We start from the raw sequence: 56341 nt of genomic DNA on the forward strand, positions 1-56341 counted from the left end.
TGGGGTCGGCTCGCCGCCCAACGCGTTGGCGATAAAGTAGAGGCGATGGTCGGAGTCGTCGGCGGTGCGAACCGGGAATCGGGAAGAACGCCTAGACCCCTCTCTGCGCTGGGAAACTGAACCGTCCGCCAAGACTCGCGCGCTGGAAAGACTTATTGATTCCGATTGCCTTTTCGCGCGCGGGCAGGACGTGGCGATCGTGCTCGATGGCTGAGAATTCGTACGTCCGCCGCGAAAATTTCCCGCCCTGAATCGGCAAGTAGACCATGCGGGCGGGACCTAAATGACCCCGCCCGCAGGGTCTTTAAGGTTCCCCCAACCCGAAGCACTCAGCGCTAGTTCAGTGCCCCGCACGGGCCATGGCCTCGGTGGTAAAGAATTCCCGGTCAACCGCGCCCATGTTGATATACCAGCATTCGCGCTCCGGCGAGTTCGGACTCGGAAGATAACAGGTAGTCACCAGACCCGACTGCACATCGATGCTCGATGCCGCCACTACGAACTGACGTTTAAATGGATAGACTGCGACCTTGGCGTCGGGAACCGGCCGGTCGCGGTAGGTCAGCAGGTAAATCTGCGTCTTCCAGAGCTCGCCCTTGCGGTCGTAGCTGTCGACGTACGGATTGAACCAGCCCTCCCCGTCAATGTAGACGACGGTTTTGGATTGCAGCACACCGGTGATGCGCTCGGGACGCGGGGTTACTTCCACGATATATTCGTGCCGCATTTCCCAATTGTCGGGACACGCAGTCGCGCCCCCGTCGCTGGGGCAAGGCTGAGCCGGGGATTTGGCGGCGTTCACGCATCCGAGCATGTCGCGCTCGCCGACGAACTTGAAATTGTACTCTTGGAGCTTCGCCCCGAAGCCGCCGGCATGGTCCGCATCCCAGGTGTTGAGCCCGGGCGACGACGACATGATGACCTCGTTGACGCGCCGCACGCGGCGAACCTCCGGAAGGTATGCCCACGCGTCATCGGCCCGCATTGGATCCCAGTAACGGAAGCGCAGACCACCGGCCCCGCGTTCGTTCGCCGGCTGGATAATCGGATAAGCGGCCGAGCGCAGCCATATGCCCGAGACCTTGAAATCGGGATCGGTGGGGAGCGGCTCGACCTCGGTGCGCCCAATTTCCGAGTAACCCGCGACGTGGCCGATCAAGGAATTGAGAAGCTGAACCTGGGGGTGTCCGGGATTGAAGTTCACGACCTGGCATTCGAAGAAGCGCAGGTCGTAATCGTCCGTCGCGATAGGACGAAACGCAGAGTTCCACATGATTTTGGTGGCAACGTCCGCATCGTTGGGGTCGAGGAGCGGGAACGGCTGCCCGGCGACGTAACCCTCGATGGTTCGATGGTCGGCGGAAAGGCGAACCTGACCGGAATATTTCTCCGTGGCGTCTCTGTAGGGTGGTGGCCATTCGATTCGCCCCGGTGCCACGATATGCATCTCCATGCCGCGCGTTACTGCATAGTAGGTGCCCGGACTCACCAGCGATTGGATACTGGCGGCATTGGCCTGCGTGATAGTGTCACCCGGACTTACGCAGAGGGCGGGACGCGTGGATAGCCCGAGCGCAAGCAACGAGAACGTCATCACGGCCGCAAGGCGGCTCCCTACCTTAGGCATGTTTGGCACCTATCGAATGTTAGAGAGGGCATTTTGTCTGCGGGATGCATACACAAAGCTACCCGCAAAGGCAACTCGTGCTTGCGCGCAACCGTGGCGGGACGAGACTCGCCTTAGCACGGAGGCTTTTGCCACAGTCGAGGACCGCGCGAAAAAACCTCCGCCCGGAGAGGTCACAGGTCGCCTGCGGGCGGAGCGGTTCGCCGGACACTAAGACGATGGCGTCAGCGCGGCTACCAGGACCGAGCCAGTGCAAGGTCTTCGCGATTGCTCGCGACTGCGCTGGTGGTGGGGTTCCCGTGCCGGGTGCTTTCGTATCTGTGGTTTCCGGTGCAGGATGGTGTCGCAGAATTCACGCGTGTGTGCACCCATGATCGAGCAGGATTCGGATGGAGCGAACCGGCGCGCTTGCCCTTAAGCATGTCGCAGCGGGTAAAAGAACTTCACCCCCTGCTCTCGAGGGCAGGAGTCCCGGCCCCTTCGTGATGGTGGGACATTCGTATGGCGGAGCGCTGGTTCACCTCTTCGCGCATGACTATTCCGACCAAGTTGTCGGCCTGGTCCTGGTCGACTCCACCGAAGAAATCCTCGCGAGCAACACGCCCTTTCAGGATGCGATCAAAACTCAACTCGCCTCCCTCAATCCAAAAAAATCAGAGTCGCAATTCGGCATCACTCGTTTTCGCTCGAGGAACGACCCCGTACTTGCAACTGCGTTTTCGCCCCCTGCCTATGTTGCCGAGACTTCTGACGTGTCTCTATCGATGCTTGGGATCCGCGCGGAAATGAGAGGGCTAGGCGGTCCTGGGGCTTTGGGCGACCTGCCGCTCGCAGTTCATTAGTCACGGAGAGCCGATTGACGAAACCCCCGCCAGGATGCCCCTCGGGCAATTCGAACGGCAGTGGCAGACGGCCTAGGAACGGTTGGCCAAATTGTCCTCGAAGAGTTAACTGGTCATCGCCAAGCGCAGCAGTCGCAACGTCCAACTCTCGTGACCGGGACTCATCGTCGAGGAAATAAATCTCCTGGATCGCGGCGCTTCGCGAACATGTGCCGCTGAGCCAAAGCCGCGGGACTCCCGAGTAAAAATTCGACCGCCGTGAGCGAGGTCGATGAGGTCCGCTTTTTGGTGAGCTTCAGCGCGCTCAGAAATTGTGCCGGTAGGTCACGAAATTGTCGGTTACGCGAGCACCGAGGCTCTCTGCGGTGCGGCGCGATGCCCAGTTGTCGTCGAGCACCAGCGTGTAGCCCGCGTAGCGCATACCTTGTTGCGCCATGGTAAGAAACGATCGTGCGGCCATGGTCAGAGCAATCCCGTGGCCTCGTGCGCTTTCCGTCACCCCGATATTGATGAGGGCGCCGCGGGTACCGCCACCACGGTCGGGGTCGAGCGTGACCCCATGGTTGATACGCGCGAGCATGGTGCTCCAGTCGGGCACCGAGAAAACCGCTCCGATCACCTCACCTTGGACTTCGGCAATGATCGATAAGTCCGCGACCGCGGTGTCGCCCAGCGAAACCAGCATCGGACGTACCTCCGCACGGGTCACCGGGTTCCATCCCCAATGGCGCACGAATGCGGCGTTGGTTACTTCGGTCCAGGCGTCGATGGCGGCGAGAAAGCCGTATTGCCGCCAGCTTTTGATGCTCACCCCGCGAGCCAGCGTTGCGTCGACAATGTTCCGGTAGCGCGACTGCATCGCGCTATCGAGCGGAGCGGTGTAATCGACTTGGCCCTTCTCGACCTCGAAGCCAGCTTCCTTGAGATAGCAGTGGTAGTAGGCAGGATTGCCCCGCAGCAGGAATGAGGGTAGGCGCTCGTAGTTGTCGATTGCGTAGGGGTAGTCGAGAAAGGCGGCAAATCCGCTGCGCACCGCCACCATCCCGCGCGTACGCAGCCATTCCATCGCCGCGCGAAGCATGGCTACGGTCGCCTGGTTCTCTTCTTCCAGCGCCTCGAAATGAATCAGGTGTCCGAGCCGTTCGTTCCAGTGATCGTTGTAGCGGCGGTTTACCACCGCGCTCACTCGCGCCACCATCTGCTCCCCGCGCCACGCGCAGAACCCGGCAATGTCTAGATAGGGTGCGACCGGAGTGCGCCGCGTGAGGAAATCGATTTCGTTCTGAACATCCGGCGGCCACCAGGCAGGGCGTCCCGCGTAGACCTGGTATGGCAACCGCGCAAATTCTTCGAGTGCGTGCCGGCTGCTGACCTGCTCGACCCGAGGTTCGCCCCCGGACGTGATGATTGATCTGCCGAATGCCATTGGCCGTTGCCAGTCAGCGTGCGGTTGAGAATAGCACCATGGCAACTCAAGGATCATCGCCTTGGCAGGCGGGCGGTCACCCTCTTGCGCCTCAGGTGCGTACCTTGGCCGCCACCTCAGTCAGCGCCTCGCCTTCCGGGGACGAAGCCTCTCCTCATTCGGCTCAGCAGCTTCGGGGCGCTGGCTGAATGCCTTCATCAGGTTGGGTACCGTCGGAAAGGTCTTGCGGATTTCGGAATAGATTTCGGCGAGCCTGCCGCCTGCTCTTCAGAAACGGTAGGAATCCACGCCTCATCGAAGTCCCCCTGAGGGCCTTTCGATCCAAGACATCGCTACCACATCGCGCCGAAGACTTGTGGAGCGCCCTACTTCAATCACGTTTGCAGCCCCTGCCTGCTATTGTACGGCCTGTGTGTGGAGCTGAGATCGCAAGCAAACCCCAGTCGCTTCCTGCGGGCGAGGCTGGCCTTGCTGGGGGTGGGCGACTTGCAGCAGAGGCGATCGCCCTGATCTACATCGGGGTTATCGCATGGATCGCGTCCGCAACCGGAGCATTCTACGTACTGTTCCCCGAGCTCGGTGCCCTCTCGCACGATGTTTTCACCCGACCGCGCGGCACCTGGGCCAGAGCGCCGGTTCTGCTTGCTATCACTCCGCCGCTGGCCGGAGCGATCGGAATCGCGATAACGCGCACGCTGCCATATGGAATGCTTTCCGTGCTGACGGTGGTGTGCACTTCGATGCTCCTGATCGTCGCGCTGAAGTCTCCGATCGCGCCGTCCATCTCGGCAGGACTGCTACCTCTGGTGCTGGGTGTAAAGAGCTGGTGGTACCCTCCGGCGATTCTGTTCGGGACAATTCTCCTCGCCGCGCTGGCAAGTGTGTGGCGTCGCTATTGGGAGCGGGACCACTATACAAGCCGGCTCGCCGACCGCACCGAAGACGCACTCGAACGTTCGCCGCATAACTACCGCGATTTGCTCCCGCTCATCGCTTTCGTCGCGGCGGCGACCGCCGCGGTTGAGCTGACAAACCTTCGTTTCATTTTGTTTCCGCCGCTGGTCGTCATCGGATTCGAAATGTTCGGACATCCTGAAATATGCCCGTGGGCGGCACGCCTCCTGGTTCTACCCGTGGCATGTTTTCTCACCGCAGCTGCGGGATTGATTCTTTTCAAACTCGTGGGCGGCAATCCGCTGACGGCCGTGCTGGCCATGGCGGCAGGAATCGCGGTGCTGCGGGTTTTAGATCTTCACGTTCCGCCGGGCCTTGCAGTGGCCTTACTCCCGATGGTGATGGACCATCCGACCTATGCCTACCCGTTCTCGGTCGGGATCGGCACACTCTCGATGACGCTATGGTTTCGGGGATGGAAGGCGCTGGCAACCAGACACTTCCCGGGCCACCCCGCCTGACAACCTCGCCCTCGCTCCTTGATTCCGGACCAAGCGTTGCATGCCATTGCCCTGGGCAATAGACGCTCGAACCGTGATGCATGCAGCCGAATGAGTTTATTGCGGCCGGCTCAAGATGACGAGCGTGGCTGGTCCCGCTTCCCCCTGGCAGCCCGAGTGATGAGTCCCTCGGCCAGCCAGCGCGCAAGGGTGTCACGGATTGCCTGCGGGGCCTGATCCGGCGAAAGACCCCCGGCGAGAACCTCACAGACCTTGGCGAACTTGGTCGTACGCCCAAGAATCGCGAGCGCGGCAGCTTCGTTGGAACCGATTTCGCGATAGAACACTCGCGAATTTCGACGCGACACCAATATCCGATTGCGCTCGCGCCCGGGCGACTTCCAACCACGTTTCTCCTCGACCGCCCGCACAACCTCAGCAACCCGCCATTGCGCGCGCAAAACCGCACTGGCCGGGATTCTGCGCATCTTAACCGCACCCCAGAGCTCCGGCTGGAGCGCGTTCATCTCCGCTGCTTCGAGCAAGCACGCGTCCGCAGCGCAAAAGACGTCGGTGATCGCGCGCTCCAGCATTGCGAGGTCCGCAACAAACGGCGCCTCCGCGCGTAACGGATGCCCGCGCAGAAAATTGGCCAGAAATTTTCCCGCCCCCCGCACCGATGGCTCGCTGGGCCGATGTTCGATGAGATAGGCGGTGATTAAATTATGGAAGTTGGCTTCACCCAGCACCGCCAAGGTCGCCGGGTAATCCTCCTTGAGTACTTCCAGCAAGCGGTAGAAGTACATGTCGGCGTAAACGTCGACCCGAGCCTCGGCGGACAAGCGCTCGTCACCGTCGACGAGCGGCCCCAGCCTGCCCGCGGGCAGCGCGTGTTCGGCACCAAGTCCTTCGGCTACGCCGCTAGGCGCGGTGATAAGCCGATACAGGAGATTCTGCAGGTCTTTGAGCTGAAAACTCATCGCCAGTCATGTCCGCCGTGACGGTGGCTTCACAGATACGGCGCGCGCGTTCCGCAGTGTCGGCGAGCACACTGAACTCGGGAATGTTGTCGTCCCATTCGATCAGTGTGGATACTGCTCCAAACCGCCGCACCGCGCGCTGATATAGTGCCCACACTTCCTCGCGCACGGGCTGGTCGTGAGTATCGAGCAAGTGAGTACCATGATCGCTATGCCCGGCCAGATGAAACTGCACGACCCGCTCGACGGGAATCGCGTCGAGGTATAGTTCGGCGCTGAAACGATGATTGAAGGCGTTGACGAAAATATTGTTGATGTCGAGCAGAATGCCGCAGTCGGCCTGCTCGGTGACCGCGCGCAGAAACTCCCATTCACTCAGAGTCGAATCACGGAACGTCAGGTAGCTGGAAACGTTTTCCAGCAGTATCGGGCGTTCCAGAAAATCCTGCACTTCCCGGATTCGCTGCGACACGTGGCGAACCACCTCCGCCGTGTAAGGCAACGGAAGCAAATCATGGAGATTGTGTCCCGCGACTCCGGTCCAGCAGAGATGGTCTGAAATCCAGGCGGGCTCGAATCGCCTCGCCAGGGCGCGCAAATCAGCGAGGTACTTTCGGTTGAGGGGATCGGTGGTCCCAATGGAAAGCGAGACGCCGTGCAGGACAAGCGGGGCGCGGTCGCGCACCGCCGCAAGCACCTCCAGCGGACGGCCGCCGGCGACCATGAAATTTTCGGAAATTACCTCAAACCAGTCCATCGCCGGACGCCGCTCCAGGATATGGGCGTAGTGCTGCCGGCGTAGACCAACCCCAAAACCAAGAAACGGAAACGCAGAGCGCTTCATGAATGAAGATGCCGCCCGATGTTAGTGCGGACGAAGGAACTCAGTTCGTCGAAGACTTCTCCGGCTTACCTCCGTCTGCCTGACACTCCTTGCTGCTCGCGGTCATTACGAAACCCTTGCCCTTGCAGGCGTTCTGCCCTTGGCAACTGCTGGACACGGTTTTGCACGCACTCTGGCCCTTGCAGGAGTTTCCTCCCAGGCATTTAATCTGAGGAGCGCCACTGGAATCGCCGGCCGCATTTGCGACCGTCCCCGCAAACAGCAATGCAACCGCGGTCGCGAGAACGGCTCCCGTTAGTCTGATCTTGCTCATCGTCCAGTCTCCTTTTCGAGTGTCATCCAAGTTCCTGATGGGTTCAGGTCTCGCGGCTTAAGCCGAAATTCCGGCTGCGCGAAGAGTACTATACATCCCATACCTTGGGTGTCTAAACTGCGTTCCCCATCAAGTTATTCCCGGTTCCTCCAAATCGACGGGTCGGCTCCGCTGGAACCTACGGCGCCACGCTTAAGTTGGATTGGAAACATTCGGCTTTTTGGGAACTTTCTCAGCGAATGCGAGATTTTATCTGTGACGGATGCTATGGTTTTGAACTCCCATTATGGCGGCCAAGCGTGCGACCGGCGCGGAGAAACGCGAGCTGTTCGAGGCGGAGGCGCTTCCGCATCTCGACACCGTGTATGCGATGGCGGTGCGGTTGGTGCACAACGCCGACGATGCGAACGACTTGTTGCAAGAGACCGTGCTGCGCGCATGGCGTTTCTTCGATCACTTTCAACCGGGGACCAATTGCCGCGCCTGGTTGCTTACCATTTTGTTCAACAACTTCCGCAATGGCTACCGCCGCACATCGCGCGAACAGCCAGCATCGGCAACCAGCGACTTCGATCATCGGCTAGAGGCGGCCAGTCTTTCGGACCAGCGCCAGGAGGGGAATCCCGAAACCGCAGTTTCCGCACGATCGATGGATCGCGAAGTGGAAAGCGCCTTCAACTCGATGCCGGACGAATTTCGCTCGGCCTTGTTGCTCATCGATGTCCAGGAACTCAGCTACCGGGAAGCCTCGCAAGTGCTGGAAGTGCCGGTAGGCACCATCAAGTCGCGGGTATCGCGCGGACGTACGCTAATGCGCCAGGCCCTGCAGTCTTATGCCAAAGATAGGGGAATAATCCGGTCTTGACTCCAATGGATCGCAGGCCTAACTCCGAGACGATGCCGCTCTGTGGGAGCTCAGCGTCCCGGCGCTGACTATTAGAGGGGAATCGGTCAGAAGCTAATCGGGTGGATTGCGGCACTTACATAGAGCAGTTCCTTTCGGCGCACGCCGACGGCGAGTTGAGTGAGGACGAACTCCGGGCCGCCGAGGAGCATGTCGCCGGATGCGCAGCCTGCCGCGAGCGCTTAAAAGAAGAGCGCGCGCTCAAGCAGACCCTGCACGAGCATCTCGGCGCACTCAAAACACCCACCCAGGTTCGCGAACGTATTCGCCTGGCACTGGATCGTGAACAGGCGAGCGAATCCTTCCCTGAGCCGAGCCCGGCGGTCCGAGGTGCTTCGCGATCGAAGTGGTTGCGTCCCCGCATATGGGTGCCCGGCGCCATCGCGGCTCTGCTGGTAATCGGATTGACCACGCTGAGCACGTTCTCGCCACCCAGACATCCGGCCGTGCAGCTGGATCAGGCGTTGGAAGAAGCATTTTCAACTGATTCAGTTCCGCTGTTCGATGGAGGGGTCCGCCACCTCCAGAGTTTTGAGAAAAAGTTCGAGCCCAACGTGCCCTCGGGAAGCCCCGCTGACATTTCGGACGCCTATCTCGGGCACAAGATGCCCGGCTACTTATGGAACTTCGGTCCCTCGGGATTTCAACTGGCGGGCGGCCGGCTCGAGACGTTGCCTAGCGGCGACCTGGCTGCGTACACATTCTACCGCGGCGACAAGGGCGGTATTCTGTGCGTCTACGAGCACTTTCAGGGGACGTTTCCCGGGGGCCCGATACACGAAACCCACGAGCACTCCTACTACGTGTACAAAGGCTACTCGATTTGCATCAGCAAATATCCGCGCGGTGACTTCGTCTGCATCTTGATAACCCATCGCCCCATAGACGAGTTCATGCAAACGATCGCGGACTCGTCGATGTGAAGTCGGGGACCGGCGGATCCCTTTCTGAAGTAACGCAGCCGCCAGCGTTCAATCACCTGCCGCGCCCGCGGCAGCCGTCGAACGCAAACCGCCATCCTCAACGAAGCCGGGAGCGAACCTGAAACTCTGTAGACGCTCGCTGGATCCTTCCCCACCGGGGCGTCTGAACGCGCAAGAAACGCCCTGGAACGGACATCCGGTCCGGGTTTGAGCCTGCGGGAGTCGATAGCGCAAGCGGGTTTTAGCGCTCCACGATCGAGGAGATCCGCTCGGCTTCACGCTCCTTGGCATCAAAAAGGTGGAGTTGGTGAGGCTCGTGGCGGCGCGGGATCTCCACCGGGTAATTGCCCGTGAAGCACGCGTCGCAGAACTCCTCGCGCCCGCTATTGATGAACGAATAGAGCCCTTCCCAGCTCAGATAGCCCAGCGAGTCGGCTCCGATGTACCGACGAATTTCCTCGACCGAATGCGATGCGGCAAGCAGTTCCTCGCGAGTCGGCGTGTCGATCCCATAGAAACACGAATGGGTAGTGGGAGGCGCGGCGATTCGCATGTGTACTTCGCGCGCACCCGCCTCCCGCAGCATCGGTATGACCTTGCGTAGCGTGGTCCCTCTCACTATCGAATCTTCGATCAACACGATGCGCTTGTTGCGCAGCAACTCGGCCACCGGGTTAAATTTGATTTTGACGCCGAAATGCCGAATCGACTGGCGCGGCTCGATGAAAGTGCGGCCCACGTAGTGGCTGCGCACCAAACCCATTTCAAAGGGCAGGCCGGATTCTTCTGCGAACCCAAGTGCCGCCGCGTTTCCTGCGTCCGGGACCGGAACCACGATATCGGCCTCGGCAGGGCACTCCCGCGCTAGCGCGCGGCCTTGTGTCTTTCGCACCTGGTAGACGTTGCGTCCATACAGCAGGCTGTCGGGTCGTGCGAAGTACACGTATTCGAACACGCATCGCTTCGGCGGCGCGGGCGGGAAGGGTTTTATCGATCGAACTCCATTTTCGTCGATCACCAGCATCTCGCCCGGGTCGACCTCGCGAATGTATTCGGCGCGGACCAGGTCGAGCGCGCAGGTCTCCGACGCAACGATCGAGGCACCGTTGAGATTGCCAAGCACCAACGGTCGGAAGCCGTGTGGATCACGGACTGCTATCAGGCAAGACTCGGTAAGCACGACCAGCGAGTATGCGCCGCGCAGCTGCGCGAGCGCTTCGCTCACCTGGGCAACCAGCGTTGGCGCATGCGAGGAAGCGATCAGATGGATGATGACCTCGCTGTCCGAGGAAGATTGGAAGATCGAGCCATTGGCTTCGAGCCGTTCGCGCAGCTCCTGGAAGTTGACCAAGTTGCCGTTGTGCCCTACCGCCAGTCCACCGCGCTTGTACTCGACTACCAGCGGCTGACAATTCTTGATGGAGGTGGAACCGGTTGTTGAGTAGCGATTGTGTCCGATCGCGCTGGTCCCCTCCAGGCGCCCGATGATATCGCTGTTGAAGATATCCGCGACCAGTCCCATCCCGCGATGCGCAATCAACGCCTTGCCGTTGGAGGAGACGATGCCCGCGGATTCCTGTCCGCGATGTTGCAGCGCGTAAAGGCCGAGGTATGCCAGGTTGGCGGCCTCCGGATGGCCGTACACCCCGAATACCCCGCACTCCTCGTGGAAGGCGTCGAGGTTCGATTCCTCGACGCTCAGCACATCGACTTCAGTCATTGACGGCGAGCCTCTTCGGCAGCGCTTCTTCATAGCGACGCTCCAGTTCGCGCACATCTTCGTCCACCACCGGCACCAGCCGAAGCCGCGCTTCGGCCGTTACCCGTCCCAGCGAATGGCACTCAATTCCCCGGCTGGAGAAGATTTGCTCGAGCTGTCCCACGTCTTTAACCGATGACGATATTACTACCGTTGAGGCGCCCTCTCCGAACAATTCTGCTGTCGAGGTAAGGTCCCGCGCCGCGAAGTCCGCTTCCGCACCCACCACGCCGCCCGGATTAAAGCAGCCCTCGGCCAGCGCTACCACCAGCCCGCCCTCCGCTACATCGTGGGCTGATTTTATCAAGCCGCGTTCAGCGGCAGCAACCAGCCCGTCCACCAGCGCGGCCTCGCGTCCCAGGTCGATCGGCGCCAGCGCGTCATCGGCGCTGCCGAACATCGCGGCGTATTCGCTACCAGCCAGCCGAGGCCGATTGGTTCTGAGCAGCAGAATCGAATCGCCGGCCTGCTGGAAGCAAGCCGTGACCCGCCGGCTCACGTCCGCCATCACGCCGAGTACCGCGATGGTGGGGGTGGGAGGAATAGCGCGCCCTTCGGTCTCGTTGTAGAAGCTGACGTTGCCACTCACTACTGGGGCACTAAGCGAGCGGGCCGCATCGCCCAAACCGCGCACACCCTCGGCGAATTGCCACATTATCTCCGGCCGCTCCGGATTTCCGTAGTTGAGGCAGTTGGTTATGCCCACCGGCCGCGCACCCGCGCAAGCCACATTGCGCGCGGCTTCCACGACGGTGGCAACGGCGCCCAGATAGGGGTCGAGAGCGCACGCACGAGGATTGGAGTCCACCGTAAGCGCGATCGCACGCCGGCTGTGCTTGAGCCGCAGCACGGCGGCGTCGCTTAACCCGGGTCCCGAGACGGTATTACCCTGCACGAGCGAGTCGTACTGGCGAAACACCCAGCGCTTCGAGGCTACGTTGGGATTCTCAAGTAACGCTTTAAGTGCCGCAGAGGGCGCTGGAACGCGAGTGGTCACGCGCCCACCAACGCGGGAGGGCACAACCGGTTTCATCGGGCGCTCGTAAGCGGGCGCTTCTTCGGCCAGTACACCGACCGGAAGGTCGGCGACCAGCTGACCACGCCAGCGCGCGCGCCACCGGCGCTCGCCGATAACCTCGCCAATCACCACCGCGTGAAGATCCCAGCGCTCGAAGATCGCCTGCAGTTCTGCTTCGCGCCCGCGCTTGGCAACGATCAGCATACGCTCCTGCGACTCCGACAGGAGAATTTCGTACGGCGTCAGATTTGGCTCGCGCAGCGGAACCCGGTCCAGGTCGAGCTCGACTCCCAGCCCTCCCCGCGCCGCCATCTCGCTCGAAGAGGAGGTCAGACCCGCCGCGCCCATGTCCTGGATCGCGACGATCGCGCCGCTCTTGGCTGCCTCGAGGCATGCCTCGATCAGCAGCTTCTCGGTAAACGGATCGCCGACCTGGACGGTGGGGCGCTTGGACTCGCTTTGCGCATCGAACTCCGCCGATGCGAGCAGCGATGCGCCGTGAATTCCGTCGCGCCCGGTGGCGGAGCCGACGTAGAGAACCGGGTTGCCCACCCCGCTCGCGCGCGCGCTCAGCAGCTCGCCGCGGCGCGCGAGTCCGAGACAGAACGCATTGACGAGGATGTTTCCGTTGTAGGATGGGTCGAACATCACCTCGCCCGCCACCGTCGGCACCCCAACGCAATTGCCGTAGCCGCCGATTCCGCCGACCACGCCGCCCAGCAGATAGCTGGTGCGCGGATGGTCGAAAGATCCGAACTTGAGGGAGTTCATCGAGGCGATCGGCCGCGCGCCCATCGTGAAAATGTCGCGCAGAATTCCGCCGACGCCGGTGGCCGCGCCCTGGTACGGCTCGACGAAAGACGGATGGTTGTGGCTTTCGATCTTGAAGGCCGCGACCCAGCCGTCGCCGACATCGATGGCGCCGGCGTTTTCGCCGGGACCCTGGACCACCAGTTCGCTCCGGCTCGGCAGCGTGCGCAGGTGCTTGCGCGAGGACTTGTAGGAGCAGTGTTCCGACCACATTACCGAGAACACGCCGAGCTCGGTGTAGGTGGGCATGCGGCCGAGGATTGTTTCGATCTTCTGAAATTCGTCCGGGGTGAGGCCGTGCACGCGAGCTTGCTCGCTATCCACGCGCGGCTCACCGGGCAGTGAAACCGGAATCATCGCGCGCTCTCGATAATCGAGCGGAAAATCTTGAGGCCGTCCTCACCGCCGAGCAGCGCCTCGACCGCGTGTTCCGGATGCGGCATGAGGCCGAACACATTGAATCGTTCGTTGGCCACGCCCGCAATCGCGTGCAGCGAACCGTTGGGGTTTGCCGCGTCGCTCTGCTGTCCGGCGGCGTCCACGTAGCGTAGCAGCACCTGCCCGCGCTCTTCCATCTGGCGAAGTTCGGCTGCCGGCGCCACGTAAAGTCCCTCGCCGTGCTTGATCGGCAACTTGAGCACCTCGCCCTGGCGCAGCGCGCAGGTAAACGGGGTCTGCGCGTTTTCGACGCGCACATGTACAGGCTCGCAGATGAACGACAGGGTGCGATTTCGCGTCAGCGCACCCGGCAGCAGATGAGCCTCGCACAGCACCTGGAAGCCGTTGCAGGTGCCAACGACCAATCCGCCCTCGGCGGCGAATTTGGCGACGCTGTCCATTATCGGGGAAAACCGTGCGATCGCGCCGCAGCGGAGATAATCGCCGTAGCTGAAGCCCCCCGGCAATAGCACGCATTCCACACCTTGAAGGGAGGTGTCTTTATGCCACAGCAGCGATGCTTCCTGGCCCATCACCTCCCGCAGCGCCCAGAGCGCGTCGTTGTCGTCCAGCGAACCGGGGAACCTGACTACCCCCCATTTCATTCGCCTTCGACCTCGAACGTGTAGTCCTCGATGAGCGGATTGGCGAGCAACCGCTCGCACATCTGGTGTGCCTGGTCACGCGCCTCGGCAGTCGATTGGGCGCCGATCTCAAGCACGATGTACTTGCCGATCTTGACGCCGGCAACGCTCTTGAAGCCAAGGCTCTTCAGCGCATGCTCGACTGCGCGGCCCTGCGGGTCGAGGATTCCCCTGCGCGGGGTAACGAAGACTTTCACCTGCAAGCGCGGACCCTCCTCCCCGCGTCCGGCGGGAAACGCCCGGAGGAGCGGTGCGCTATCTCAAACATCGGGACTCATCTGCTCCGCGCGCCGGAACCGCGACACTCAGCTCTCCACCCTGCGCAGCATCTCGTGGTAAGCCTCCTCCACGCCACCCAGATCGCGGCGAAACCGGTCTTTGTCCAGCTTTTGGCGCGTCTGCTTGTCCCAGAAGCGGCAGGTGTCGGGACAGATCTCGTCGCCCAGCAGGATCTCGCCCTTGTGGCGACCGAACTCCAGCTTGAAATCGACCAATAGTACGCCGCGCTCATCGAGGAAGCGCTTGAGGATTTCATTGACCTTAAGTGCCAGTGACTTGATTTGCTCGATCTCGGGCGCAGTCGCCCACCCGAATTCGATCGCGTGTTCGGGGTAAATCAGCGGATCATCTAGCGGGTCGGACTTGTAGTAGTACTCGACCACCGGCTGCTTGAGCGGCGCGCCCTCCTCGCGGCCGAGCCGCTTCGCCATCGAGCCCGCGACGATATTCCGCACCACGGTTTCGACCGGAACGATATCGAGGCGCTTGCACAGCATCTCGCGATCGTCCAGGCGGCGGACAAAATGGGTCCTGACCCCGGCGCGTTCCAGCAGAGTGAAGAACAATTCCGACATCCGGTTGTTCATCACACCCTTGTCTTCGATGGTCCCGCGCTTTTTGGCGTTGAACGCGGTCGCATCGTCCTTGAAGTACTGGATCACGAGGTCCGGGTCCGACGTCGTGTAGAGCTTCTTGGCCTTGCCCTCGTAGAACATTTCACGTTTTTGAGGAGCAGATTGCACTTTTATCTCCGTTTGCTTTCAACTATCTGACTGCCGCTAGGCCGACAACGAAACCGTCCGGACGACTATCCACAACAGGGTTTTTCTATTCACAACGCGCGTCGAACCGGGGTGCGTGAATCTCTCTATCACCCTCCCGATTTGGGCGCGTAACGTTCAACCAATGCCGCCGCGAGGCCTCCGTAGCTGCGCGGCGAGAGCTTCCGGAGCGCTTCGCGAGCGCGGTTTTCAAGCGGCAAAGCCTCGATAAATTCCTGGATCGCGCGACGGTCGACTCTCCGGCCACGGGTCAGCTCCTTCAGAGTCTCATACGGCCGTGGCAGCCCATAGGCGCGCATCAGCGTCTGAATACCCTCCGCAACCACCTCCCAGGCCTCCTCATCCTCAAGATCCGCGGCGATTCGAGGCTCGTTGACCTCGACGCGGCCCAGGCCTCGCTCGAGTGCCGCCAGGGCGACTACCACGTGCCCGAACGCGGTCCCCACCGCGCGCAGCGCGGTGGAGTCGCTCAAGTCCCGCTGCCAGCGGGAAATGGGCAGTTTCGCCGCCAGATGCCCCAGCAGTGCTGATGCGGTCCCGAAATTGCCCTCGGCGTTCTCAAAATCAATCGGATTGACCTTGTGTGGCATCACCGACGAGCCGGTCTCGCCCTTGACCGCCTTCTGGCTGAAGTAGCCGATCGAGATATACGCCCATATGTCGCGGCAGAAACCGAGCAGGATGGTGTCGATGCGTTCAACCACCGCGAACATCTCGGCCATAAAATCGTGGCTTTCGATCTGCGTGGTCAGCGGGTTCCAGACCAGGGCCAGACCCTCCACGAATCTCCGCGAATGGGCGAGCCAATCGACCTCGGGAGCAGCAAAGTGATGAGCATTGAAATTGCCGACCGCGCCGTTGCATTTGCCCAGATATTCCTGGCGCCGGAGCTGGGCAAGCTGGCGATCGAGGCGCGCCGCAAAAATGGCGAGTTCCTTGCCAAGAGTGGTCGGCGAGGCTTCCTGGCCGTGGGTTCGCGCGAGCATGGCAAGCGAGCGGTAGCGATAGGCCAGGCCGGAAATACGCGCAACGATCTTCTCGATCTGCGGAATCAGCTCTCGCTGCGCGAATTCCTTCAGGCTGAGCGCGTAGGCGAGATTGTTGATGTCCTCGCTGGTACAGCCGAAATGTACCAGCTCGATCGGCAGTTTTCCGTCCACCATCGCCACGCGTTCTTTCAGGAAATACTCAACCGCTTTCACGTCGTGGTTGGTCTCGGACTCGAGCTCCTTGACTTTGCGGGCATCGTCGAGTGAGAAGCTCTCGTAGATTGCCCGCAACTTTTTCTGCGTTGCTGCCGGCAGCGGCGCCAGCGCGTCGAATCGAGAATTTTCCGCGAGGGTCAAGTACCATTCGACTTCGACCCTCACGCGATAACGGATCAGGGCGAACTCACTGAAATATTCCGCCAGTACACGCGTGCGTGCGCGGTAACGCCCATCGATGGGGCTTACCGCCATCAAAGCGGCATCGATATCGGCCGACTTGAATGCCACCGGGACTCGAGATCGTTTGAGTACCACGGAATTATCGCCCATCGCCCAACACCTAGATAGAGGGTCGCGTTCTTTCAGTTCGCTCACCGTCCGGTGTGCCCGAAACCACCCGGTCCGCGGCCACTTCCGGCGAGTTCATGCACTTCCTCGATCTCGGCCCGCACCGCGGGCGCGATCACGAGTTGCGCGATGCGATCGCCCGGATGAATTTCAATCGTGCGGTCGCCCAGGTTCACGATCAGCACCTTCACCTCACCACGATAGTCCGCGTCGATAGTTCCCGGTGAGTTGATCATGGTGAGGCCTTCATTGATCGCCCGGCCGCTGCGAGGTCGAACCTGCCCCTCATAGCCGGGAGGAATTTCAATCGTCAGGCCGGTCGGAATCGCACGCCGCTCGTGGGGAGCGACGAAAACGGTGCCGCTGACGTCGGCTGCCAGGTCCATCCCGGCGGCATGCTGAGTTTGATATACGGGAAGCTGCGCGCTTTGGCGAAGACGCCTGAATTTGATGACTACGCTCATGCTTGGGAGAAGTGCTCCAGCAGCTCCGATCAAAGCGGAATGCTAGAAGCAAAGCGAGCGCAGCGGCGCTGGAATTCCACAAATGCCCGCTCCCGGTTGCCCTGCCCTTCATGCGGACCAAGGCGCAGAAGACGCTAGCCGAGTTCGGAAAAAACGCTGGTGCCGAGCTGGCGGCCCTTTAGGTCACCGAGCAGGGCCATCGCCATCTTGCCGGGTTCGAACAGCGCATTCGCCAGTTCGACGATCTGATCTGCGGTGACGCTGTCGATGCCATCGGCCAGTTCTTCGAGCGGGACCTCGCGCGCAAAGTAAATCTCGTTGCGCGCGAGCCGGTTCATCCTGCTCTCGGTCCCTTCCAGACCGAGCAGCATGTTGCCTTTGATCTGGCTCTTGGCGCGCGCCAATTCCTCGGGCCTGAGACCCTCCCGCACGACCTTGCGGATCTCCTTGAGCGTCACTTCGAGAACTTCGTCGAGCCACTCTGGATTGGTCCCCGCGTAGATGAGCGAGTAGCCGCAGTCCGCGTACGATGCCATCGATGAGTAAATACTGTAGACGCGGCCGCGCTTCTCGCGGACTTCCTGGAACAAGCGCGACGACATCCCGCCCCCCAAGGCGGTGTTAAGCACGTAGCTGGTGTAGCGCAGGTCGCTGACCTGGCTTAGGCCGGGACCCCCGATGCAGATATGCATCTGCTCGAGCTGCTTCTCGTGGTTCACCACCATCGGCGTTTCGTCGGGTGGCGCAATTTTCTCGACTCGCCCATCGCCGGGAATTCCGCCGAACAGGCGCTGGCAGTCGTGCACCAGTTGATTGTGATCCACCTGTCCGGCTGCGGCGATGAAGATTCGACCCGCGCGATAGCGCTCGCCCATGAATGACACCAGGAGGTCGCGATCGATCCGGTTTACCGTAGCGACGGAACCGAAAATCGGCAGCGCCAGCGGATGGCCGCGCCAGAAGTTGAGCGTAAATAGGTCGTGGATGAAATCGTCCGGGGTGTCTTCGGCCTGGGAGATTTCCTGCAGGACCACCTGGCGCTCGCGATCGATTTCTTCCGGGGCAAACAGCGACTCCAAAAAAATGTCGGCGAGCAGTTCGGTGGCCATCGGCAGATGCTGCCCCAGCACCTTGGCGTAGTAGCAGGTGTACTCCTTCCCGGTAAACGCGTTCAGCACGCCGCCGACCGCGTCCATCTCTTCGGCGATTTGCGCGGCGGTGCGCTTGCGCGTGCCCTTGAACAACAGGTGCTCGATAAAGTGGCTCACACCATTGTCGGCAGGTTCTTCGTAGCGCGAGCCGTTCTCCACCCAGATTCCGATGGTGCTCGAGAGGACGTGCGGCATGGACTCGGTCAGAACCCGCAGGCCGTTGCTTAGGCTGGAGCTGGAAATCATCGGCTGATCTGCTGGCCGCGGACTACTTGGCCCGCGCCAGGTCCTGCTTCGCCTCGCGCAGCGAGAGCCGGATCTTGCCGCTGCGATCCACGTCCAGAACCTTGACGTCGACCTCGTCGCCTTCACGTACCACGTCCTCGACGCGGCGCACGCGCTCCTCAGAAAGCTGCGAGATGTGGAGCAAGCCGTCGGTGCCCGGCATGATTTCAACGAACGCCCCGAACTCGACCACCTTGCGCACCTTGCCGTGGTAGATCTTGCCGACCTCGGGCTCGGCACAGATCGCCTGGATTGCTGCGATCGCCTTTTCCAGCGAGGGGCCATCCGCCGACGCGATGAGCACGGTGCCGTCGTCCTCGATATCGATCTTGGCGCCGGTTTCCTCGACCAAACCGCGAATCACCTTGCCTCCCGGGCCGATCACCTCGCGAATCTTGTCGGGCTTGATGTGAATGGTCACGATGCGCGGCGCGTAAGCCGAGATGTCCTTGCGCGGGGTCGCGAGCGCTTTCTCCATCACCGACAAGATGAACAGACGGGCGTCGCGCGCCTGGTAGAGCGCCTGGCGCAGGATCTCGCGGGTGATGCCGCCGGCCTTGTTGTCCATCTGGATGGCGGTCACGCCGCTAGCCGTGCCGGCGACTTTAAAGTCCATGTCGCCGAGATGGTCTTCGTCTCCAAGGATGTCGGTGAGGACCGCGACCTTGTCCCCTTCCTTGACCAGTCCCATCGCGATTCCCGCGACCGGCGCCTTGATCGGGACGCCGGCATCCATCAGTGCGAGGGTTCCGCCGCAGACGGTGGCCATCGAGGAGCTGCCATTCGATTCAAGCACCTCGGAGACCACCCGAATCGTGTACGGAAAATCCGCCTCGTCCGGCAGCACCGGCGTGAGCGCGCGCTCCGCCAATGCCCCATGACCGATTTCGCGCCGCGACGGAGCGCGCAGAAATTTGACTTCTCCCGTGGAAAACGGGGGAAAGTTGTAGTGCAGCATGAATTTCTTGAATCGCTCGCCGAGCAGCGCATCGATCTTCTGCTCGTCCGAGCCGGTACCCAGGGTTGCGGTCGCCAGCACCTGGGTCTCGCCGCGACTGAACACCGCCGAGCCATGTGTGCGCGGCAGCACTTGCACCTCTGCGCTCAGCGGGCGGATGTCGGTGGGCTTGCGATCATCGATGCGCCGGCCCTTGTCCAGAATTTCGGAACGGACCCGTTCGCGCACCAGCTTGTCACAGGCCTCCGCCAGCTCGCCGCTGCGCTCGGCGAATCGTTCGCCCAACTGGGCAACGGCCTGGTCAGTCAGCGAGTAGAGCGCCGTGTTGCGCTCCTTCTTGCTCGCGATCGAGAGCGCCCGCTCGATGCCATCGCCGATCTGCTGCTTGACCGCCACCAGCAGCTCCGGGTCCAGAGCCTTCTGGGTGAATTCACGCTTGGGCTTGCCCGCGAGGTTGCGCAGCTCTTCCTGCATCTCGAACAGGGGTTGCATCGCCTCGTGTGCGGTAAACAGCGCCTCGACCACGGTGTCCTCGTCGACCACTTCAGCACCGCCTTCGAGCATCACGATCGAGTCCGGCTTGGCCGCGACCATCAGCGAGATGTCGCTGTTTTCCAGGTTTCCGATCGTCGGGCTTACCGCGATCTTGCCGTCAATTCGACCCATCCGAAGCGCCGCCACCGGACCATTGTGCGGCACGTCGGAGACCTGCAGGGCAGCCGACGCCGCGATGAGCGAAAGCGCCTCGGTATCGTTGTCCCGATCGGCGGACAGAACGTTGACGATGATCTGTGTCTCCCGATCGTATCCCTTGGGGAACAAGGGGCGCAGCGCCCGATCGATCAACCGCGAGGTGAGAATTTCCTTCTCCGACGCGCGCCCCTCGCGCTTGAAAAATCCGCCGGGAATTTTTCCCGCCGCGAAAGTCTTTTCAGCGTAATCGACGGTCAGCGGCAGGAAATCGACTTTGTCGCGGGCTTCATAATCCGAGGTAACGGTGGCGAGTACCACCGTTTCGCCATACTGGGCGAGCACCGAGCCGTGAGCCTGCTTCGCGAGCCGACCGGTTTCGAGCGACAAACGTCGCCCTGCGAGGTCAATTTCGAGTTTTCGAGACATGGTTGTGACACCTGAGGGAGGAACCGGGCCGCGGGACGACTGCGGATTTTTCTGATCCGCCGGGCACCTCGGATGGTGCGCCCGAGGACCGGTCGAGCGACCGGCTCGGGCCCGCGTCTGCCCCTCTCAAAGGGGAGCGACGCGGCCGTAAATGAATTGCGGCCTATCTCCGGATACCGAGCTTTTCGATCAGCCCTTTGTAACGGGCAAAGTCGCGGGAACGCAGATAGTCCAGCAGCCGACGGCGCTGGCCTACCAGCTTGAGCAGGCCGCGACGCGTATGATGATCTTTCGCGTGCGTGCTCAGATGCGAGGTGAGCTGCTCGATGCGCGCCGACAGCAGCGCGACCTGTACCTCAGGCGATCCGCTGTCGTTGGCAGTGCGAGCGTTGGCTTGGACTATTTCCCGTTTGCGGGCGACAGAAAGGGGCATCAGGAGCTCTTACTTTTTCCCTATCTTCCTTTGTTAGCCGCCCAAACTAGCAGAGGGTCATCGACGAGTAAAGGTTTCCGAATGGCTCTCTTAGTTCAGCAAAAATGTCCGCTTCTAACCGCTCAGCGAAAGTGTCCGCCCGGATGCGTGGCGGTGGGTAACCTCGCGCCGCCGATTTGACGATTGCGGGCCGCCTCCCGATAATCGCACAGTGAATGGAGCGAGGTGAGGTGGCGGGGCGGCGCGATGCGATGCCCTCAGTGCGGTTTTGAGGCAGCCCAGGGCGCGATGTTTTGCTCGCGCTGCGGCACCCGGTTGTTCGCGCCGAAGCCGGCGGCGATACGCGAGTACGCGCTCCTCAAAGTCCGCCCTTCGCTATGGTACTGCGCCAACTTCTTCATCGTCGGTTTGCTGGTAACCGCGTTCGGCGGACGTACTTTGTATGTTCAGCACAACCTGTGGCGCATCGCCTTCGCGCTGATGGCGCTGGGAGTCGTAATTTTCGTGAGCGGATTCGTGGCAAACCGTTCGGTGGATTGGAGCGTGACTTCGGACCGGATAATCGAGCGCCGAGGGGTGCTCGCGACTACTCGCCGGGAGATGGAGCTTGCCGACATTCGCTCGGTCGAAGTTTCGCAACGCTTCCTGCAGCGGATGCTCGGGCTCGGAGATGTGACGATCGCGTCCGCGGCGAGCGCGGACTTCATCGTTCATCTGAGCCATGTCGCCAAGCCAGGCCAGATCGCTGAGACCGTGCGCCAGGCGCGTCTGAAGAGGCTCGCCTGACCATGACCCGTCATCCCGACCTACGCCACGAACGCAAACTCTGGCGTACCGGCATCGAGACGGTCGCGGGAGTCGACGAGGCGGGGGTCGGCCCGATGGCGGGTCCGGTGGTTGCCGCCGCGGTGATCTTTCAGCCGGAAACGTTTATAAAGGGCGTGCACGATTCCAAGCAGCTGCTCGTCGAACAGCGCGAGGAACTGCACGTTAAGATCCGCGAACGCGCGCTTACCTTCGGCATCGGGGTCGCGGAGGTCGAGGAGATCGATCGCCTCAACATCTATTGGGCAACCATGCGCGCCATCGAGCGTGCGCTCGGGGCCCTCAAGCGAGCGCCGGAACACGTATTGATCGATGGCCGCAAGGTTCCCGGCCTGGCGATCCCGCAGACCCATATCGTCGGTGGCGATCGCAAGAGTTTCTGCATCGCCGCCGCCTCGATTCTCGCCAAGGTAACCCGCGACCGAATCATGGCTGCTTATGATGACCAGTACCCCGGCTACGGCTTCGCCCAGCACAAGGGCTACTGCACAGCGGATCATTTTCAGCTCCTCGAACAGCTCGGGCCTTCTCCGATCCATCGCCGTTCGTTCTCCCCGGTGGCGCTCGCCGCGCAGCTGAAGCTGGATCTGATCGGCTGAACTGTATACTACTTGACTATAACTGTATGAATGTTGATTAACCCTTTCTTGATTGATCGCAGTTAATCATCTAGCGTGAGTTTGAGGGTTTCTTTTATGGCGCTAGAACGCGATAAGCATTCCGCCCAGCGTGCGCTGCTCACCCTCCAGGAGACGCAGCTGCTAGAGCTCTACCGCCGGATGGTGCTGATCCGGCAGTTCGAGGAGAAAACCGCCGAGATGTACGCGCGCGGCAAGATCACCGGCTTCTGCCATCTGTACGCGGGCGAGGAGGCGGTTGCTGTCGGTGCGATCTACGCGCTTTACGACAAGGACTACGTCCTCTCCACCTACCGCGAGCACGGACACTGCCTGGCCAAGGGCGCCGACCCCAAGGTGGTGATGGCTGAGCTGTTCGGAAAGATTACCGGGATCTCCAAGGGGCGGGGCGGCTCGATGCACCTGTTCGACCCCGATCTGCGCTTCATGGGCGGCTACGCCATCGTCGGTGGCGGACTGCCGATCGCAACCGGGCTGGGACTTTCGGTGCAGTACAACGAAGGCCCCGAGGTGGTGTGCTGCTTCTTCGGCGACGGCGCGCTGCCGCAGGGCGCGTTTCACGAATCGCTCAACATGGCATCGCTGTGGAAGCTGCCGGTTGTGTTCGTCTGCGAGAACAACTTTTATGGCATGGGCACGATGGTGCAGAACGCCATCTGTCAGGAAGAACTCTACCGCTTCGCGGAACCGTACAAGATGCCGGGCGTGCGGGTGGACGGAATGGATGTGCTGGAAGTTTACGGCGCCACCATGGAGGCGGTCGCCCGGGCCCGCGAAGGCGACGGCCCTTCATTGATTGAAGCCGTCACCTATCGGTTCCGCGGGCACTCGATGTCGGATCCCGCCGAGTACCGGTCCAAGCGCGAGGAGCGCATCTGGCAGGAGCGCGACCCCATCAAGAATCTCCGTCGCCGGATGCTCGGCGAACGGCACGTCGCGGAGGCGCGCCTCGGCGACATTGAAGCCGCGGTGGCCCGCGAGATCGAGGAAGCGGTGAAGTTCGCGGACGAAAGTCCCGAGCCTTCGGTCGACGAACTGGGCACAGGCATCTACGCGGGCTCCTGAAGGGACTTTTCCAATGGCGAAAATCAGCTATCGCGAAGCTCTCAACATCGCGCTGCGCGAGGAACTCGACCGCGACGAGCGCGTTTTTATCATGGGCGAGGAAGTCGGCTACTTCGGCGGCGCCTTCAAAGTGACCGACGGGCTGCTGGCGGTGTACGGCGAGAAACGCATCCGGGACACTCCCATTTCGGAACTCTCGATAGTGGGTGCGGGGGTTGGCGCCGCGATGGGCGGGCTCAAGCCGGTAGTCGAATTGATGACCATAAATTTTGGCCTGCTCGCGATGGATCAGATCGTCAACCACGCGGCCAAGATCCATTACATGTTCGGCGGCAAGGCCAAGGTGCCGCTGGTGATTCGTGCGCCGCAAGGCGGGGGCCATCAACTCGGCGCCCAGCACAGCCAGAGCCTGGAGGCGTACTTTCTGCATTGCCCGGGCCTGCGCGTGGCAATTCCCGCAACCCCGGCCGACGCCAAGGGCCTGCTGAAAACCGCGATTCGCGGGGACGATCCGGTGATGTTTCTGGAGCACGAATCGCTCTACGGAATCAAAGGTGAGGTTCCGGACGACAAGGACTTTGTGGTCCCGTTTGGAAAGGCCGTGGTGTTGCGCGAAGGCAAGGACCTCACCATCGTCGCCTACTCCAAGTGCGTGTACGATGCGCTGGCGGCGGCCGAAGCGCTTGAGGAGGGCGGCATCGACGCCGAGGTTATCGACCTGCGAACCTTGAATCCGCTCGATCTCGAAACCCTCGTCACCTCCACCAAGAAGACCGGGAAAGTGATCATCGCCTACGAAGGATGGCGCACCGGCGGCGCCGGTGCCGAGATCGCCTCGCAGATCTACGAAGCCGCCTTCGATCATCTCGACGCCCCGGTGGGACGCGTCGCTTCGCTCGACACTCCGATGCCCTACAACGCCAAGCTCGAGCACGCGGTCCTGCCGAGCTCGGGCGACATAGTTAAAGCCGCCGAGGAAATGATGTAGCGCGCCGCAGCGACCGGCCACGCCGTCGGAAAGAGCCAGCCATGAGCAACGAAATTGTAATGCCCAAGCTCTCCGATACGATGGAAGAAGGCAAGATTCTCCGTTGGCTTAAGCACCCCGGGGACACCATCCACCAGGGCGAGCCAATCGCGGAAGTCGAAACCGACAAGGCCGACATGGTGCTGGAGTCGTTTGCGGAAGGGATCCTCGATCAGATCAAGCTCAAGGAAGGCGAGAGCGCCCCGGTCGGAGCGGTGATCGCGACGATGCGCGGCGCGGGCGACGCCACCCGGCCTTCTGCCGCTGCGGAATCCGTCAATGGACCGAGTGCCGAGACCAAGTCGAAACCAGTGGAAAAGAAAAGCGCACCAATCCCGATTCGACCGAAGACCAGGAAAGACCTTCCTGCCGCACCCACCCCGCCGCCACCGTCGGCCGCGGACGAGGACGTGAGCGAGGAAGTGCATCCCGCGATGAGTTCACGGCGCTCCGCCGCACCCACCGCCATTCCGATGCCTCCGCGCGCTCCCACCGCCACTTTGGTCGATCGCGTCGAACCGTCCCCCGACGGGCACAAGTTCCGCGCCTCGCCGCTCGCACGGCGCGCTGCCGAGGAAGCGGGAATCGACCTTGCCGCCGTACACGGCACCGGCCCGGAGGGTCGGATCACGAAACGCGACATCGACAACTTTCTGCGCGAGCAGCAGCTCTTCCGCTTTCGCCGCATCGTTTCGCCGCGCGAGGGTGCGCCGGGGTCGCACGAAGACCTGTCCAGAATGCGCAAGACCATCGCGAATCGGATGGCTGCATCCAAACGCGAGATTCCGCACTTCTACGTGACGATGGAAATCGACATGGCGGAAGCGGTGAAACTCAAGACCTCGCTCGCCCAGGCCGAACTGATCGAAGAGGACATCACCTACAACGACATTATCGTAAAGGCCCTCGCGCTGGCGCTGGCACGCTATCCGCGAATCAATGCCTCCTTCGAGAACGATGGCATCACGATTCATCCGAATATCAACATCGGCGTCGCGGTCGCGGTCGAAGATGGTCTGGTGGTCCCGGTGATCCACGCATGCGAGCAGCTCTCACTAATCGAGATCGCCGGGGTGGCACATCGCCTGGTGGCAAAAGCCGGGCGCGGCGGTTTCACCGCCGGTGAGTTGTCAGGCGCGACCTTCACGATTTCCAACATGGGCATGCTTGGCATCGAACATTTCGCCGCCGTGATCGTTCCGCCGCAGGCCGCGATCCTGGCGGCGAGCGCAATCAAGGATCGCCCGGTAGTGCGCGACGGCGCGCTCGCGGTTGGTAAGACCATGATGGCGACGATGTCGTGCGACCATCGGATCATCGACGGGGTGGTCGCGGGTCGGTTCCTCCAGGAACTGAAGCGGTTCCTGGAAAATCCGGCGAGCCTGCTGCTGTGAGCCATGCTTCGCTAGAATGATGGTGTGACCCGCGCGTGCACCATCAGCGCAGGCCCGAAAGGATCTCAGCTTGGCAAACTCCCGCTACGACCTGGTGGTAATCGGCTCCGGACCCGGCGGCTACGTTGCCGCGATTCGCGCCAGCCAATTGAAAATGAACGTCGCGGTAGTGGAGCGCGACCGCCCGGGCGGCGTGTGTCTTAACTGGGGCTGCATCCCCTCGAAGGCTTTGCTGAGTTCCGCCGAGGCGATGGAGACCATTCGGGGCGCGAGCCGGGAGCATGGAATTGAAGTCGGCGAAATTCGTTTTGATTTCAAGAAAGTGATCGCACGCTCGCGAGCCGCGGCCGAGAAGCTCTCGCGCGGCGTCCGTTTTCTGTTCAAAAAGAATAAAATCGATTTGTATGAAGCCAATGCAGAGGTCATCGGACCGAACACGGTGGCGCTGCAGGCACTGGACGGCAAGCCGGCTCTCGACGTTAAGCGGCTCGAGGCCGAGCGCATCCTGCTCGCGGCGGGCTCCGGCGAACGATTGTTCCCGGGCATGCAGATCGGCGACGGCGTGATGACCAGCAAGGAAGCGCTGGTGCGTGATTCGCTGCCAGCCAGCATCGCCATCATCGGCGCCGGCGCAATCGGGCTCGAGTTTGGCTACTTTTACCAGGCGTTTGGCACCAAGGTGACGATCATCGAGCTCGAAAATCAGATGCTGCCCGGCTTTGATGCGGAAATCGCCGAGGAGCTGCGCCGCGCGTTCGTCAAGCGCGAAGTTATCGTGCTGCTCGGTCACGGCTACAAGTCGATGGCGCGCGACGGCGATATGTGGAGCGTCACGGTTGATGGCGCGGGCGCGGAGAAGTCCGTCCAGGCTGAGGCCGTGCTGGTGGCGGTGGGACGCGCGCCGCTGAGCGCAAAGCTTGGACTGGAGAAGGTCGGCGTGGAGTTGGAGCGGGGAGGATTCATCAAGATCGATGACTCATTCCGTACCACCTGCCCGAGCATCTATGCGATCGGGGATGTTGGGCGGCCTCCCCTGCTCGCGCACAAGGCTTCAGGTGAGGGAGTCGCCGCGGTTGAGATCATGGCGGGAGTCCGTCAGCCCGGGTTCGATTTGCTCTCGATCGCGGGCTGCATCTACTGCGAGCCCGAAGTCGCCACGGTCGGGCTTAGCGAGGCGGATGCGAAGGCGCGCGGGATCGAGGTAAAGGTCGGCAAGATTCCGTTCCGGGCCATGGGAAAGGCGGTCGCGATCGGTCACCCCGACGGGTTTGTCAAGCTGGTGGTCTCCAAAGAGTACAGCGAAGTGATCGGATGCCAGATAATCGGCAACCACGCGACCGATCTGATTTCGGAGGTGGTGCTCGGCAAAACCCTGGAAGCGACCACCGCCGAATTCGGGCATACCGTACATCCACATCCGACGATGTCGGAAGCCATTATGGAAGCAGCGCTGGCCGCAGAGGGTGAGGCAATAAATTACTAAACCTCCCTGACCCGGTTCAAGACAACCAGCGGAGTAGTTCACTGATCAAGATGGGAGAGCAACTCGCGATAGTCGACTTGGGAAATGTCGAATACCAGCGCGCGCACGCCCTCCAGCAAGCGCTGGTCGGGGCGCGGCTGCACGAGCAGATATCCGACACCCTCCTGGTCCTCGAACACCCGCACGTCTACACGCTCGGCCGCGGCGCTGACGAGAAGTTCATCCTGGCCCCGCGTGCCAAGGTGCCTGTCATCCGGGTCTCGCGCGGGGGGCAAGTCACCTATCACGGACCCGGGCAAGTAGTCGCCTATCCGATCCTGAAACTCGAAGGGCCGGCGCGTGACGTGGGCCGCTATCTGCGCCAATTGGAGCAGGTCATGATCGACGCGCTCGCACAGCATGGCGTTTGCGCGGAGCGCCGCGACCGGCTCACCGGAGTCTGGATCGGAGCCCGCAAGATCGCGTCGATTGGAGTGGGTATTCGCCGCTGGGTCACGTATCACGGGCTCGCACTCAACCTAAGCACGGATTTGTCTTATTTCGATTCGATCGTCCCGTGCGGAATCGAGGGATGTCGAATGACTTCGCTGGCACGACTGGGGCGCGAGGATATCGGCATGGCCGAATTCACCTACAGTCTGTGCGAGAATTTTCGCAAGGTTCTTGGCTACGCCCAGCTGACTTACCCGAACGGTGAGACAATCTGGAGCTGGTCGGACCAGCGACCGAATAGCGCCGAACCTCCCGCAAATGAAGCCTCCGGCTAGCAGATATGGTTGAGCGGAAACATCCCGACTGGATCAAAGTTCGCGCGCCCGTCTCGCCCGAGTATTTCCGTACCCGCGCCATCCTCGGCGAACTGAAACTGCACAGCGTCTGCCAGGAGGCATGCTGTCCGAATATCGGTGAATGTTTCTCGCATCACACCGCCACCTTCATGCTCATGGGCGATGTCTGCACGCGCAATTGCCCCTACTGTGCCGTAGCCCATGGCAAAGTCCGCCCGCTCGATCCGGATGAGCCGCGGCGCATCGCCGAGGCGGTCGCTCGACTTGGTCTCCAACACGTTGTCGTGACCTCGGTGGATCGCGATGATCTGCCGGATGGTGGAGCGGCGCATTTCGCAGCAACCACGCGCGCAATCAAACAGGCGCTGCCCGCAACCCGGGTCGAGGTTCTGGTGCCAGATTTCCAAGGATCGTTCGCCAGCGTCGAAACGGTCGTGGCCTCTCCGGTCGACATTTACAACCATAACGTGGAGACGGTGCCGAGCCTGTATCGCAAAGCACGGCCGGGCGGGCAGTACCGCCGTTCTCTCGAGGTTCTATGGCACGCAAAAGATCGCGCGCGATCGCTTAAACGAAACCTCCTCACCAAGACCGGAGTTATGCTCGGCCTGGGCGAGCGACGCGACGAACTGCTCGAGGTGATGCGCGACTTGCGTGAAATCGAGTGCGACATACTGACCCTAGGCCAATATCTCCGCCCCTCCAAGGAACACCTTCCCGTCGAACGTTACGTCACTCCGCAGGAATTCTCCGATCTGAAGCGGACCGGTATGGAACTCGGTTTCCGCCACGTGGAGTCGGGTCCCCTGGTGCGCAGCTCTTACCACGCCTGGGAACACGTTAACTGAAGCCACTGGAAGGTTTCTTGGTCGAGGTTCTGAGACTCGACCTGGTCTCGTTCAATGTCGAATCAGGTCGAAGCCTGAACTGGGCTTGTGACCGGCCGGAGGCAGAGCGCTAAGCGGCTCATCGTCTAAGCCTCGCGGACCTCTTTCAGGGCAACCCCAACTATCGCCGGGCGATAGCACTGGTGTTCAGGGTACAATCACAGCCTCGATAGCCGCCGGGATAGTCCCGCGCGTAGTTGCTGACGCTAACCAAAATCTGGCCAGCGTTTTCGCCAGACAGAAACGGGCTGCCAGTGACCAACACCGACAGCCCGCTGGATTTCAACAGCCTTGGCGTCCACTGCCTCAGTTCCTGGACCTCAGTTCCTGAACCTGGTGTTGGCGAGTCTGCAGGTAGAAATCCTGTACCGCTCCGTAGAGATCGACTGCATAACGGTCGGCTTCTTCGAACTGATCCATGTGCTGCGAGCGGTAGTTCACCGCTTCGCCCAGACGCCATCCAGCGCTCGCGGAAAATGGCACCCACCAGGACACATTGGTCATATAGGTGAGGTAGGTCAGCGGGTTCATGAACGCGTCGGCGGCTTTTCCTGCCGTGTCGGTCACCGTCGAAGGGCCAAGGAAGGGCAGCATCAGATAAGGCCCCGCAGGAACCCCGTAGTAGCGAAGGGTCAGGCCGAAATCGTTCGGACGCTCCTGAAGCCCAAACCACGTCCCCGCGGGATCAAAAAATCCAGCCAGGCCCAGGGTGCTGTTGATGCCAAAACGCGCAACCTCGGTACCGGCCTGTGGAAAATGCAATTGAAACAGACTGTTGGTGAAGCGAGGGATTACGTTGACGTTATCGAAGAACTTGCTGACGTGCTCGCGCACCGGCTCGGGCGCGATGAAGGAGTACCCCTTTGCAACCGGCCGCAAAACCCAGTCATCAAGCTTCAGGTTGACGCTAAACATCGTCTCGTTGAAGGGCGCCAACGGGTCGCTATACACCGCCTGGCTCTCGCCCGGGGGCAGATTCTCGGCCCCCTGAACGGCGCCTTGGCTGACGGGGTTGTTGCTCAGCGGCGCGATGTCCTGCGCCGAAGCCGTCGCGACAAAGGATAACGCGACGAGCAATGAAACCGCCGCGATGGCGCGAGATACGAATCGGCTGCCGATTCGATTCCCCTGTTTTCTGATAAACGCTTTCGTGCTCATCTCCGCCAATCAAAGCTCCTTAGGACGAGCGGTCCACCCGAATGTTGCTAGGCTACCATTATCGCCGATTGGGGCAAGCAGCCGGTCAGGTTCCCATCGACGCTGCCAACGAGGCCTCTTTGCTCTTAAGATCGCCAATGAGCGTGCTGTAACCCTTGGTCGCCATGATCCGGTTAAACTGATTGCGATAGTTCGCGATGATACTGACCGCATCGACGGTTACATCGTAAATCTGCCAGCGACCCTCCTTGTTAAGTAGCCGGAATTCGAGATCAATCGGACTCTTCCCCGGCATCAGCACGTTGGTCTTGACCATTGAGTATTGCGTGCCGTCGTTCTGCGCACTCAGGTACTTGACGTCGCCGCTGGTGAATTCGTTGATTTTAGCGAGATAGGAATTCTCGATAAAGGTGACGAACACCTTCTGGAATTCCTGCTGCTGGTCGGGGGTAATCTGCTTCCAGTAGTACCCCATTGCCGATTTCGACATGGTCCTGAAATCGAAGGTCGCAGACACGATATCGCGCAATTTCTGCTGGCGCGTCGCGGTGGGAGTCTGCTTATCGCGCAAGACCTCCAGCGCCTGGCCAACGGTCGTCTTTACCACCGTCATGGGGTCATCCGCGGCCGCTGCCAGCCGGCTGGCGCCCGAGACCAGCAGAATTGTGCCTAGTGTGAGCGCGGCAAGGCGCTTGAACCTACTGCCTTTGAGAAGAGCTTTTGAACTTCGCATAGCGTCACTTCTTGGGCGGATTGTTCGGTGGGGATTGCTGACTTTCCTGGTTCCCGCCACTCGCGCCGTTGTGGTTTTGGTCGTCGGGCTTCGTGCCGAGGTTGTTGATCATCTGGCCGATCGCGTTCTCAAGAACGAACGAGGATTCGGTCTGTATGATTCGGCCTCCGTCAGCTAGGATTTTTTCACTTGGCCCGAGCTGGATCGATATGTATTTGCCACCGATGATGCCGGTGCTTCGTATCGAAGCGATCGCCTCGTCGTCGATTTTCACGCCATGGTTTATCTGCATCGTGACGCGCGCCTGATTGCCGACCAAGATTTCGCTGAGAACCTTGCCGATTTGGACCCCCGCGATATCCACCTCGTCGCCGTCCTTCAGACCGCTGATATTGTCGAAGTTTGCATATAGCCGGTAGCTCGGCGTTGGCAGGATCGAAATCTGTCCGAGCCTAAACGAGAGAATTGCCAGCGCCACGATGCCCAGCAGGGCGAAAAGACCAACGATAAATTGTGTCGCGCGACTTGCGTACATGTTCAGGAACTCACCTGATTGTTCTCCAAATCATCACCCGCGGCCCTGCCCGCCAAAAACTGTTTGAAATCCTCGTCGCCTGAAGCCGTGAGCTCGTCAACCGTACCCACCAACTTCATCTTTCCGCGATGCATGAACGCAACGCGATCCGAGATCGAGAAGACTTCCGGCACATCGTGGCTCACCACTATCGCGGTCAGGCCGAAATCCTGCTGCGTTTTGCGCACCAGCCGGTGAATCGACCCGGTGCGAGTGGGATCGAGCCCCGTGGTCGGTTCATCGAGCATCAGGATTTTCGGCTGGGTCACGAGCGCCCGCGCCAGGGCCGCGCGCTTCTGCATGCCGCCGCTGAGCTCGGACGGGAACTTGTCTTCCATTCCCTCTAGACCGACCGCAGCCAGGGTCTGCTGCACTCGGCGATTAATCTCTTCGCGCGCAAGATCGGTCTTCTCGACGAGCGGGAACGATACGTTGTCAAATACGCTCATCGAATCAAACAGCGCTCCGGCCTGAAATAACATCCCAAACTTCTCGCGAACCGCATTCAAGCCTCGGTTGCCCAGCTTCGTGATCTCGATGCCGTCTATGGTTATCGAGCCCGAGTCGGGACGCAGCAACAGGTTCAAGTGCTTCAGGAACACCGTTTTGCCGCATCCGCTCGGACCTACGATGGTCGTAATGGTCCCGGTCGGAACCGTCAGATCCACACCATCGAGCACCTGCTGGCGGTCGAAGCGGCGCTTGAGTCCGCGGACCTCGATTGCATTCCCGGTGGTCGTGCCGTTGCTCTCGAAACTCATCGCAAATTGCCCATGCTACAAGAGAATCGAGCCCATGAAATAGTCCCACGCCAGCACCAGCACGCTGGATAGGACAACCGCCTCGGTGGTGGCGCGACTGACGCCGGTGGCCATCCGCTTTGCGTGATAGCCTTTGTAACAACATACCGACATTACCACTACGCCAAATACCAGCGCCTTATAGAGAGTTAATGCGATGTCGTGGCGAGTCATATTGGCGGCGAGATTGTTGAAGTACGCCCCACCCGACGCGCCGAGGAGGCGGCACCCGACCAGGTACCCGGCCCAGATCCCTATGACGTTAAAGGTGACCGTGAGAATTGGGAAACTCACAACCCCCGCGATCATGCGAGGCGATACCAGGTATTGGAGCGGATTTATCGCCATCACCGTGAGCGCGTCGATCTGCTCGCTCGCCTGCATCGAACCGAGTTCCGCCGCCATCGCTGAGCCTGCGCGCGCGGCGATCATCAAGGCGGCGAGAACCGGCCCCAACTCACGCACCAGCGCGAGCCCCACCAGCGTCCCGAGCGAGTCTTCTGCGCCAAACAGATGGAGGGTGTGATAGCCCTGCAGCCCGAGCACCATTCCGGTGAAGGTTGCGATAAGCACTATCAGCATGAGTGACTCGGCGCCGATAATCCTGACCTGACGCAAGGCCAACCGCGGCTTGTACGGCGGCAGCAGCGTGTAGAGGACGGATCGAAACAGAAACAGGACGAAGTTTCCCAGCGCGACGATACCATCGAGAATAAACGCGCCCAGGCGCTCGACTAATTCGACTATCGACATTGGCCTGCGGAACCGAGTCTCAGTGCTGTGCGATCCCGAGGCGAACCAGCTGGTTCAACGTGTGAGTGGTGGACGATGCACGCACGAATTCGTAGAGGTCCTGCGGCAGATCAAGATCGAGCGCCGGACGCGCCAGCCGCAACACTCGGCAGGCGAGGTTTCGGCTCTGGCAGTTATCGAGATGACGTACCAGGCTCAATCTGCCGAATTGGGTCGGTACGACATCGGCGGGAGAGCGCGCGATCACATTGGTACCGCTAAAATCTCGCGAGGGTACCAGTACGGCGCCACCGCCCGCGGGCATGGCGTCGAAGACCTCGTTGATATCGCCGCCGGTGATCGCCGGAATGTCGGAAAGAACGGTGCACACGGTGGCGGCGCCCTTTGCCACCAGTCGTTCGGTAGCGAGTGCCACCGCCACATTCAGTCCGCGCGGAGTCTGCTCATCGATCGCCAATGCACCGCCCTCGCGCGCGAGGCTCAGCAACCCGCAGTCCGAGGTGACCACCGCCACGCAGTCCGCGTTGCGCGCGGAAAGCGCGGCCGCGAGCACGTCACGAAACATCGCCTCTGCCAGTATCTTTCGCTCGGCCGGCGGCAGCACCGAAGCCAGCCGATTCTTGGCAAACGCGAGCTCCTTCGCGGCGATCAAAATTGCGCGCACGGCGTCACTTTATAACCTACCGAACAGGCGTAGCCAACGGATGCGGTGATACCGGCCACCAGGGCACGCGACACCTTTTGACATTCTGCTTGACACCGTTTGGAGCCAAGCCAAGATAAGGGATGAACCGGGTTGCGTCAGCCGCGGCCCGCAAACCCTTCTACATCCGGGGGACCCCAATGCCCACAATCGGCCGAATCTCATCGCTGCTTGTCCCTGCCGTGGTGCTGGCATTTGCAACGACCTCGGTGAGCGGATGTCACCGGGAATCGGTTGAGGATTACCTCGCCGCCGGCGACTCCGCAATGCAGGCAAACAAGCTGGCCGACGCCGAACATCAGTACTCGGAAGCGGCGAAAGCCGCGCCCAACGATCCGAGAGTCCATGTCGCGCTCGGCAACCTCTACACCTTCGAGCACAAACCACAGCCGGCGCAAGTGGAAGACATGAAGGTTATCGATCTCGACCCGCGCAACCCGGCAGCACACGTCGCGCTCGGTAATCTGTATCTCGATCAGCAGGAGACACGGCAAGCCGAGGAACAATATCGCGCGGCGATCGCGCTCGATCCCTCCCACGCCAACTACTACCTGCAACTCGGTGAGGTGCTGAGCCGCGAAGGCCGGAGCGCCGATGCAGAAGCGCAGTACCGCACCGCAATCGGACTCGATCCCAAGAGCGCACAGGCGCATCTGGCGCTCGCGAACTTTCTAAACAGCCAACCCGGGCGCCAGGCAGAGGGTGATGCCGAACTCTCCACGGCACGAATTCTCGACCCCAAGCTCGCCGCCTCCGCACCGCCCGCCGCTGGCTCAACCGAGGAGGGGGCGCCCGCGGGAGCGGCGGCCTCAGGCTCGACAAAGATTAAGCCGCTCAACAAGGTTTTCCTGCTCACCAAGAACTCGCCGGTCTACGAAAGCCCCGATACCACCAGCAACGTGGTCGGACAGGTCCATAAGAAGAAGTACGTGCATGTGGTCGGATTGGCCGGGAGCTATCTGCAAATCAAATTGCGCAACGGTACCGTGGGCTTTGTGCCCGAGACCGCCGCCGAGTAATAGGCAATTCAGAGGCTGCAATTTCGACCAATCGGGAGAAACCAGGGCCATGGCCAACGAGGGGATTCTGGAACGCGAAGTCGATTTTCCGGGTAAGGCCTGTACGCTCAGCGCGTATACCGCGGAACCGCAGGATGGTCCGCCTGCCCTGCCCGCGGTCATCGTCGTGCAGGAATGGTGGGGACTGAACGATCATATACGCGACGTTGCGCGGCGCTTCGCGCGCGAAGGATACGTCGCCGTGGCGCCGGATCTCTATTCTCGCCAGGGCCACAAGGTCGCCAACGACCCCAATACCGCCGCTCAGCTGATGGGTGGTCTGAAGCAAGCCGACGGAATCGAGGATCTCAAGACCACCGTCGCATGGATCCGTGATCAGAAACGGACGCGATCCTCCAAGATGGGCATCATTGGCTTCTGCATGGGCGGGAGCTATGCGCTTCTGTTACCCTGCGAATCGAAGGAACTCTCGGCCGCGGCTCCCTTCTATGGAGAGATACCGCCCGACAACAAGATCCGCGAGCTGTCCTGTCCGGTTTTTTATGCGTACGACACCAACGATGGATGGATTAATCGTTCGGATGTCGATCGGTTGCAAAAGGCCCTGCGGGAATTTGGCAAGCAGGGCACGGTGAAGCTCTACCCGGGATGCTCTCACGGATTTTTCAACGACACCCGTCCCGACGTCTACAACGCAGAAGCCGCTCGCGATGCATGGCATCAGGTCCTGCAATTGTTCAGTGCGAATTTGAAGGGTTGAGGGAGAATACGGGGTCGCCGTCGATACTAATTCGGAGCTGACTCTGGTAGCGCCGTCCCGGCGGCGCCTTCTTCTGCCCTCATTTCTAGCGCCCAGGTCTCAATATTTGGTCCGCTCAGGTAGATGAGACGCCCCTCGTCGGGCGTGCGCTCGCGAAGCCAGCGCGCGACGATTTGCATCGGTTCCAGTTCGTCGCGTGTAACCGGCCTTGCCTTATAGCGCTCGAAGTGTTGGATAACAAAGTCTCTTACTTCCGTCCCCGCCGCTGGCGAATCTAGTTTCCGGGTCAGGGCGAGTCGTCCCGAGAGAACCACGTGTGCGGCGCGGTCGTCGTCGGAACCAGTGACGATGACCAGGTTGTTCTCGGTGATGACCTGGCTCAGCCGCGAGGCGCGGTGCGACAGGGTCACCAGCGATTCCAGGTCACGGCGCAATCTCGCCGCTTCCTCGTAGCGCAGCGCGGATGCGGCGTCATCGCGAGCGCGTGCCAGGTCGCCCAAAAGCTGCCCTCCGCGTCCTTGCAAAAAAACCATCGCCCGGCGTACGCGGACTCCATAGGCGTCGGCGCTGATGCCCGCGTTGCAGGGCGCGCAACAATGACCCATCTGCCCGTAGAGACAAGGCGAAAAGTCGGGATCGGGCGCAAGTCTTCCGGAGCAGGTCCGCAAACCCAGAATTCTCGACAGCGCATGTATGGAATGGTCGAGGCTGCGTCGTCCGATGAACGGACCCAGATACCTGACCCCGGGACGTGCGCCTATCCGGGGCGCGACCACAACGCGCGGAAATTCGTCGCTCAGGTCCAGCTTGATGAAATAGGCCGGCGCGACCGACTTCAGCATTCGGTTGTATGGTGGCTTGAGTTCGCGAATCAGCTCCGACTCAAGCAATGCTGCCTCCAGCGCCGATCGCGCGACGCGCGTCTCGATGGCGTAAACATGGCTGATAAGCTCTGCCGTCTTGGCGTTAACCGCCGCGGTGAAATACGACCCGACGCGCTCGCGCAGGCGGCGGGCTTTGCCGACGTAGAGCAGGTCGCCACGCGCATTGCGCATCAGATAAACCCCGGGCGCCAGGGGCAGCGCCGCAATGTCTTCGGGCGAAACATGCCGCTCGATGCGACGACCGGAAGGGCCGCGGCCATGCAGATCAAGCAAGCGGTCGAGCCGGCCAATTCCCATGTTTTCCGCTATTTCCAGAAAGACGCTCAAAATTTCAGCCGCCATGCGCGCATCGCCGAGACCGCGATGCCGTCCGGCGGTAGACAATCCGAAATGCTCCGCCAGCAGATCGAGGCGTCTTCGCTTGAGCGATGGAAGAAAGCGTCGTGCCATGCGCAGCGTGCACAGGATCGGATTGCGCAACCCGATTCCAAAGATTCGACGGAATTCGAAGTTCAGAAATGAAAAATCGAACGTGGCGTTGTGCGCGACCAGCACCGAGGGACCAAGAAAGTCGCGAAACGCGGGCAAGACCTTTTCGATCGGTGGCGCCGCGGTCACCATCTCATTACTGATCGAGGTGAGCCCACTGATGAAGCGCGGAATCGGCCCCTGAGGCCGCACCAGCGTCTCAAATGACTCGACCATTCTGCGCCCCACCATCCGATAAGCGCCGATCTCGATGATCGTGCCGGGTCCCGCCCGCCCGCCGGTGGTCTCCAGGTCAACGACGCAGAACGACGCTTCGTTCAGCGGCACCCGCAGCGCCGCGCACCTGCGCAACGACCACAGCGAGGTCGCCGTATCGAAAACAAAATTGGGATCGGAAGCGAGCAGCGTGTTGACGATCCGCGCGGCGAGTTCCGGATCAGAGCCAGCGCCCGACAGCAACAGGCCCAGCAGTTCGCGCGCATCGGCCCCCGCCGGCCGCGACTCCAGAAACGCGTACAGTTTCTCTTTGGTAGTCGCACGCGGATCGCGTGCAGTATTCAATCTCACCGTCTCCACGACCAACCCAGCCTCACCCGGCTAAAACGACTATCAAGTCGCTCCGCGGATGGGAATGCGGGGAATCCGGGAGTCAGTCGGTTGATTTCATGGAAGTTTAGCGCTATCGCGCTGGCGGCCGAGACGCCCCGCGCCGATGCGCGTATCTTACAGGGCCAGTAGCGCCGTAGTGCGCGCCTTCGCGAGGAGTTGCCGCTGCTCTCGCGCTCCGCGTCAGCCCAGTAGCGCGCCGTGGCAGCGGAGGATCTGATTGTCGTCGCGGCCCGCCATGGAACATCGCTTCTACCGTCACGCAAGAACTGGTTCTGGCGGTGATCTTTGCACCCGCGATGGCCAGGTAGGATTAAGAAGCTGACGGAGCTGCAGCAAGACTGCATGGCCCGGTCGTCTCCATAGGGCGAAGGCTGGCTATTGGTCGGCGCGGAGTCGCAGGCCGTTCCACATTCGGTCGGCGGATTCGCTGACTTCGCGCCGAGCACGCTGTTTGTCGGAAGCGTGCGCAATCAGCCGCGCGGCTTCATTCATCGCCCCCATAATCATATGGGCCAGAGGCTCGACCGGTTGTTTTTCGATGATGCCAGCGGCGATGGATACCTCGATCGCGGCCTTCATCCCCGCCAGGTAATAGCTCTCATCGGATTGGCGAAAGCCTTCCGAGCCAAGCACGGCGGGGGCATCGATCAGGATGATTTGCTGGACGGCGGGATCAAGGCACGCTTCAAGAAAAGCCTCATTTGCCGTCATCAACGCCCGCCACGGATCCGACTCTTTCGCTGCGGCCTCAGTACATTTGGCAGCCACTTTCAGCTGTTCCTCATGGAGGACCGCCTTGAACAGATCCTGCTTGTCCTTGAAATGGTGATACAGGGCGCCGCGTGTCACTCGCGCGCGCCTCACAATGTCTTCGGTCGCGGTGTCGGCGTAACCGCGTTCGGCGAAGAACTTCCGCGCAATTTTCACAAGGGCAGTGCGAGTAGCAGCCGAGTTTTCGGCCTGGCGACTCTTGACAGACATACGTTTAGTAAGTTACATACAGACAGTATGTATCAATATTCACGTTCTCTTGTGGAGGTTAGCAATGAACGCGTCTGAGTTCCAGTCCATGCGAAAGTTCGCCGACACCCCGTTTGGCCGCATCGCCTACGTGGAGGGCGGCAGCGGACCTGTCGCGCTGTTCGTTCACGGGTTTCCGCTGTGTGGCTACCAATGGCGCCATGCTCTGGTTGAACTCTCACCGGTGCACACCTGTGTGGCGCCAGACATGATGGGCGTGGGGTATAGCGAGATTCCCGCGTCACAGGACCTTACGTTCGAATCCCAGGCTGACATGCTGGCCGCGTTTCTGGACGCACGCTCGATCAAGCAGGTTGATCTCGTGGCAAACGACACGGGTGCCGGCGTAAGCCAGGTGTTTCTCTCACTTCATCCGCATCGCGTACGCTCGGTCACCCTTACCAACTGCGAAGTCCACGACTTGTGGCCGAACGCGATGCTGGAGCAGTTTTTCACCGCACTCAAGTCCGGCGTGGTGGGGGAGTTGCTAGGGAACATCGTGGGCGATCCTGCGGCCGCCGCGCCGCTTGCCACGGCATATGAATATCCGGAGACCCTGAACAAAGAATCGCTTGAAATGTATTTCACTCCCTTCGCAGAGTCGGAAGCGCGCCGCGAGCAGGTGAAGGGTTTTTCGCAGTTCGAGCGCAATCGCGAACAGTTAGTTGCAGCAGCCAAGGGGCTCCGCGCGTCAAAGGTTCCCGCGCAGGTTCTTTGGGGCGAGGGAGATACCGCCTTTGATGCTCGCGCCTCGATCGAGTGGTTCAGGGGCAATCTCGGCGGACTGCGCAAAGTAACCACAATTCCAAACGCGAAGGTATTCTGGCCAGAGGAGCATCCTCGCCTTTTGACAGTGCTGCTCAAAGAGTTCTGGTCCGGCGTTAACTGAAGGTTTTGCGGAGCTGCCTCGGCGGTCGCTCCTCTGAATCGAAAAATCAAGAAGTTGGATCGGAGAACCAAATGCGCTCCCGCCGAGGCACGATGGCAGTTCTCAACAAGCTCGCATCACTCCAGCAGATCGACTCCTCGCAGCTCGCCTCTCTCGGATTCCGTATGAGCGGAAACTCCTCGCTTGGAGAGCGCGCAGCTGCGCGGAGTCGTAGGCTTTCGCGGCGGCCTACATCTCGAACGACAAGGGCCGGTCAGGCGAAGGCGAAGGTTTGGGTAGTGACCGGTGGCGACGATCAGGTGGTGCTCCTCGATCACGGGAACCAGTTTCAGGCCGAAGGTCGCGGAACGCGATCACGACGTTCTTCAAGGAAACCCTTGCGCGGCGTTTCGGAACCTCAGCCGTTGAATGATTAATTTGCAGTTACGCCGCTCCGCGCAACGATAGGAGAAACACATGAGCCCAAAGCAGGTTGGTCTTTCGATCGTGCTGGTCGGATTTGCGGCCCTCAACGCGTATTGCTTCTACACTTTTGGAACGGAGGGCTTTCTTCACGCGGCGCTTGCCAATGCAGCGACGGCGGCGGTCTTTATTGACCTGGTGATCGCGCTGACGATGGTCGCTGTGTGGATGGTCCACGACGCTGCGCAACGTGGTACGACCGTTCTCCCGTATCTGCTTTTGATGCCTTTCTTGGGCAGCATGGGCCCTCTGATCTATCTGCTCGGACGCTTTCGGGATGGTGCCGAGAACCGGAGCGCCTCCATTCTGGATCCGCGCCAAACGTAGTAGGCTGCGGCCCAGCTTCGGAAAGTCGCACCGGGTGGCGCGATTCGAGGCGAGGGTTTACAATTGCACTCAATATCGTCGAGGCACTGCCATGGAACGAGCTGAAGTTTCGCGCGACGTCGAAGCAATCCAGATTCCCGCTGGCTCGAAGACCAATATCGAGAAGGGAACTGAGGTTTACATAACCCAATCGCTGGGCGGAACCTTCACGGTCCAGGCGCCCGCCTACGGTGGCTTGTTCCGCATCGCCGGAAAAGATGCCGACGCGCTCGGCAAAAAACCCGAAGATGCGGCACCCGCGCGGACTGGTACCGCGGGCGACCTCGAGGCGATGGTGTGGGAACAACTGAAGACCTGCTTCGACCCCGAGATTCCCGTCAACATCGTCGATCTCGGTCTCGTCTACGGCATGGAAATCAAGGATCGGGACGACGGAAGCCACAAGGTCGAGGTCAAGATGACCCTAACCGCGCAAGGTTGCGGGATGGGGGGATCGATCGCGTTCGATGCGCGGCAAAAGCTCATGGGCTTGCCCGGCGTCTCCGAAGCGGATGTCGATCTGGTGTGGGAACCACCCTGGAATCCGCAGATGATCTCCCCCGAGGGCCGCGAGCGTTTGGGTCTCGATTGAAGCGACGGTTTGGCCCGAACCAACCGAGTTTCGGACGACTCCTCAGTGCTCCACCCAGCCGCCTCTCAGTGCGGCCAACGAGGTCCGATTTGACGGAGCGCGCGAGCTGGTGAGTCGTCGGTGTTCGACCGTCGCTGCGAAATGCTCGACACCAAATGAATGAGCGGCCCATGAGCCCGCTCTCCGGCAGGTGAATCAGCTGGACCAACGATCGGGCCGCCGCTGCGCGAGCAGGCAGAGGGTGTGCCTGCGCAGCTTAAGGTGCCCGGCGTTGACACGCTGGTAGACCTCCGATATTGAATTTGGTTCCGGTATTTCCATGTTTGCGATCGTAAAGACGGGTGGAAAGCAGTACCGCGTCGGCGTGGGCGACCAGCTTACGGTCGAGCGGATCCCTGGCGATGTCGGCGCGGAAGTCGCCCTCACCGAAGTATTGGCGCTCGGCGGCGAAACCCCCAAGGTCGGAACTCCGCTGGTAGCGGGCGCTTCCGTGCGCGCGAAGATCGTTCAGCAGCCCCGCGGCAGCAAGATCATCGTGTTCAAGAAGAAGCGGCGTAAAAACTATCGCCGCAAGCATGGGCATCGGCAGGAATTGACGATACTCAAGATCGAAGAGATTTCGGCGGGGGCGTAGATCCGCCGCTCGACTTCGCGGGAACTCTGCCGCTCTTCTCCGGAGGAGACCAGCCGTGGCGCACAAAAAAGGACAAGGTTCGACCCGCAACGGCCGCGACAGCCCCGGGCAGCATCGCGGTATCAAGATTTACGACGGCCAAACCGTCAAGGCCGGCAACATTCTCGTGCGCCAGCTTGGCACTAGAATTCATCCGGGCCGCAACGTCGGTATGGGGCGCGACTACACGATCTACGCGCGTATCGATGGAATCGTTAAGTACCAACCGCGCGGCGAGAAGCGCCAGGTGAGCGTCGAGCCGAAGGCCGCGGCGGAACCTAACTCTTAAAGCTTACGAGAGGGCGCACCGGAGCCCCGCGGGAAGTCCCGCGGGGCTTTTCATTTTGGGCGCGCTGTTATTCACTGGCAGGGCACCGGGCCCAAGCATCGGTTCCGGAGCGGGAGGACGATGGCGATGAAACTCGGGTTAGTAACAGGGTATACCGGCACTGGCGTGCCGATGGATTTGATCCACGCAGCCGAGGACGCGGGCTTCGATTCAGTATGGACGGCCGAAGCTTACGGCTCGGACGCTATCGTCCCACTCGCCTGGATCGCAGCTCAGACCAGGAGGATCAACCTGGGCACCGGAATCATGCAGATGCCGGCGCGCACACCCGCGATGACGGCGATGACCGCCATGACGCTGGATGCGATGTCGGGCGGGCGTTTCATTTTGGGCATCGGCCCTTCCGGTCCGCAGGTGGTCGAAGGATGGCACGGCATGCCCTACGGTAAGCCCCTCCAGCGGACGCGCGAGTATATCGAAATCGTGCGCAAGATCCTGGCGCGGGAAACGCCGCTCGAGCTTAATGGCAAAGAATACCAGATTCCCTACCACGGCCCCGGCGCTAGCGGCCTCGGCAAGCCGCTCAAGAGCATCATGCACGGCCGTAAAGATATGAAAATCTACACAGCGTCGATCAGCCCCAAAGGAATCGCGCTCGCGGCGGAAATCGCCGACGGTGTTATTCCCGTGTGGATGAATCCGGAACGTTGGGACCTTTACGCAGGGCCACTCAAGGAAGGCTTCGCCAGGACTGGCGGTAAAAAGTCTTTGGATAACTTCGAAGTGGCCCCGTTTGTTACTTGCGTGATGGGACCGGATGTCGAAAAGTGCCGGATGGCCGTCAAAGGCAATCTCGCCTTGTACATCGGCGGAATGGGCGCTCGCTCGAAAAACTTCTACAACGACTACGCCCGCCGGCTCGGCTACGAGGACGAGGCAGGAAAGATTCAGGACCTTTACCTTGGCGGCAACAGGACTGAAGCAATCGCGATGGTGCCTGACGGGCTGGTTGATGCAGTCGCGCTGATCGGACCAAAGGAACGGATCGCGGATCGCCTCAAGGCCTGGAAGGACTCACCGGTTAAGACCATGCTCATCGGAACCGGATCAATCGAAGCGGTCCGTACCCTCGCAGAACTCTGCGCCTAGCCAGGGGATTGGTCTGAAATCTCCTCACCCCTGGCCAGCGCCAGGGTGAGGTAGAACGTGGGCACCGTCACGGAACCGTGGGGGATCACTTCGTAAAACCTTCCGAACTTTTGGTTCCCATCGGCAAGGCAAGATCGCTCGGTTTTTCCAGCTGATAGGAAACGCAGGCTTCATCGTCGCAGTCGGACACTTGACTGTTTCCCCGGACCAATACGGGCCATTCGCGGGACCCAAAGCTAAGGCGGCCGCCCCGGCGCCACCGGCGACTGATATAATGCGTCAGCGGTATGCGGTTCATTGACGAAGCGCGAGTGTTCGTTCACGCCGGCAAGGGAGGTGACGGCGCGATTGCTTTTTTGCGCGAAAAATACCGGCCCTTCGGCGGCCCCTCCGGTGGTGACGGTGGTCGTGGCGGAAGTGTGATATTCGAGGTCGATGAAGGCCTCTCGACCCTGCTCGACTTCAAATATCAACCGCGATTGGTCGCCCGCGATGGTGAGCCGGGCCGCGGTAAGCAGCAGTATGGCCGGGCCGCCGATGATCTGATCGTATGCGTCCCGCCCGGTACCGTGGTCCTCGATGACCAAAGCGGCGAAGTGGTCGCCGACCTGGTCATGCCGGGGGGACGCGCAGTTATCGCGCAAGCCGGTGAAGGGGGACGCGGCAACAAGCACTTCGCGACCCCAACCCGGCGATCGCCGCGCATCGCAACGCCGGGCGTGCCCGGAGAACAACGATGGGTCAGGTTGGAGCTTCGTCTTGTTGCGGAAGCCGGACTGGTGGGACTGCCTAATGCGGGTAAGTCCACACTGCTGGCGGCGTTAAGCGCGGCCCGACCGAAGATCGCGCCCTACCCTTTCACCACACTCGCTCCCAACATCGGTCGTGTGTTTGTGTCCGAAGAAGAGAGCTATACCATCGCCGACATTCCCGGACTGATCGAAGGGGCGCATCTCGGACACGGACTAGGGATTCGCTTCCTGCGCCATCTATCGCGAACCCGGCTGCTGCTCTATGTGTTGGATGGCTCTTCGAATCCCGAGAAAGCCTACGCTACGGTTCGCGGCGAAATAGGCGCTTTTGATCCTGCTTTGCTCGAACGCCCCGCCCTGATCGCACTGAATAAGATCGATTTACTCCCAACCGGGGAGCGCCAGGCAGCGGCACGTGCGCTTGAGGTCTCCCTCGGGCGTCGGGTTTTGCCGATCTCCGCGGCAGAAGGGATCGGTCTTAAACCTTTGATCGCGCAAATTGCGCTGAAGCTCTCGGAACTCGATCAGGCAGCGGACGAATGTCCCAGCTGAACTACAAGGCGCCCATCCTCGCTCGCGCCAGGCGCGTCGTCGTCAAGGTGGGCAGCGCGGTGCTCTCGGGCCCGCACGGGCTCCTCAGCGAAGTGATTGACCGGCTCGCCCTCGAGACGGAGTCCGCGATTCGTGGTGGCCGTGAGGTCATCGTCGTCACCTCGGGGGCGATCGCTGCCGGGCGCGCGCGTTTGTCGAGGCTGGGCGACACTAGCATCGCGGCGCGACAAGCCGCGGCCGCAGCGGGTCAGATCGATCTGATGCGCGAATGGGCGCGGGCCTTTGCCAACCACAATCGGAGCATCGGGCAGCTGCTGCTGACGCATCAGGATCTCGCGGAACGCCGCCGGCGCATCAACGCCAACCAGACGATCGGGGCGCTGCTTGCCGCGGCGGTGGTCCCGGTTGTCAATGAAAACGACACCGTGGCGGTCGAAGAGATCAGGCTCGGCGACAACGATGTTCTTTCATCACTGGTCGCAACTCTGGTCCAGGCCCAGTTGCTGATCATCCTGAGCGACGTGCCGGGGGTTCTTACCGGCGATCCGCGCCGGCGACCCGACGCGCGCCTGGTTCCTCTTCTGACCGATCCGGAAGCGGGGATGAGCGGGCTGGTTGCGGAAAGCGCGGGCCCCCTCGGCAGCGGCGGCATGGCAACCAAGCTCAAGGCCGCCCGCGAAGCAGCCCGCGGCGGAATACCCTCGGTCATCGCACCCGGCGGCGAGCCGGGGGTGTTGAGTGCGGTTCTGGATCCGGCATGCGAGATCGGAACCTTGATCATTCCGGCCGGTGAACGCCTGAAAAGCCGTAAACACTGGATCGCCTATGCACTGCGCCCGGCAGGGGCGTTGGCGGTCGATCGCGGAGCGGCCGATGCGCTGCGCGCCAGGGGCCGCAGCCTGCTGCCCTCGGGAATAAAGAAGGTGCAAGGTGATTTTGGCGGAGGAGATTGCGTCAGCCTGCTCGACCCGGATGGGGTCGAGTTCGGACGTGGGCTGGTCAACTACCCCGCGGCCGATGTGATAAAGGTGATGGGCCGCCGTTCCACGGAAATCTCAGGCGTGCTTGGCTACAAGGTTGCCGATGAGATCATCCATCGCGACAACTTTGTGCTGCTCAAGGAAATTGCATGAGTCTTGAATCCGATGTGATAGCCATGCTCGGGAGAGCGCGGGCGGCCGGGCGCAAGCTCGCGCTCGCTCACGCGGAGCAAAAGAATGCCGCGCTGCTCGCGCTGGCGAAAATTCTGCGTGCCTCACGCGGCGCGATTCTCCAGGCCAACGCGCTCGATCTCGACCGCGCGCGTAGCCACGGACGGGCAGGGGCTTTTCTCGAACGACTGACTTTGAACGAAAGCAGGATCGAGGCGATGGCCAGGAGTGTGGAGGAGGTTGCGGCTCTTCGCGACCCGGTCGGTGAAGAGATTGAAGCGCGCCAGCGGCCCAATGGCCTTGCCATCTGCAAGATTCGAGTTCCGCTCGGATTGATCGCGATCGTTTATGAATCGCGTCCCAACGTCACCGTCGATGCGGCCGTGCTGTGTCTCAAGTCCGGCAACGCGGTGGCGCTGCGGGGCGGCTCAGAAGCACGTTCCACCAATTCCTTCCTGGCTAGATCGGTTGCCAAGGCGCTCGCTGAAGCGGGTCTCGATGCCGAGTGCGCGACTTTCGTGGAAGATCCGGACCGCGAGGTGATTCAGATTCTGAAGCGGCACCCTGAGCTAATTGACCTCATCATTCCGCGCGGCGGGAAGGCGCTCAAGGACGCGCTCGAAGGATCGGCGGTGCCGCTGCTCCCGCATTTTGACGGGCTGTGCCACACTTACGTGGATCGCGCCGCCGACCTAAAGATGGCCGAAGAGATTTGCTTCAACGCCAAGTGCAGCCGTCCTTCGGTGTGCAACGCGATGGAGACCATGCTCGTGCACTCGGCCATCGCAGAGCGCTTTCTTCCGCCCATCGCGACCCGACTTAAGAAAGCAGGCGTGGAGATTCGCGGAGATGAGCGGACCCGTCGCGTGCTGCGCGATGCGCGTCCCGCGACCGAAGCGGATTGGGATACGGAATACTTGGACCTGATTCTCTCTGTGAAGGTGGTGGATTCGGTCGATGAAGCCATCGTTTTCGTCGAGCGCCACGGATCGCATCTAGCCGACGCAATAATCACGCAGGACCGCTCCGCGGCAAAACGCTTTGAACGCGAGGTCGATTCGGCTACGGTTTATGTAAATGCATCGACCCGTTTTACCGACGGGTTCGAGTTTGGATTTGGCGCGGAAACCGGAATCTCCACCAATCGGCTTCATGCACGAGGGCCGATGGGTCTCAGCGAGCTGACCACGTACAAGTATGTGGTTCACGGCAACGGGCAGGTGCGCGGCTAAGCGCAACTAATTGGGAGGCCGTCCGCGGCAATGCGTGTAGGTCTGTTTGGGGGGAGCTTCAATCCAATCCACTTCGGCCATCTGCGATCGGCCGAAGAAGACCGCGAGGCTCTCAGTCTCGACCTGGTCTATTTCATTCCCGCCGCGTCGCCTCCGCACAAGGTCGAGGGCGATCTCGCGCCGGCGGAACATCGCCTTGCGATGGTGCGGCTTGCGACCAAGGGCAATCGCCACTTCATGGCATCGGATGTCGAGATTCGCCGCACCGGCCGCTCTTACACCATCGAAACCGTGAAGTACTTCCTCGCAACCCTCCGCCAGCCGGCGACGCTGTACCTGCTGATGGGCGCCGATCAATTTGCGGAACTCGAGACCTGGAAGGACTGCGGCGAGATCGTTTCGCTGTGTAACATCGCCGTGCATACCCGGTTACCGGAAGGTGAAAGCGGTCCGGCCAAGGTCTCGCTTGCCGCGCTGAACGGGTTTGGTTACAGTCAAAAAGAAGATCACTACGTGCACACGAGCGGGCACACGCTTTCGTTTATCGCAAGTTCGGTTATTCCTTACTCGGCTACTGCAATTCGCCGCAAAATTCAGCGCGGACAATCAATCAACTATCTCGTCCCGAGTGATGTCGCGGACTACATCCAACGACACGCGCTTTATTGATTAGAGGCACACCGAACCCAAGCGTGGATTCACGAGAGAAGGCACTCACCGCGGCTGAAGCGGCGCTGGAAAAGAAAGCCTACGACCTGGTCGTGCTCCAATCGGAGCATCTCTCAACCATCGCGGACTACTTCTTGATTGCGACTGGGCGGTCCGACGTGCAGGTGCAGGCGATCGCCCGCGGCATCGAAGAGCGGATGGTCAAGGACGGGATGCGCCCGCTCGCAGTCGAAGGCTTAAATCATGCACACTGGGTCGTGCTCGACTATGACGACGTCGTCGTGCACATCTTTTACGAGCCGGCCCGCGACTTTTACCGTCTCGAACGGACCTGGAGCGATGCGCGCCGCGTCGAGCTGCCCGCCCCGATCCAGGCTCAGGTCGAAGGCCTGCGCCTGCACGCGCTGGCGTGAATCGGGGCGTCGGTCCGTGCCCAGTCCGCGTAATCCGCCAATGTTCTGACCACAACCCTCGCATGGTTCGAATCGGGACATCGGGCTTCAGCTACAAGGAATGGTGCGGCACTTTTTACCCCGAAAAAATCGCGGGGCCGAAGATGCTCGCCTTCTATGCGGCGCGCTTCCCGACTGTCGAAATCAACTACACGTTCCGCGCGATGCCGCGCCGCCAGATGCTCGAAAAGTGGTGCGGCGAAACCCCCGAGAGTTTCCGCTTCTCGCTCAAAGCCTCGCAACGAATCACTCATATTGCCAAGCTCCGGAACGTGGAGCGCGAAATCGATTACTTCATTGAGACGGCTCAGGCGCTGGGTCAGCGCCTGGGACCCACGCTCGTTCAACTGCCACCCGGGTTCAGAAAGGACCTGGTAGTTCTCAAGGACTTCCTGTCTCTGCTGAATGACCGCATGAAGACGGCCTTCGAGTTCCGCAACAAGTCGTGGCTGAGCGACGATACTTTCGCCATGCTGCAAGAGGCGGGCTGCGCGCTGTGTATAGCCGAAACCGACCAGCTCGCAACCCCGGCGGTGCGAACAGCGCCCTACGCTTACATGCGCTTGCGCAAGGAGAACTACGCTGACGCGGACCTGGCGCGATGGGCTGAACAGATCAGGAAGCTGGCGAGTGAATGCACCGAAGTGGATGTATTTCTGAAGCACGCAACCGGCGCCCCGGCCTTGGTCGAAAAGCTGACCGCGATGGTTGGGTCGGTATGATATTTCCCCACGGGCAGCGTACTGCCTCGAAATTGGTGCCATTCCGAGGCGGAGCACGGGCGTGGCCTTGTGTTCAGCGCCCCCACCGATGCCAGGTAGTGAGTGACGTGGCTGCAAAATGATCGACAGCGGCAAAATCCACGACTACCACGCGCACGTCTATTACGATCCGCGAAAACGAGGCACCGCCTCTCGACTGCGCCGCGCGATCGAAAAGGCATTTCGGGTTGAAATGGGGCGCTGGCACGATCAACCCGTCGGCCCGCATCCGCGATCGATGTACCAGGTCAAGTTCGCCCGCGGCGAATTTCCGAAAATTGTCCCGTGGCTGATGCTGAATCGGGGCGGGCTTTCAGTTCTGGTCCATCCGAATACCGGCGATGCGTACCACGATCACGCGATCAACGCCCTCTGGCTCGGGAAGTCGCTACGCCTGCGTCTCGCCTGTCTTCGCCCGCGACGAAAGTGATTTAGGCGGCGTTCTCAGTATCGTCAGCTGTGCGCTCGGCAGTACAGGAAATTACTTTAGGCGATTGCGCTAGTAGAAGGTCGTGAACTACCGCGTCAAGTGTTGGCGCGTTCGCATCCCAACTGAGCGCCGCAATTTGGTTCACCTCCGTGCGAGGTGGGTTTTTGTGTGCGCGCGAATGCGAGCTGCTAGCAAGTCTGGGATCTCGACCTGTGGAAAATGTTTGCACGGCAGGCTCTCGACGTTGAGGTTGGCCCTGCGTGCGACCTCAGCATTCGTAGCCACAATCCAACTATCCCAAAGACCGCCTACGGACCAAGAAATCGGCCGATATCCTAGTTCCTCCGAGGTGTATCTGTGATCGGCGAGTCCCTCCCACAAATAGTGTCGGACCCAAGTCACGTAATTCTTCTCGAGGCGCAGATGATAGTCTTGACCAATCGCATCCCAAGCTCGCGCGTCGCTGTTAGCCTGATTCCGGAATAGGCCCTTACAACTGTTCACTATCGCTGTGTCATCGAGGTCGTTGAGTGCGAACAAGGTTGCCGTGGCATCGGGCGGAACGGAGTCTCTAAGCAGGGCCGCCTCATGCACGATAGCATTGCGCACTATTTCGGGATGTCGCGCTACCAGACTTAGCGCAGCCAAGCCCGCTGAGCTGCAGCCATAGAATGCTGCAGGTGCGAGGTTGAGCGACGACATCAGTGCGGCGATTTGGCCGGCAAGCATAGTCGCCGTTACCTTCCCAAACTCCGATGGTGGACCGGATCGGGAGAAGCCCGGCATATCGAAGGTGAGTATTGTGAATTCATCTGACAGAACATCCGCGACGGTCTGAAAGCTTGCACTGTCGCCCTCGCCGGACGGCATCAAAACCACCGACGGACCGTCACCTCGCAGTTCGCAATACCAATCGATCTCGGACGCATCGTGGTGAAAGATTCTGGCTTTCATGAGATTTGACTTAGTGAGGGAAGGAAACTCTGTCCCACGGCGCTTGCAGGGGTCGATGTTGCTGGTAACTGTTGGCTCGCTGGTCTTTCTGCAGGCGTCTGTGCGTTTCATCGCGGGGGTCCCGCCGCCGGTAACGTTACCATGCTCTTCAGGATTGCCCCCCAACCTGCGCGAGGACGAAATCAACTCTTTCGCAGACCGGCAATCTCGGAATTTCGATCAGCTCATACCCGCACCTTAGGTAGACCTCCAGTGCCAATGGGTACTGCGCCAGCGCATCTTCAAAGCTGTGCCGTCGTTCCTCGTCCTGCTTGAAGATTTCTGGCCACGGGGGCGTGACGAACACCTTCCTCGCGTAGCGGTAGATTCGTGCGGCCGCACGATGATGCTCCAGAGTGCGGACATTCAGCAATCGCGACCATCCGATTGCTTCTGGAATGCCACGATCAAAAAATACCGGATTGGTTCGCTCCACCACCTCTTCGAAGACGTCCATGTCCCGCGCCAGCAGAAGCTCTCTGAATTTGACCTGATCCTGCCACGGGGTCGCATCGCCTCCGATACGAAGCTGTTGCCGGACGATCCGGCGTCCCACCTCGTCGATGCATAGAAATCCACGCCTGCGCAAGGCATCGATGAGGGTGGACTTTCCACCGCCCGAGCATCCGGTGATCACGTAGAAGTTACTTCGTTCCAGAGTCATAAAATTTTCCCAGTCGACGCTCCTCCCAAGCCCGGGAGAAGCCGCTGCCGTTGGTCGCGTGCAAGAGGCGAGACCAGTTTCACGCGCCAGAAAAGGCGCGCGACCACAGACTCGCCAGGCTCACGAGCGAACCGCAGAAGGAAAACGTACGCTCAGACGCGGCGCACCAGGTGGGTAATCCAGACCAGGATGACGGCACCAATCGTCGCTACCACCAGGGAACCGATCATCCCCTCGGGCCCTGCCACTCTCAGTTGCGCGAAGATCCATCCCCCGATGATTCCGCCGATGAGGCCGAGGATCAGGTCCCCAATCAACCCGTAGCCGGCGCCCTGCATCAGCTTCCCCGCAAGCCAGCCGGCAAGAATTCCGATTATGATTGTCCCGATCATGAGGTTTCCCGCGTCTGCGCGCTAGCAACCGGGCGCATGATGCACGCCCGTGCGCTGGAACGCCAGCGTCTGTAATTCCTCGGCCAGGGTCAGCGTGCGTGCGTGGGCCGCACGCGCCATCTGCTGGGACTCCTCGTCGACGGCCAGACGTGCCAGAAAGTGCCGACCCAGCTGATGATGATGTTGCTCGTCGGGCTGGATCACGCCGCGATACAGCAAGGAGGTTGCGATGTCTCCCGCCCGCTCGCAGAGCTCGATGAACTGCACGTTCTTGACCAGCGCGATAGCTTCGCGCGTGAACTGCCCTGCGGCAACGCGCTCCACGTCGTTCTCCAAGGTGCTCAGAAACTTGAACAGGGGGCTGTATCCCTGGGCGAGAGGGTCGAATCCCTCGAGGTCGTCGCCCAGACTGTGGAGTCGCTCGACGATTAGTCGGTAGTGGCGGGCCTCGTCGCCGGCCTGCCGAGCGAGCGCGAGCTTCAGCTCCGCGCCGCGCGCTGAGGGCATCCACAATGCGGCAATCTCACTCGCTTCGAGTTCGTTTTTCAGCGCAACTCGCAGCAGATTGCGCGGACTCAAGTCACCGCGCGCTTCCACCCCGAGCGCCTGAGCGGGAGCCAGTCGTTTCAAGATTGATTCGTTTTCGGACGCGAGTTCCGCGATAAAAGCTACAGCGTCCATGGTTTGCAGACCCTACACTCGCGCGCCTACTTCTTCTGTTCCATCGGTACGCCGCAGCACTTGAGCGCGCCGGTCCCACCCTTGGTGACAATTACCTGCGATCCGCATTTGCCGCAGATATAAACCTTACCCAGCTGATTGGCCATCTCCCAGTCCGTTCCTCTTGTGAAATTGATTGCTCACGCGCCGCGGAACAGCGGCTTGCGCTTCTCCAGAAACGCACGCACTCCCTCGGCGCGATCGGCAGTCGTTTGTAGCAAGGCGTAGAGATCTTCCTCAAGCCTGACGCCCTGCTCCAATGTCATATCATACCCTTTTATCACCGCATCTTTGACCAGTCGCGCGGCCAGCGGCGCGCGGCTCAAGATCGCCTCGACAACCGCACCCCCGGTGCGAGCCAGATCGCGCTCATTTTTCGCAAGATAGGCTACCAGTCCGATTCGATGCGCCTCGGTTCCATCGATAGCCGCGCCGGTGAGGATCATGCGCAGTGCGTGCGCCGGTCCCACCAGCCTGGGAAGCCGCTGGGTTCCGCCGAACCGCGGCAAACCGCCCCGCCCTGCCTGGGTGAGTGCGAATCGCGCGGATGCCAGCGCGACGCGGATGTCGGCGGCCATCGCCAATTCCAGCCCTTCGTCGGTGGCGTCTCCATTGACGATCGCGACGGTGGGCTTCGAGATCGCTGCGAGCGACTCGACCAGTGCAGGGTTCACCTCCGGGGCGAATCCGCTGCAGAAAGCTTTGCCGGTGCCGGTGATCGCGAGCATCCGCGCGGAATCATCATCTTCGACTTCTTCGAAGAGTTCGATGAGCCGCGCCGCCGCTTCCGCGCCGAGTTTCGCGCTCCGCGCCAAACCGACCAGCCGCGCGGTAACACATCCTCCTGCGGCGCTGATCTCGATGGGCCGCCGAGCCTCCGGGTGATGTCCCTGCAAGGCATGCGCGGTTTTTGAGCGAGCGCGCGGCGTGCCGGTCTCTCCTATTCCGCCCTCAGGTCCTTGCGCAGAATTTTACCCAGCTGGTTCTTGGGTAGCGCGTCGAGAAACGCTATCTTCTCGGGCCGCTTGAAGCTGGCCAGTCGCGACCTGCAGAACTCGGTCAATTCCGGTTCGCTGGCACTGGCGCCTTTGCGCAACACCACAAATGCTTTCACGGTCTGGCCCCACTCCTCCGACGGAACTCCCACAACCGCGACCTCATCGACTGCAGGATGGCTCATCAGGACGGTTTCGATTTCTGCCGGAGCGATGTTCTCGCCGCCGCGAATGATCATGTCGTCCTTGCGCCCGGCGAAGAACACATACCCATCTTCGTCCAGCCATCCCAGGTCTCCGGTCGCACGCCAACCGTCAGGCAGCGCGGCGTCATCGGCCCGGCCCGCGTATCCCTTCATGATCCGCGGTGTGCGAATGATTATTTCACCGACCTGTCCGGCGGGAAGCACCTTGCCCTCCTCGTCGCGGACCCTCACTTCGACGTCGGGTAAGGGTTTGCCGATCGAGTTGAGGCGCTTGAGCTTGAGCTCGACCTCCGCGGGGGAACCCTCGAGACGATGGTCATCCGGACCCAGCACCGTAAGTGACGACGTGGTCTCGGTCTGCCCGTATGCGTTTACGAATCCCACCGTCTTCGGAAATGCATCGATCGCGCGCCGGATAACCTGGATCGGCATCGCAGCGCCGCCGTAAGCCAGGTTTGTCAGGGTAGATAAATCGGTCTTCGAGAAGGACGGCTCATCGAGCAGCTGTTTCATCATGGTGGGGACCACGAAAGCGTGCGTCACCTTCTCGGCCGCAACCAGCTCGAGCCAGGTTTTGGCATCGAATTGCTGCATCACGATCATTTTGCGACCCGTCCAAATATTGGTCATGTACGCGGTGGTTCCGGCGATGTGGTAAAACGGCACGCACACCAGTGCGATCCCCCGGTCGCTCCCATCGGCCATCTCCACGTTCGCGGTGACATAGGCAGTGAAGTCGCGGAACGAAAGCATGACGCCCTTGGGCAGCGAGGTGGTGCCGCTGGTGTACATCAAGATGGAGGTATCTTCGTCTTCCACCTCGGCCTCGGTCTCGTCGGGCTCCGCTTTCGCTGTCAAATCGCCCAGCCGCGGGATTCCGCCCCTGCCCTCGCCGATCGCGAGCAAGGAGTGCACCTTCAAGCGAGGGCGCATCCGCTCGATCAAATCGAAATAGCGATCGCCGACCAGCAGCACACGTGTTTCGGCGGCGTTGATCATGTACTCGAGCTCATTTTCCTTGGCGCGGTAGTTGAGCGGAAGGAATGTCAGTCCCGCCTTCGCCGCCGCATAGTAGCTGGCGACGTAACAATCGGAGTTGGTATCAAGCGTGGCGACCACATCGTGGCTCTTCAGTCCGGCCTGCTTGAAAACGGCTGCCAGACGCGCGACCTGATCGGCGAGCTGCGCATAGTTCAGCCGTTGCCTCCCAAAAACCAGAATCTCCTGATCCGGCACAATGCTGGACGGGATGGTTACGAAATTGACAGTGTTCAAGGAGCCTGTTTACCTCCTGGGTGCCCCGGGCCTTCTTGGGTGCCGGAGCCCGCGCGTCCCGCGGTCGTGACGATGCTCATGCCCGCTCAGCATCAAGAGGCGATAGGCGAGACGCCGTTCCAAGGAAAGCCCTTCTCCGAGTGGCAACTCGAGCCCGCCCCACACCGCAAGCTTGATCAGCGCGGTATTTTCGCGGGGCAGTTGGGCGAACCAATGAGCCAGTTCCAGCGCGCGGCTCTCGAGCTTCGCCACCGAGACGACTTCGGCGACCAAACCTATAAGCAATGCGTCTTGCGCGTCAATCCAGCGGCCCGAAACCGCCAGGTCCAGCGCGCGGCCGAGCCCAAGGCGGCGTGAGGCCGTCTGGGTGCCGGCGACACCGGGGATCATTCCGACCCCGGTCTCGGGCAGGCAAATCCGGGTATCTTCCGCGGCGATCGCGATGTCACACAGCAGCGCCATCTCAAGTCCGCCGCCCACGGTGAACCCGTGAACCGCCGCTATGGTTGCGACCGGTAGCGCTTTCAGTCGACCCCACACGTCGCGGCGGAAGCGAACCCAGCGCGCGACCACCGGCGACGGCGCCGTGCCGAACTCGTGCAAATCACCCCCGGTCGAGAATGCCGGGCCGGCGCCGGTCAGTACCATCGCGCGGACTTCGACGTCATCATGTACCGCGCTCAAAGCACCGAACAGAGCATCGCGCATGGCGACGTTGTAGGCGTTCAGCTGGTCGGGCCGATTCAGCGTCACCCACGCGACGGCGCCGCGTTTTTCGTAGAGGACCGCGTCAGGCCGGTCCACGCTCTCGCTCATAGTTCCAGAATGTTCGCCAGCTGCAGGCGATGCTCGCTCGGATCGCCGAACAGTATCGAGCTTGCGCGCGCACGTTTGAAATACAGATGCGCGGGATGCTCCCAGGTAAAGCCCATGCCTCCGTGAATCTGGATATTCTCGGCCGCGGCGTGAAAGTACGATTCTGAACAATACGACTTGGCCAGGTGCGCAGCTTCAAACCCATCTTCGCCGTCGGCTATAGCGAACGCGGCGTGATAGGCGGCGGAACGTGCGAACTCCGTTTCCACCAACATATCGGCGCATTTGTGCTTGATCGCCTGAAACGAGCCGATCGGCCGGCCGAACTGCAGACGGGTCTTCGCGTACTCGGTCGACATTTCAAGGCAGCGCTGCGCGCCGCCTACTTGCTCGGCTGCCAGCATCGTCACGCCAAGCGCCATCACCTGTTTGAGCGCTCCGGTGGCCTCGCCCGCCGAAATGCGCGTTGCGGGGGTGCTCGAGAAATTCAGTCGCGCCATCTTGCGGGTCAAATCGAGCGTCGGCAGCGCGTGCCGCTCCAACCCCGACGCGTTCGCTTCGACCTGAAACAATGCCAAGCCGTCGTCGGCCTTGGCCGCGACGATCAACGCATCCGCGAGGTGCCCGTCTAGAACGTAGTCCTTCACTCCGCTCAGCTTCCACTCGGACCCCACGCGGGTGGCACGCATCGCGACGGAGGCGAGATCCCATTTCCCGGCCGCTTCGGTCACCGCGACGGTCGCGATCGACTTGCCCGATGCGATGGCGGGCAGGAGTTTCCTTTGCGCCGCTTCATCGGCACCGTGTAGTAGAGCGCCCGTTGCCAGGACCGCACTTGCCAGATAGGGTCCGCAGAACAACACCCGTCCCATCTCCTCCATCGCGATCGCCAGCTCGACCGGGCCCAGGCCCGCACCGCCATGGCGCTCCGGCACCATCAGGCCAAGCAGCGACAATTCCGATGCCATGCGTTCCCAGGTCCTGCGATCGTAGCCCGGCTCGGTCTCCATCAGGGTGCGGACCGTTGCCTCAGACGATTCGTTCTCCATGAATCGGCGCACCGTCTGCCGAAGTTCCTCGTGCTCGTGCGTGAAAGCGAAATCCATTGTGGTCCTCTTGAGGTCCGTGACGACGATCGACGTTGAGGCTCAGGCGCTGCGCGGAATCTGTTTCCACGGAACGTCCTTGTCGGAGCGCGGTTCGCCGGGCAAACCCAGCACGCGCTCGCCAAGGATGTTGCGCATGACTTCGGAGGTCCCGCCTTCAATCGAGTTGGCGCGCGCCCGCAGGAACTGGTACTTGG

Annotated in this window: 59 protein-coding genes (1 of these 59 cut by a window edge); 27 read left to right on the plus strand and 32 right to left on the minus strand. The window is 61.1% G+C overall.

Annotated features, from left to right (window positions below):
• Window positions 1-340: 340 nt before the first annotated feature.
• The gene (locus tag VGI36_02210) at window positions 341-1627 is read right to left on the minus strand and encodes a DUF1329 domain-containing protein (protein HEY2483927.1); all 1287 of its coding nucleotides are present in this window, start codon (window positions 1625-1627) and stop codon (window positions 341-343) included.
• Between the two features lie 389 nt (window positions 1628-2016).
• Here VGI36_02210 and VGI36_02215 point away from each other — a divergent pair, with 389 nt between their 5' ends.
• Complete coding sequence (locus VGI36_02215; protein ID HEY2483928.1) at window positions 2017-2469, plus strand: alpha/beta fold hydrolase; 453 nt, start codon at window positions 2017-2019, stop codon at window positions 2467-2469.
• 304 nt (window positions 2470-2773) lie between these two features.
• Here VGI36_02215 and VGI36_02220 read toward each other — a convergent pair whose 3' ends face one another.
• A complete protein-coding gene (locus tag VGI36_02220) occupies window positions 2774-3895 on the minus strand; it encodes a GNAT family N-acetyltransferase (GenBank protein ID HEY2483929.1) in 1122 nt (373 codons plus the stop codon).
• A gap of 410 nt (window positions 3896-4305) precedes the next feature.
• Between VGI36_02220 and VGI36_02225 the strand changes: the two genes are divergently transcribed.
• A complete protein-coding gene (locus tag VGI36_02225; protein HEY2483930.1) occupies window positions 4306-5310 on the plus strand; it encodes an HPP family protein in 1005 nt (334 codons plus the stop codon).
• Window positions 5311-5420: 110 nt separating this feature from the next.
• Here VGI36_02225 and VGI36_02230 read toward each other — a convergent pair whose 3' ends face one another.
• Both VGI36_02230 and VGI36_02235 read right to left on the minus strand, forming a co-directional pair.
• Complete coding sequence (locus tag VGI36_02230; GenBank protein HEY2483931.1) at window positions 5421-6269, minus strand: DNA-binding domain-containing protein; 849 nt, start codon at window positions 6267-6269, stop codon at window positions 5421-5423.
• Window positions 6211-7113 carry a DUF692 domain-containing protein gene (locus VGI36_02235; GenBank protein ID HEY2483932.1) on the minus strand — a complete coding sequence of 301 codons (903 nt, stop codon included), beginning with the start codon at window positions 7111-7113 and terminating at the stop codon, window positions 6211-6213. Before VGI36_02235 ends, VGI36_02230 begins: the two co-directional genes overlap by 59 nt.
• 599 nt (window positions 7114-7712) lie before the next feature.
• On the opposite strand from VGI36_02235, the gene VGI36_02240 reads away from it, so the two are divergent.
• Together VGI36_02240 and VGI36_02245 are read left to right on the plus strand one after the other, a co-directional pair.
• Window positions 7713-8291 carry a sigma-70 family RNA polymerase sigma factor gene (locus tag VGI36_02240; GenBank protein ID HEY2483933.1) on the plus strand — a complete coding sequence of 193 codons (579 nt, stop codon included), beginning with the start codon at window positions 7713-7715 and terminating at the stop codon, window positions 8289-8291.
• A gap of 101 nt (window positions 8292-8392) precedes the next feature.
• Window positions 8393-9253, plus strand: coding sequence for a zf-HC2 domain-containing protein (locus tag VGI36_02245; GenBank protein HEY2483934.1), 861 nt, complete (start codon window positions 8393-8395; stop codon window positions 9251-9253).
• Between the two features lie 241 nt (window positions 9254-9494).
• Here the strand turns inward: VGI36_02245 and purF are convergent, their stop codons facing one another.
• From purF to rpsO, 10 genes are all read right to left on the minus strand, one after another.
• On the minus strand, window positions 9495-10973 hold the full coding sequence (gene purF, locus VGI36_02250) for an amidophosphoribosyltransferase (GenBank protein ID HEY2483935.1): 1479 nt from the start codon (window positions 10971-10973) through the stop codon (window positions 9495-9497).
• Window positions 10966-13197, minus strand: coding sequence for a phosphoribosylformylglycinamidine synthase subunit PurL (gene purL, locus VGI36_02255; protein HEY2483936.1), 2232 nt, complete (start codon window positions 13195-13197; stop codon window positions 10966-10968). The genes purF and purL overlap by 8 nt, the downstream gene beginning before the upstream one ends.
• Window positions 13194-13883: a phosphoribosylformylglycinamidine synthase subunit PurQ gene (gene purQ, locus VGI36_02260; GenBank protein ID HEY2483937.1), complete on the minus strand. Its 690-nt coding sequence runs from the start codon at window positions 13881-13883 to the stop codon at window positions 13194-13196. Before purQ ends, purL begins: the two co-directional genes overlap by 4 nt.
• Window positions 13880-14119 carry a phosphoribosylformylglycinamidine synthase subunit PurS gene (gene purS, locus VGI36_02265; GenBank protein ID HEY2483938.1) on the minus strand — a complete coding sequence of 80 codons (240 nt, stop codon included), beginning with the start codon at window positions 14117-14119 and terminating at the stop codon, window positions 13880-13882. The genes purQ and purS overlap by 4 nt, the downstream gene beginning before the upstream one ends.
• Before the next feature lie 108 nt (window positions 14120-14227).
• Entirely contained in the window at window positions 14228-14944 is a 717-nt protein-coding gene (gene purC, locus VGI36_02270) for a phosphoribosylaminoimidazolesuccinocarboxamide synthase (GenBank protein ID HEY2483939.1), read from the minus strand.
• 128 nt (window positions 14945-15072) lie between these two features.
• On the minus strand, window positions 15073-16521 hold the full coding sequence (gene purB, locus VGI36_02275; GenBank protein HEY2483940.1) for an adenylosuccinate lyase: 1449 nt from the start codon (window positions 16519-16521) through the stop codon (window positions 15073-15075).
• Between the two features lie 41 nt (window positions 16522-16562).
• Window positions 16563-17003 (minus strand): dUTP diphosphatase, encoded by a 441-nt coding sequence (gene dut, locus VGI36_02280; GenBank protein ID HEY2483941.1) that lies wholly within the window; start codon window positions 17001-17003, stop codon window positions 16563-16565.
• Window positions 17004-17137: 134 nt separating this feature from the next.
• Window positions 17138-18400 carry a pitrilysin family protein gene (locus tag VGI36_02285; protein HEY2483942.1) on the minus strand — a complete coding sequence of 421 codons (1263 nt, stop codon included), beginning with the start codon at window positions 18398-18400 and terminating at the stop codon, window positions 17138-17140.
• Window positions 18401-18422: 22 nt separating this feature from the next.
• Window positions 18423-20516, minus strand: a complete 2094-nt coding sequence (locus VGI36_02290; protein ID HEY2483943.1) for a polyribonucleotide nucleotidyltransferase — start codon at window positions 20514-20516, stop codon at window positions 18423-18425.
• A gap of 163 nt (window positions 20517-20679) precedes the next feature.
• Window positions 20680-20949, minus strand: a complete 270-nt coding sequence (gene rpsO, locus VGI36_02295) for a 30S ribosomal protein S15 (protein HEY2483944.1) — start codon at window positions 20947-20949, stop codon at window positions 20680-20682.
• Between the two features lie 246 nt (window positions 20950-21195).
• Between rpsO and VGI36_02300 the strand changes: the two genes are divergently transcribed.
• The 8 genes from VGI36_02300 (at window position 21196) to lipA (ending at window position 29017) form a co-directional block, all read left to right on the plus strand.
• A complete protein-coding gene (locus VGI36_02300; GenBank protein ID HEY2483945.1) occupies window positions 21196-21735 on the plus strand; it encodes a PH domain-containing protein in 540 nt (179 codons plus the stop codon).
• A gap of 2 nt (window positions 21736-21737) precedes the next feature.
• Complete coding sequence (locus VGI36_02305) at window positions 21738-22373, plus strand: ribonuclease HII (protein HEY2483946.1); 636 nt, start codon at window positions 21738-21740, stop codon at window positions 22371-22373.
• A 96-nt stretch (window positions 22374-22469) separates the two neighbouring features.
• Window positions 22470-23477 (plus strand): pyruvate dehydrogenase (acetyl-transferring) E1 component subunit alpha, encoded by a 1008-nt coding sequence (pdhA, locus tag VGI36_02310; GenBank protein ID HEY2483947.1) that lies wholly within the window; start codon window positions 22470-22472, stop codon window positions 23475-23477.
• 13 nt (window positions 23478-23490) lie between these two features.
• Complete coding sequence (locus VGI36_02315) at window positions 23491-24465, plus strand: alpha-ketoacid dehydrogenase subunit beta (protein HEY2483948.1); 975 nt, start codon at window positions 23491-23493, stop codon at window positions 24463-24465.
• A 41-nt stretch (window positions 24466-24506) separates the two neighbouring features.
• A complete protein-coding gene (locus VGI36_02320) occupies window positions 24507-25898 on the plus strand; it encodes a dihydrolipoamide acetyltransferase family protein (GenBank protein HEY2483949.1) in 1392 nt (463 codons plus the stop codon).
• 70 nt (window positions 25899-25968) lie between these two features.
• Window positions 25969-27381, plus strand: coding sequence for a dihydrolipoyl dehydrogenase (gene lpdA / locus VGI36_02325; protein ID HEY2483950.1), 1413 nt, complete (start codon window positions 25969-25971; stop codon window positions 27379-27381).
• A gap of 50 nt (window positions 27382-27431) precedes the next feature.
• Entirely contained in the window at window positions 27432-28148 is a 717-nt protein-coding gene (gene lipB, locus VGI36_02330) for a lipoyl(octanoyl) transferase LipB (protein ID HEY2483951.1), read from the plus strand.
• A 5-nt stretch (window positions 28149-28153) separates the two neighbouring features.
• The gene (gene lipA, locus VGI36_02335; protein HEY2483952.1) at window positions 28154-29017 is read left to right on the plus strand and encodes a lipoyl synthase; all 864 of its coding nucleotides are present in this window, start codon (window positions 28154-28156) and stop codon (window positions 29015-29017) included.
• Window positions 29018-29362: 345 nt separating this feature from the next.
• Here lipA and VGI36_02340 read toward each other — a convergent pair whose 3' ends face one another.
• From VGI36_02340 to cofC, 6 genes are all read right to left on the minus strand, one after another.
• Complete coding sequence (locus VGI36_02340) at window positions 29363-30214, minus strand: VacJ family lipoprotein (GenBank protein HEY2483953.1); 852 nt, start codon at window positions 30212-30214, stop codon at window positions 29363-29365.
• Between the two features lie 85 nt (window positions 30215-30299).
• Window positions 30300-30947 (minus strand): ABC transporter substrate-binding protein, encoded by a 648-nt coding sequence (locus VGI36_02345; GenBank protein HEY2483954.1) that lies wholly within the window; start codon window positions 30945-30947, stop codon window positions 30300-30302.
• 4 nt (window positions 30948-30951) lie between these two features.
• On the minus strand, window positions 30952-31482 hold the full coding sequence (locus VGI36_02350; GenBank protein ID HEY2483955.1) for an outer membrane lipid asymmetry maintenance protein MlaD: 531 nt from the start codon (window positions 31480-31482) through the stop codon (window positions 30952-30954).
• 2 nt (window positions 31483-31484) lie between these two features.
• On the minus strand, window positions 31485-32282 hold the full coding sequence (locus VGI36_02355; protein ID HEY2483956.1) for an ABC transporter ATP-binding protein: 798 nt from the start codon (window positions 32280-32282) through the stop codon (window positions 31485-31487).
• 15 nt (window positions 32283-32297) lie between these two features.
• Complete coding sequence (locus VGI36_02360) at window positions 32298-33074, minus strand: MlaE family lipid ABC transporter permease subunit (protein HEY2483957.1); 777 nt, start codon at window positions 33072-33074, stop codon at window positions 32298-32300.
• Between the two features lie 19 nt (window positions 33075-33093).
• Entirely contained in the window at window positions 33094-33738 is a 645-nt protein-coding gene (gene cofC, locus VGI36_02365; protein HEY2483958.1) for a 2-phospho-L-lactate guanylyltransferase, read from the minus strand.
• A gap of 122 nt (window positions 33739-33860) precedes the next feature.
• Between cofC and VGI36_02370 the strand changes: the two genes are divergently transcribed.
• Both VGI36_02370 and VGI36_02375 read left to right on the plus strand, forming a co-directional pair.
• Window positions 33861-34796: a tetratricopeptide repeat protein gene (locus tag VGI36_02370; protein ID HEY2483959.1), complete on the plus strand. Its 936-nt coding sequence runs from the start codon at window positions 33861-33863 to the stop codon at window positions 34794-34796.
• Between the two features lie 49 nt (window positions 34797-34845).
• A complete protein-coding gene (locus VGI36_02375) occupies window positions 34846-35556 on the plus strand; it encodes a dienelactone hydrolase family protein (protein HEY2483960.1) in 711 nt (236 codons plus the stop codon).
• A gap of 26 nt (window positions 35557-35582) precedes the next feature.
• Here the strand turns inward: VGI36_02375 and VGI36_02380 are convergent, their stop codons facing one another.
• Window positions 35583-37490, minus strand: coding sequence for an exonuclease domain-containing protein (locus VGI36_02380; protein ID HEY2483961.1), 1908 nt, complete (start codon window positions 37488-37490; stop codon window positions 35583-35585).
• 423 nt (window positions 37491-37913) lie between these two features.
• Window positions 37914-38465: a helix-turn-helix domain-containing protein gene (locus VGI36_02385; protein HEY2483962.1), complete on the minus strand. Its 552-nt coding sequence runs from the start codon at window positions 38463-38465 to the stop codon at window positions 37914-37916.
• Window positions 38466-38583: 118 nt separating this feature from the next.
• Here VGI36_02385 and VGI36_02390 point away from each other — a divergent pair, with 118 nt between their 5' ends.
• The 13 genes from VGI36_02390 (at window position 38584) to VGI36_02450 (ending at window position 48977) form a co-directional block, all read left to right on the plus strand.
• Window positions 38584-39447 carry an alpha/beta fold hydrolase gene (locus VGI36_02390; GenBank protein HEY2483963.1) on the plus strand — a complete coding sequence of 288 codons (864 nt, stop codon included), beginning with the start codon at window positions 38584-38586 and terminating at the stop codon, window positions 39445-39447.
• 456 nt (window positions 39448-39903) lie between these two features.
• Window positions 39904-40236, plus strand: coding sequence for a DUF2834 domain-containing protein (locus VGI36_02395; GenBank protein HEY2483964.1), 333 nt, complete (start codon window positions 39904-39906; stop codon window positions 40234-40236).
• 91 nt (window positions 40237-40327) lie between these two features.
• Entirely contained in the window at window positions 40328-40867 is a 540-nt protein-coding gene (sufT, locus tag VGI36_02400) for a putative Fe-S cluster assembly protein SufT (GenBank protein HEY2483965.1), read from the plus strand.
• A gap of 319 nt (window positions 40868-41186) precedes the next feature.
• Window positions 41187-41501: a 50S ribosomal protein L21 gene (rplU, locus tag VGI36_02405; GenBank protein HEY2483966.1), complete on the plus strand. Its 315-nt coding sequence runs from the start codon at window positions 41187-41189 to the stop codon at window positions 41499-41501.
• 55 nt (window positions 41502-41556) lie between these two features.
• Window positions 41557-41829: a 50S ribosomal protein L27 gene (gene rpmA, locus VGI36_02410; GenBank protein ID HEY2483967.1), complete on the plus strand. Its 273-nt coding sequence runs from the start codon at window positions 41557-41559 to the stop codon at window positions 41827-41829.
• A gap of 126 nt (window positions 41830-41955) precedes the next feature.
• Window positions 41956-42978 (plus strand): LLM class F420-dependent oxidoreductase, encoded by a 1023-nt coding sequence (locus tag VGI36_02415; GenBank protein HEY2483968.1) that lies wholly within the window; start codon window positions 41956-41958, stop codon window positions 42976-42978.
• A 287-nt stretch (window positions 42979-43265) separates the two neighbouring features.
• Window positions 43266-44282 carry a GTPase ObgE gene (gene obgE / locus VGI36_02420; GenBank protein ID HEY2483969.1) on the plus strand — a complete coding sequence of 339 codons (1017 nt, stop codon included), beginning with the start codon at window positions 43266-43268 and terminating at the stop codon, window positions 44280-44282.
• Window positions 44270-45415: a glutamate 5-kinase gene (gene proB, locus VGI36_02425; GenBank protein HEY2483970.1), complete on the plus strand. Its 1146-nt coding sequence runs from the start codon at window positions 44270-44272 to the stop codon at window positions 45413-45415. Before obgE ends, proB begins: the two co-directional genes overlap by 13 nt.
• A complete protein-coding gene (locus VGI36_02430; GenBank protein HEY2483971.1) occupies window positions 45412-46665 on the plus strand; it encodes a glutamate-5-semialdehyde dehydrogenase in 1254 nt (417 codons plus the stop codon). Before proB ends, VGI36_02430 begins: the two co-directional genes overlap by 4 nt.
• 30 nt (window positions 46666-46695) lie before the next feature.
• Window positions 46696-47334 carry a nicotinate-nucleotide adenylyltransferase gene (gene nadD, locus VGI36_02435; GenBank protein ID HEY2483972.1) on the plus strand — a complete coding sequence of 213 codons (639 nt, stop codon included), beginning with the start codon at window positions 46696-46698 and terminating at the stop codon, window positions 47332-47334.
• Window positions 47335-47357: 23 nt separating this feature from the next.
• Window positions 47358-47747 carry a ribosome silencing factor gene (gene rsfS, locus VGI36_02440; GenBank protein HEY2483973.1) on the plus strand — a complete coding sequence of 130 codons (390 nt, stop codon included), beginning with the start codon at window positions 47358-47360 and terminating at the stop codon, window positions 47745-47747.
• 62 nt (window positions 47748-47809) lie between these two features.
• Window positions 47810-48508 carry a DUF72 domain-containing protein gene (locus VGI36_02445; GenBank protein ID HEY2483974.1) on the plus strand — a complete coding sequence of 233 codons (699 nt, stop codon included), beginning with the start codon at window positions 47810-47812 and terminating at the stop codon, window positions 48506-48508.
• 118 nt (window positions 48509-48626) lie between these two features.
• The gene (locus VGI36_02450; GenBank protein ID HEY2483975.1) at window positions 48627-48977 is read left to right on the plus strand and encodes a DOPA 4,5-dioxygenase family protein; all 351 of its coding nucleotides are present in this window, start codon (window positions 48627-48629) and stop codon (window positions 48975-48977) included.
• Window positions 48978-49118: 141 nt separating this feature from the next.
• On the opposite strand, the gene VGI36_02455 is transcribed toward VGI36_02450, so the two are convergent.
• From VGI36_02455 to VGI36_02500, 10 genes are all read right to left on the minus strand, one after another.
• The gene (locus VGI36_02455; protein HEY2483976.1) at window positions 49119-49931 is read right to left on the minus strand and encodes an alpha/beta hydrolase; all 813 of its coding nucleotides are present in this window, start codon (window positions 49929-49931) and stop codon (window positions 49119-49121) included.
• Between the two features lie 148 nt (window positions 49932-50079).
• Complete coding sequence (locus VGI36_02460) at window positions 50080-50634, minus strand: AAA family ATPase (protein ID HEY2483977.1); 555 nt, start codon at window positions 50632-50634, stop codon at window positions 50080-50082.
• A 152-nt stretch (window positions 50635-50786) separates the two neighbouring features.
• Window positions 50787-51026: a GlsB/YeaQ/YmgE family stress response membrane protein gene (locus VGI36_02465; protein ID HEY2483978.1), complete on the minus strand. Its 240-nt coding sequence runs from the start codon at window positions 51024-51026 to the stop codon at window positions 50787-50789.
• 21 nt (window positions 51027-51047) lie between these two features.
• Window positions 51048-51707 (minus strand): ferritin-like domain-containing protein, encoded by a 660-nt coding sequence (locus VGI36_02470; GenBank protein HEY2483979.1) that lies wholly within the window; start codon window positions 51705-51707, stop codon window positions 51048-51050.
• Between the two features lie 26 nt (window positions 51708-51733).
• Window positions 51734-51853 (minus strand): desulfoferrodoxin, encoded by a 120-nt coding sequence (locus VGI36_02475; protein ID HEY2483980.1) that lies wholly within the window; start codon window positions 51851-51853, stop codon window positions 51734-51736.
• A gap of 33 nt (window positions 51854-51886) precedes the next feature.
• Window positions 51887-52642, minus strand: a complete 756-nt coding sequence (locus VGI36_02480) for an enoyl-CoA hydratase-related protein (protein ID HEY2483981.1) — start codon at window positions 52640-52642, stop codon at window positions 51887-51889.
• 44 nt (window positions 52643-52686) lie between these two features.
• Complete coding sequence (locus VGI36_02485) at window positions 52687-54222, minus strand: long-chain-fatty-acid--CoA ligase (protein HEY2483982.1); 1536 nt, start codon at window positions 54220-54222, stop codon at window positions 52687-52689.
• 9 nt (window positions 54223-54231) lie between these two features.
• Window positions 54232-55038 (minus strand): enoyl-CoA hydratase/isomerase family protein, encoded by an 807-nt coding sequence (locus VGI36_02490; GenBank protein ID HEY2483983.1) that lies wholly within the window; start codon window positions 55036-55038, stop codon window positions 54232-54234.
• On the minus strand, window positions 55035-56144 hold the full coding sequence (locus VGI36_02495) for an acyl-CoA dehydrogenase family protein (GenBank protein ID HEY2483984.1): 1110 nt from the start codon (window positions 56142-56144) through the stop codon (window positions 55035-55037). Before VGI36_02495 ends, VGI36_02490 begins: the two co-directional genes overlap by 4 nt.
• Window positions 56145-56186: 42 nt before the next feature.
• Window positions 56187-56341: the end of an acyl-CoA dehydrogenase family protein gene (locus tag VGI36_02500; GenBank protein ID HEY2483985.1), read on the minus strand. Its footprint extends 1075 nt past the window's final position; the window shows 155 of its 1230 coding nt (coding positions 1076-1230); the start codon falls outside the window, past its right edge — the gene reads right to left on this strand; it ends in the stop codon at window positions 56187-56189.

The organism is Candidatus Binataceae bacterium (assembly GCA_036495685.1).
GTDB lineage: Bacteria > Desulfobacterota > Binatia > Binatales > Binataceae > JAFAHS01.

What these genes read in the sequence shown, in the direction of transcription:
- VGI36_02210 (HEY2483927.1), bottom strand. Translation starts at nt 1,627, where the DNA reads ATGCCTAAGGTAGGGAGCCGCCTTGCGGCCGTGATGACGTTCTCGTTG.
- VGI36_02215 (HEY2483928.1), top strand. Translation starts at nt 2,017, where the DNA reads ATGGAGCGAACCGGCGCGCTTGCCCTTAAGCATGTCGCAGCGGGTAAA.
- VGI36_02220 (HEY2483929.1), bottom strand. Translation starts at nt 3,895, where the DNA reads ATGGCATTCGGCAGATCAATCATCACGTCCGGGGGCGAACCTCGGGTC.
- VGI36_02230 (HEY2483931.1), bottom strand. Translation starts at nt 6,269, where the DNA reads ATGAGTTTTCAGCTCAAAGACCTGCAGAATCTCCTGTATCGGCTTATC.
- VGI36_02235 (HEY2483932.1), bottom strand. Translation starts at nt 7,113, where the DNA reads ATGAAGCGCTCTGCGTTTCCGTTTCTTGGTTTTGGGGTTGGTCTACGC.
- VGI36_02240 (HEY2483933.1), top strand. Translation starts at nt 7,713, where the DNA reads ATGGCGGCCAAGCGTGCGACCGGCGCGGAGAAACGCGAGCTGTTCGAG.
- purF (HEY2483935.1), bottom strand. Translation starts at nt 10,973, where the DNA reads ATGACTGAAGTCGATGTGCTGAGCGTCGAGGAATCGAACCTCGACGCC.
- purL (HEY2483936.1), bottom strand. Translation starts at nt 13,197, where the DNA reads ATGATTCCGGTTTCACTGCCCGGTGAGCCGCGCGTGGATAGCGAGCAA.
- purQ (HEY2483937.1), bottom strand. Translation starts at nt 13,883, where the DNA reads ATGAAATGGGGGGTAGTCAGGTTCCCCGGTTCGCTGGACGACAACGAC.
- purB (HEY2483940.1), bottom strand. Translation starts at nt 16,521, where the DNA reads ATGGGCGATAATTCCGTGGTACTCAAACGATCTCGAGTCCCGGTGGCA.
- dut (HEY2483941.1), bottom strand. Translation starts at nt 17,003, where the DNA reads ATGAGCGTAGTCATCAAATTCAGGCGTCTTCGCCAAAGCGCGCAGCTT.
- VGI36_02285 (HEY2483942.1), bottom strand. Translation starts at nt 18,400, where the DNA reads ATGATTTCCAGCTCCAGCCTAAGCAACGGCCTGCGGGTTCTGACCGAG.
- VGI36_02290 (HEY2483943.1), bottom strand. Translation starts at nt 20,516, where the DNA reads ATGTCTCGAAAACTCGAAATTGACCTCGCAGGGCGACGTTTGTCGCTC.
- rpsO (HEY2483944.1), bottom strand. Translation starts at nt 20,949, where the DNA reads ATGCCCCTTTCTGTCGCCCGCAAACGGGAAATAGTCCAAGCCAACGCT.
- VGI36_02300 (HEY2483945.1), top strand. Translation starts at nt 21,196, where the DNA reads ATGCGATGCCCTCAGTGCGGTTTTGAGGCAGCCCAGGGCGCGATGTTT.
- VGI36_02305 (HEY2483946.1), top strand. Translation starts at nt 21,738, where the DNA reads ATGACCCGTCATCCCGACCTACGCCACGAACGCAAACTCTGGCGTACC.
- pdhA (HEY2483947.1), top strand. Translation starts at nt 22,470, where the DNA reads ATGGCGCTAGAACGCGATAAGCATTCCGCCCAGCGTGCGCTGCTCACC.
- VGI36_02315 (HEY2483948.1), top strand. Translation starts at nt 23,491, where the DNA reads ATGGCGAAAATCAGCTATCGCGAAGCTCTCAACATCGCGCTGCGCGAG.
- VGI36_02320 (HEY2483949.1), top strand. Translation starts at nt 24,507, where the DNA reads ATGAGCAACGAAATTGTAATGCCCAAGCTCTCCGATACGATGGAAGAA.
- lipB (HEY2483951.1), top strand. Translation starts at nt 27,432, where the DNA reads ATGGGAGAGCAACTCGCGATAGTCGACTTGGGAAATGTCGAATACCAG.
- lipA (HEY2483952.1), top strand. Translation starts at nt 28,154, where the DNA reads ATGGTTGAGCGGAAACATCCCGACTGGATCAAAGTTCGCGCGCCCGTC.
- VGI36_02340 (HEY2483953.1), bottom strand. Translation starts at nt 30,214, where the DNA reads ATGAGCACGAAAGCGTTTATCAGAAAACAGGGGAATCGAATCGGCAGC.
- VGI36_02345 (HEY2483954.1), bottom strand. Translation starts at nt 30,947, where the DNA reads ATGCGAAGTTCAAAAGCTCTTCTCAAAGGCAGTAGGTTCAAGCGCCTT.
- VGI36_02350 (HEY2483955.1), bottom strand. Translation starts at nt 31,482, where the DNA reads ATGTACGCAAGTCGCGCGACACAATTTATCGTTGGTCTTTTCGCCCTG.
- VGI36_02355 (HEY2483956.1), bottom strand. Translation starts at nt 32,282, where the DNA reads ATGAGTTTCGAGAGCAACGGCACGACCACCGGGAATGCAATCGAGGTC.
- VGI36_02360 (HEY2483957.1), bottom strand. Translation starts at nt 33,074, where the DNA reads ATGTCGATAGTCGAATTAGTCGAGCGCCTGGGCGCGTTTATTCTCGAT.
- VGI36_02370 (HEY2483959.1), top strand. Translation starts at nt 33,861, where the DNA reads ATGAACCGGGTTGCGTCAGCCGCGGCCCGCAAACCCTTCTACATCCGG.
- VGI36_02375 (HEY2483960.1), top strand. Translation starts at nt 34,846, where the DNA reads ATGGCCAACGAGGGGATTCTGGAACGCGAAGTCGATTTTCCGGGTAAG.
- VGI36_02390 (HEY2483963.1), top strand. Translation starts at nt 38,584, where the DNA reads ATGAACGCGTCTGAGTTCCAGTCCATGCGAAAGTTCGCCGACACCCCG.
- VGI36_02395 (HEY2483964.1), top strand. Translation starts at nt 39,904, where the DNA reads ATGAGCCCAAAGCAGGTTGGTCTTTCGATCGTGCTGGTCGGATTTGCG.
- sufT (HEY2483965.1), top strand. Translation starts at nt 40,328, where the DNA reads ATGGAACGAGCTGAAGTTTCGCGCGACGTCGAAGCAATCCAGATTCCC.
- rplU (HEY2483966.1), top strand. Translation starts at nt 41,187, where the DNA reads ATGTTTGCGATCGTAAAGACGGGTGGAAAGCAGTACCGCGTCGGCGTG.
- VGI36_02415 (HEY2483968.1), top strand. Translation starts at nt 41,956, where the DNA reads ATGAAACTCGGGTTAGTAACAGGGTATACCGGCACTGGCGTGCCGATG.
- obgE (HEY2483969.1), top strand. Translation starts at nt 43,266, where the DNA reads ATGCGGTTCATTGACGAAGCGCGAGTGTTCGTTCACGCCGGCAAGGGA.
- proB (HEY2483970.1), top strand. Translation starts at nt 44,270, where the DNA reads ATGTCCCAGCTGAACTACAAGGCGCCCATCCTCGCTCGCGCCAGGCGC.
- VGI36_02430 (HEY2483971.1), top strand. Translation starts at nt 45,412, where the DNA reads ATGAGTCTTGAATCCGATGTGATAGCCATGCTCGGGAGAGCGCGGGCG.
- nadD (HEY2483972.1), top strand. Translation starts at nt 46,696, where the DNA reads ATGCGTGTAGGTCTGTTTGGGGGGAGCTTCAATCCAATCCACTTCGGC.
- VGI36_02445 (HEY2483974.1), top strand. Translation starts at nt 47,810, where the DNA reads ATGGTTCGAATCGGGACATCGGGCTTCAGCTACAAGGAATGGTGCGGC.
- VGI36_02450 (HEY2483975.1), top strand. Translation starts at nt 48,627, where the DNA reads ATGATCGACAGCGGCAAAATCCACGACTACCACGCGCACGTCTATTAC.
- VGI36_02455 (HEY2483976.1), bottom strand. Translation starts at nt 49,931, where the DNA reads ATGAAAGCCAGAATCTTTCACCACGATGCGTCCGAGATCGATTGGTAT.
- VGI36_02460 (HEY2483977.1), bottom strand. Translation starts at nt 50,634, where the DNA reads ATGACTCTGGAACGAAGTAACTTCTACGTGATCACCGGATGCTCGGGC.
- VGI36_02465 (HEY2483978.1), bottom strand. Translation starts at nt 51,026, where the DNA reads ATGATCGGGACAATCATAATCGGAATTCTTGCCGGCTGGCTTGCGGGG.
- VGI36_02470 (HEY2483979.1), bottom strand. Translation starts at nt 51,707, where the DNA reads ATGGACGCTGTAGCTTTTATCGCGGAACTCGCGTCCGAAAACGAATCA.
- VGI36_02475 (HEY2483980.1), bottom strand. Translation starts at nt 51,853, where the DNA reads ATGGCCAATCAGCTGGGTAAGGTTTATATCTGCGGCAAATGCGGATCG.
- VGI36_02490 (HEY2483983.1), bottom strand. Translation starts at nt 55,038, where the DNA reads ATGAGCGAGAGCGTGGACCGGCCTGACGCGGTCCTCTACGAAAAACGC.
- VGI36_02495 (HEY2483984.1), bottom strand. Translation starts at nt 56,144, where the DNA reads ATGGATTTCGCTTTCACGCACGAGCACGAGGAACTTCGGCAGACGGTG.